The following is a 43291-nucleotide window of genomic DNA, read 5'->3' on the forward strand; positions in this document are numbered from 1 at the left end:
CGTCGTCCTTCTTGCCTTCGTCCTTCTTGTCGTGGACGGCCTTCTTGAACCCGACCGCCTTCGCCTCGTCGACCGCCTTCTTCACCCCGGCGGTTACCCGGTCGTTCAGGCGGTTGACGCTGTAGTCGACCCGCTTCACCGCGCCCTTGACCACGCGGACGGGTCTCTTCGGTGCCGAGTCAGCGACAGGACTATCCGTCACCGCGGAATCTTCAGCCTCCGCAAGCTTTTTCGGGGTGTCCTCCGGCTCAGGCAGCGTCAGGGTGTCCACCACGTCGGGCTGCTTCTCGGTCAACGTCGGAGTGTCGAGCGTGACCGCCCGGAACGGTGCGGAGAGCCCGAGCGTTGTGTCCAACGCGGGGGTACGCAGGTCAGCAGTGTCGAACGTGGGTACCGGTGGCGGTGCGGTTGCCAGCGCGGTAGCGATCCCCAGCTGCGCGGACTCGATGCCAGTGACGATCGACCTGGCGCCGTCGCCGAGGGAGATCAGGAAATTCCTCGTCCCATCGACAGTAGCGTCGACGATATTGCTCAGGTCGAAGGTCAGGACGGCAGCGGCGAGGTCTTGCGTGCCCTGAATGAACGCAGTCGCGACACCGCTGCCCGCAGCAAGAAATCCGTTGGCCACGTCGATGACCGCCTGGGGCCACGCCGCCGACAGCGCCGCCTCGACCACCAGGTACTTCTGGTTGCGCCAGATCGCCGAATCCAGCAGCGGTTGGCCCACTGCGATCACCGAGTCACGGACCGCCTGGGCGAAAGTGTCGAAGGCGCCGACGAAATCGAGGGCGAAGATCTGCTGGACGATTTCCACGGTGACGCCGGGGATGGCCAGCACGGACTGAGCCAGCCCGATGCCGGCCTGACCGAGCCCGCGCAGGTAGACCGCCCAGTTTTCAGCCCAGTTGCGGATCTGCTGCCGGACGATCGGCAGCGTCAGGATGTAGGGAATCTCGATGGCGTTGAGCGCCACCTCCGACGAAGACGAGATTGCCGCGGGCGCGACGGGAATGTCCTTCGCCGGCCACGACGGCGAGATCGGTGCCATCGCCACCGCACTTGCGCCGACGAGCGCCACTCCTGTCATGAGCCACGGGCGTACCGAAACATCCATGCGCAACCCCGATCCTGAGAACCTGAGAATTGACTGAGACAGCCCCGAACACTAGTCCGCTGGGCGGGCCGTGACACGTTGACGCGCCAAATAGGGAAATCGACAGACCTGCCGCCTTGTTCAAGCCGATTGCTTCCGGCGGGGCCGCCGAGAGCGTATCCATTAGGCAGGCTCACACAACGGCCTGATCTCCGATGGAGAGGAACCGACATGCGTGCCATCCGGATGGAGCAGTTCGGCGACCCCGCGCAGATGCTGCGCCTTGTCGACATCGAGGAGCCGCCGCCACCGGGTCCGCATGAGGTTCTGTTGAGCGTTGAGGTCTCGCCGTTGAACAAACACGATCTACTGGTTGTCGCCGGCGCGCTGGCGCGACCACCCCTGCCCCACATACCGGGCGCAGAGGGGGTCGCCCGCGTGCTTGCCACCGGCGCCGAGGTCGATGGACTTCAAGTCGGCGACCTGGTCGTGCTACCCCTGTATGCCGGTGCGTGGCGTGAGCGGCTCGTCGTACCCGCCGATGGCCTGTTCGCACTCCCCGCCGGCGGCAGCATCGAGCAGTACTCGATGCTGGGCAGCAATCCCCCGACAGCAGGGTTGATGCTCAGTGAATGCACCCCCCTGCAGCCCGGTGACTGGGTGGTTCAGAACGCCGCGAACTCCGGTGTGGGACGGTCATTGATCGCGCTGGCCAAACTTCGTGGATTGAAGACGATCAACCTGGTCCGTGACGACACAACGTTCGCCGAGCTCACCGCAGCCGGGGCCGACGTGGTCCACGTCGATGACCCCGATGCGGTCGGCGATGTTCGAGCAGTGATAGGCGACGCCCGGGTGGCGCTGGCAGTCGAAGCCGTCGGCGGTCCGGGAGTGGCGCGGCTGCTCGAATTGCTTTCCGACGGTGGATTGTTGGTCAGCTATTCGTGGGCCAGGGACGAACCCATGTGGGTCGACACCTCGACACTGGTCGGCAAGCACCTCACCGTCCGCGGGTTCTTCGTCGGCGACTTCGACTACCGCGACAAGGTGGTGCCCGTCATTCGTGAGGCGGCACCACTGGTGGCCGACGGCACCCTCGTTGTCCCCGTGGCGGCCGTGTATCCCCTGGACCGCATCCAGGACGCGGTGCAGCATCTCCTCCGTGGCGGCAAGATCCTGCTGAATGTGGCGGGTGACGGTTAGCTGGCGCGTCGATAACGTTGCTACCAGCACTTTTACGGTGCCCCCAGTCGGACTCGAACCGACACTGTGCGGATTTTAAGTCCGCTGCCTCTGCCAATTGGGCTATGGGGGCGATCGGTAGCACCGTACCTGGCCGCCGGGTCGTCACCGGCCACCCCTGAGCGGGACTGCCCCCACATCACAAGCCGAAGCCAAGTCCGCCGCAAGTGCCACCCGGCACGGTAGGCGTATGAACAGCCCCACGCAGCCGACGACTTCCATTCGGGTCACGCCACGCCACGACGGCGACCCCGCTCCTGATCTTCTGGGCATCACCCTGGCCCACCGCGCAATGATCACCGATGTCGGCCGCGTCGCAGAGTTGACCGAGGAAATCGCCGAGGGCCGCATCCTGTGCGCGCCCAACCGCGCGCAGGCAGTGGCGCGATATGTCGATCTGCTGTGCGACTCCATCCATCACCATCACAGGCTCGAGGACCAGGTGTTGTGGCCGGTGATCAACGCCTCCGCCGGGACCGATGTGGACCTGACCGAACTGACCGAAGACCACACGGCGCTGGATCCTCGTCTGGACGGGATACGTGCCTTGGCCAAGTCGTTTGGGCTGTCGGGCGGCCACAACATTGCCGCGATCCCGCTGAAGGCCGCACTCCGAGAGCTGCACACCATGCTGCGCGAGCACATCGCCGACGAGGAGCGTGAGTTGTTCCCGGTGATCCGGCGGCACGTCTCCGTCGCCAACTGGGCCATGGTCGAGAAGGCCGCGCAACGGGGCGGTCGGTTGTCCTTCGACGGGCCGCGCACCCTGGCGGTGATGACCGATGACGAGCGGGCCGCGCTGACCGACGAAGTCAGCCCGGTGCTACTGGCTCTGATCAAGCTGATGGCGGTGCGGCACCGGCGATTCGAGCGCCGGGTGTTCGGCTGAACGGCTCAGAGGATCAGCCGGGGCAACGTCCGCGCGGAGGTGCCGCATTCGCGCGCTTGGGGGTGAGCTTGGTTGAATGTGTCCCAGGGGTGGGACAGCGACGGGGGCCGCATATGCCAAGCAGTATCGCCAATTCGATTGCCGTAGTTGCCGAACGGATCGCGGCAGCACTTGGACCACGGGCGATGCGGGTGATCGCCCACATCAACAAGTACGTCACCAACCCGCTGCAGCGATTGTGGGCAGCCCGGGTGCCGTACATGGCGATCATCGAGCACACCGGCCGGAAGTCCGGCAAGCCGTACCGGACCCCGGTGATGGCCTTCGTCGACAGCAAGTCGGTCTCGGTCGTGCTGAATTACGGCGAGCACTCCGATTGGGTGCGCAATGTGCGGTCCGCCCGTTCGGCCCGGATGACGCACCGCGGCCGCCAGTACCAGCTCACCAATCCCCGCATCATCCCGGCCACCGACCAGAAAGCGCGGTTCGTCGCCACGGTGACGCCGGTTTCGACGCCGGGGTCGTGAAAATCGTGACAACGCGACCCTGGTGTCGAAAGCGACGTCGTGGCCGTCGAATGAGGTGTGTCCGGCAGCAGATGCGCACGCTCGCGCAGATGAGTGGCCAGATAAGGCCAGATGAGGGACACCACCCGGCGTAGGCTGCGCATATCCCGACGCCCGGGAGGCTGCGATGCCCGAACTGGCCATCGAACTGCGCGATGTGGTGCGCGAGTACAAGGTCGGCGGTCAGACAGTGCGCGCTCTCGATGAGATCAGCTTGCGCCTGGCCGGCGGGCAATTCGTGTCGATCATCGGCCCGTCAGGCGCAGGTAAGAGCACGTTGCTGCATCTGCTGGGCGCGCTGGACTCCCCCGATTCCGGCTCGATCACCTTCGACGGCGAGGAGATCGGCCGGCTGGGCGACGAGCAGCAGTCGGCGTTCCGTCACCACCGGGTGGGCTTCGTCTTCCAGTTCTTCAACCTGTTGCCGACCCTGTCGGCCTGGGAGAACGTGGCCGTCCCGAAGCTGCTCGACGGGGTCCGGCTGGGCAAGGTCAAACCGCAGGCCGTGGAACTGCTGGACCGCGTCGGCCTCGGCAATCGGACCGAGCACCGGCCGTCCGAACTGTCCGGCGGCCAGATGCAACGTGTCGCGGTGGCCCGGGCCATGATGATGGACCCGCCGCTGATCCTCGCCGACGAACCCACCGGCAATCTCGATTCGACCACCGGCGCGGCGATCTTGAGCCTGCTGGGCGAGGTCTCCCACGAGGAGGGCCGGGGTCGGTTGGTGGTGATGGTGACCCACAACGCCGACGCGGCGGCGGCCACTGATCGGGTGATCACCCTGCAGGACGGCCGGCTCGGCTCCGACGAGATGTCAGTGGTTCCGGGGTGACGCACCGCGCACGCGAGGAGCATCCCAGACACCCCTCCGCGATAGCTGCCGCAGCGAGTCGGCTCCGGGTGTTCAGCCTGCGCGAACTCACCGTGCACCGGCGGCGCACAATCGCCTCGATCGCCGTAATGGCAGTGTCGGCAATGTATCTCGTCGCGATCCTCGGCATCTTCGGGTCGATCACCGGGTCGGTGAACCGGCTCGCCGACGGAGTCGCCGGCATCGCTGCGCTCGAAGTATCGGGCGTCACCGACGCGGGATTCCCCGACTCCGTCCTGGCCGACGTCGCCAAGGTTCCGGGCGTCGCCACCGCCGCACCGATGATCCGGATGTCCGCGCCCACCGCGACCGAGCCGGTGCTGCTGTTCGGCGCCGACGACCGCAGCCGCGCACTGGAAGGCGCCCTCAAAGATGCGGTCGGGGTGCAGGTTGCCGCGCCGTCCGGCACAGCCGAGGGTGTCCGCGTCGGACCCGCCGTCGGTCACGCGAAAGGCGAGACGTTCCAACTCGGCTCGGGATCGGTGACCGTCGCCGAGGTCCTTGAGGGCAAGCAACTCGCAGACCTCAACGGCGGCCACTACGTGCTGGCTCCACTTCCGTTGGCGCAGAACGTCACTGGCCGACAAGGGCAGCTCGACTCGATCCTGATCACCACCACACCGGGTGCCGACCTCAACACGGTTCGCGACCAGGTCACCGCGGCCGTGAACGGCCGGGCCATCGTCGCCGCGCCGAGCCTGCGGGCCGCCCGGGCCGGAGACGGCGTCAAGTTGATGAACTACATGGCGTTGATGGGCGCGGCGGTCGCGCTGGTGGTCGGCGCGTTCCTGATCTACACGACGATGACCATGGCGATCGCTCAACGCCGCCCGGTCATCTCGATGCTGCGCGCCATCGGAGGCCGGCGCGCGACCATCGTCCGCGACATGCTCGCCGAGGCGACGATCCTCGGGCTGATCGGCGGCACCGTCGGCTCCCTGCTCGGAATAGCACTGGGCCGCATGGCGATCGGCCGGCTTCCACCGACGGTGACGCAGGGCCTCGAAGCCCGCATCGAGTACTGGCTGCCCAGCTACGCGATCCCGGTGGCCATCGCCGCCACCGCATTGACCAGTGTGGCGGCGTCGGCGATGGCGGCCCGGCAGGTGTACAAGGTCTCGCCCATCGAGGCGCTGGCCCCGGTCGGGGTTTCGGCCGCGGACAACGTTCCGCGCTGGCTGCGCGTCACCGTCGGAATCGCGGCCGTGGCGGCGCTGGCCGCGTCAATCCTGATCGTGTTCTACCAACCGGGATCCCTGGCGTTCGTGGCCATCGCCGCGTTGTTCACCGCGCAGATCGCGCTCGGTTTCGCGCTCGCCGGGCCCATCGTCAAGGCCACCGCCGCCGTGGCACGCCTGTTCGGCTCGGCCGGCGCCCTGGCCGCGGCGACGGTCGAACGTGCCCCTCGGCGCGTGTGGGCGACCGTGATGACCGTGCTGATCGCCGTCGTCACGACCGTGGTGATCACCGGGACGAACAACGACATGATCCGGTCGGCGCGTGACGTCTTCGCGCCGGTCGCCGACGTCGATGTCTGGGTGAGTGCCAATTCGCCAGACCAGTACCCCACCGGCCTACTGCCGCAAGGTCTTTCCGAGAAGGTGGCCGGGGTGCCCGGGGTCGCGACGGTCACCGAAGGGGCCCTGGGTTTCGCCGTCGTCGGCGGCACCCGCGTCATGCTCGACGGATTCGCCGCCGGCAGCCACGACGCCCTCTTCCGCGCCCTCGATGACCGGGTCCGCACCGACGCGCTGGCCGGCCGCGGCGTGGTGCTCTCGCAGAACCTGGGGAAGACGCTCGACGTCCGGGTGGGTGACGAACTGGAGTTGCAGACCCCGCACGGCCCGCAGCGCACGACGGTGCTGGCCCTGGTGCCCTACTTCTCGACGGTGATCGGCACCGTCGGGATGAGCCTCGATCAGATGCGCGCGTGGTTCGACCGGCCGGGCGCGACGACACTGCAGGTCACCGCGGCCGAGGGCACCAATCGCGACCGGCTCCTGGCCGACGTCCGAGCTGTGGTGCCCGCGCCGAACTACACCTACGACGGCCGGACCGCGCTGGCCGGCCTCGAGGCGCCGCTGCACCAGAGCATGCTGATCGCCAATGCCGTGTGGATCATCGTGGTGTTCGTCGCCGCCGTCGCGCTGCTGAACACACTGACACTGTCGGTGCTCGAGCGGCGCCGTGAGATCGGGGTCCTGCGGGCGATGGGATCCAGCCGCCGCTACACGTTGGCCATGGTGCTGGCCGAGGCAGCGGCCATCGGCATCGTGGGCGGAGTCCTGGGGTTGCTGATCGGGCTCGTCGATCAATGGCTGTTCAGCCTGGTCAGCGGGGACATCATGAATTTCAACGTCACGTTCCGGCCGAGTCCGATGGCGCTGGTCTTCACTCTCGGCGCACTGGCGATCAGCCTGCTGGGGTCGTTGCCGCCGGCGCGACGGGCCGCGCGGCTCAACATCATCGAGGCCGTCAGCGTCGAATAGTCGCGACTCCCCGCAGATGGGGCGTGCACGGCGGCGGCACCAACGTCCGGCGGGTGCTGCGCAGGCCGCTGGTGTCGAATCCCGCTGCGGCGATGGCGTCGACGGTGCGGCGGTTCGGCTCGCAGCCCGACGACAACCACGACCACGGTCCCGCGATCAGGTCCTGGAACCGCCCCATCAAGCCTTCACCACGCACATGCTCGAGCACCACCAACCGGCCATCGGGCGCCAGCACGCGCCGGATCTCGGCGAGCGTGGCCGCCACATCGTCAACCGAACACAACACCAGACCGACGTGGACCGAGTCGAAACTGTTGTCCGGAAAAGGAATCGATTCACCCGATCCGTCTACGACATCGGCGTCGACACCGTGGCGCCGGGCCAGGGCACACGCCATCCGCCGCATCGCCGCATCCGGCTCCACCGCTGCCACTGAGGTCACCGCGGCAGGCAGGAACAGCAGATCGGTTCCCGGACCGAGCCCCACCAACAGCAAGCGGCCCGTGGCATGGCTCATCGCCTCCCGACGGTACCGGCGATAGAACAGCCGGTCGAACACCGGCATGCCGAACCGATACACGTACGGGAACAACGGATTACGACGCCTCAATCCAGGCCCCCCAGATCCATTCGAAACGGTGGGTATTCGTCCCTCATCAGCGACACGTACACGGCGACCCGGTAACGCCATCGCACGATTCCCATCAGGAGGTCGAACATGCTCTGCGAGACCGTCCCCCGGACTAGCAGCCGCACCGCGGAGATGACGCAAAGTACTTGCAGCGGAGCCTCCATCGCCCAGCACATGATGATCTGCGGCAGCGCCAGCAGCCACCACTTGACCAGCACCGCCCCTCTGGAGAGCTGTTCGGGATAGTCGACCTGGAGATCGCCCGGATAGTCGGGCTGGGGTTTGAGGGTGAACGGCGGGTACCTGTCGGTGGTGTTCATCGGGAACCGGTAATTCATCACCCGCCACGACCAGCGCAGCACTCCGACGTTGAAATCGAACAGGACACGCGGATACCGGCCGGTGAACAGGATCGCGATACCCGCGGCGAGCACCACCAGCGGGTACACCAGGTAGAGGCCGATGAGGATCGGGTAGTGCGGCACGGCCAGCACACACCATTTGACGAGCCACAGCCGGTTCGACGGCGCATCGATCGCACCCCGCACCCGTACGGCCTCAGCGGGCATGTTCATCACTGCCGGCGGTGGTCGCGGCGGCGAGGCCCCGGTTGATCTCCGCAGCCATCCGGCGGTGGCTCACCGCCCGCAGGAACGTCGCCAACACCCAGGTCATGGCCCGGTCCGGCACCATCGCCGCCGGCCGCAGCACGGCCTCACCGTGCGACACCTGCAACGAGGCCACCCGGGACACCGCTGCGACCCGGCGGTGGCGCGTCTTCTCGTACCAGCGCAGCGCGCCGAGCAGATCGCCGTTGGCACCCCGGCGGAAATCCGAAATGGCCTTGCACAACACCATCGTGTCGAGCAACGCCTGGTTGGTTCCCTGCGCCAGCGTCGGCGGCATCGTGTGGGCCGCATCGCCCAACAACGTCAACGCGCCGTGGCCCGGCCCGGGGATGGGATGGCGGAAATGCGGATAGGGCGAGCGGGCCAGATCAGCGTCGGTCAACGTCGCGAGCACGCGATCGACCAAATCGGACCACCCGGTGAAATTGGCGCGGATCACCTCGATCGGGCGTTCCGGCCTGACAAAGTCCGGCGACCACGGCAGATCGAACCACCACTGCACCTCGGTGCCTCCGGCCGGCCACAGGCCGAGGTTCCCGCGCTCCCCGACGATGACGAAGGCGACGCGCCGATCCGCGCCGTCCGGGAGCGTGGCCAGTCCTTGCCAACTGCACCAGCCCGTCGGCTCCGCGTGCCGTGCGCCGACGATCTCGCGAACCTTGGAGTGCAGGCCGTCGGCGCCGATCACCAGATCTCCTTCGGCACAACTGCCGTCGGCGAAATCGACCCGCACCCCACGGCTACCGTTTGCGACCCCGACCACCTGGGAATTGCACCGAATCCGTTGGGCCGGAAAACCTTCCAGCAGGCGTTCGAGGAGCACCCGGCGTGGAACCATTCGAACCGGCGCGCCCATCCGATTCACGATCGCGGTCACGTCCAGGGTGGTCATCGGGCGTCCCGTCGACGTCATCACCCGCACGGTGGACAGCTCCTGACCGGCGCCCTTCATCCCGACGCCGAGCTGGCGTAGCACAGTTTCGCCGTTGGACCAGATGGTGACGGCGCCGCCACCGGCCCGCACCTCAGGGCGCTGCTCGAACACCGCGACGTCATGACCGTCCCGCAACAATCCGCGAGCGATGGAGATGCCACCCACCCCGGCGCCGACAACGAGGATCCGCAGCGGCCCTTGCGGCGCTGACTGGACGTGGTGCCGACCCTGGGGCCGATTGGAGCCCACGGCTCAATTTATGTCCGGTGCAGGGCCGCTGTACAGGTTTGTTCGGTTCCGGCCTAGCGAGATCCGCCCAGCCCAGCCGAGATGACCACCACCGGCCGCGGGAAACGCAGCGTCGCGCAGGCATCATCGAGTGTCATCTCAATGGATCGCCCCAGCTCGGACAGGTCATCGGGGCCCGTGGTGAAGTCGAACCCACCGCCGCCGATCCACACCCGAGTGAGCACGACAGCGTGTGTCCGGCGAATGTCAGCCATCTGCGCGATCAGTTCACCGACCGCATCCGGAAAACCGGTGAAACAGTCCTCACCCGAACCGATTTCGCGATATACACCGACAAGGTCGAGCCGAGGCCCGTTCAGGACCGCGCTCACGGTGTCGGCAGCCGTCGCACCGAGGATCACCCGCTGCCGACGGTGCCGCACGGCACAGGAGACCAGCAGATGAACCTGCTCGACGCTGTTGGCCACCACCCGGCCCACCCCGAGGTTGGCGCTACAGAACACCAGTTCGTCACCGTCGAACCCGTCGGCGTGCACCACCAGGCGCATCGGATGGATACCCGTCCCGATCGCCGCCGCCAGATCTCCGCTGCTGCGCACCTCGACGGCCAGACCGTGATCGCGAGCCCATCTGGCCACGCTGTTGTCCCGCAGCGCCCCGGCCGGCAGGGCCAGCTCAACGGGATCAAGCGAGCGACACCACGTGGCGCACCGGTGCATCGCCTCGTGCTCGGGCGAGCGCGGCGGCATCGCCGTCGATGTGGACCACAACCCTGTCGTCAGTGTCACCAGAACCTCTTCTTCACCGCGCCGCGGCCGAGTGCCGCAGGCGCCTGCTTCGAGCCTTCCGCTGCCACCATGGCTGGGCCAGGATATTTGCGGGGTCTTGACGCGACTGGACGAAACATTCACGCGGCGTTGATATCCCGCGGCAACAATGCGTGAACGGACGGGGCCACGGTCAGCGCCGGCCGCGGGAAGCGGTAGCGCGCACATTGCTCTTCAAGCACCTCACCGAGCGCATCGGCGACCCGGCGCAGCGCCCACGGATGCAGACCGAACAGGCCACCGTCCATGCCCGCCAGGCTGATCCGGCTCAGCAGTACCGAATGGCTGCGCCTGATCACGGCCATGTCGGCAAGCGCCGATCGCAATGCCCCGAGCCCGATCGGATCATGCGCCGGGTCCGGCGTGCAGTGCAGACCCACGAGGTCAAGCTGACGGTGCTTCAGCACCTCGGCGACCACAGCAGGTATTCCAGGGCCCGCACACACGAGCACGTGCTCACGCCGCTGCGCGCCGCGGGCGAGGGCTGCGGCCTGCTGATCGGAGTCCACGACAAGCCGCGCGGCCTGCCCCATCCCGGCGCTCGCTATCGCGGCCGCGTTGCGCGGGTGCATCACGAGTTGCGACGACCGGATACCCGATGCGAGGGCCAGGTTGAGCTCCGCTGCGGTCAGGACATCGACGGTGACACGGTGGCGGCGTATCCACTCCGCGACCGGTTCGAAGCTGAGCAGCCCAGCGGGGTAGCTTACCGACGATCCTTTGAAAGCGCTGCGCCACAACGCACAACGCCTCAGTACCACGGACTCGTCGAGCAACGCCTGGGGCTGCTCGACGTAATAGGTGGTCACGCTGCGCTCAGTCCCCCGATCGCGACGGAGGTGGAAAGAACCACCAACGGCCTCGGGAATCTCAGCGTTCCGCAGGCATCGTCGAGCGACTCGTCGATCTCTGTGGCGATCCGCTGCAATTCAGCCGCCCATGTCACGGGTGGGATGATCCGGCCGCAGCCGAGCCCGAGACGGGTGAGCAGGACACCGTGGTCGTGACGGACCTGGGTCATCTCGGCGATCATCTGCCCGATCGCGGCCGGGTAGCTGATGAAATCGTCGTCACCGGTACCGATGTCACAATGCAGCCCAACCAGATTCAGCCTGTCGTGCCCGACGACTGCCGCCATCGCGGCGTCTGACTCGTTGCTGTCGAATCTGAAGCCGCACGGTACGGCACCGGTCAGCGCGCGCATGGTCACGCTCGCGTCGGACATCCGGATGACTACGTCCTGCTTTTGCACGACAACCGATCTCAGGATCTCAATCTGCTGAACCGTGCCGACCACGATGTGGCCGAACCCGAGGTTGGCCGCCGCACGCAACTCCGGCTCACGGAGTCCATCGGCGAAGACCGTGACATGCGAGAGCGGAATGCTTGCCGCGACCACGCCCGCTATGTCGGCTCCTGAACGCACATCGATACTCACCTGCTGATCCCTCGCCCACTTGGCCATCGCGCTATTGCCCAGAACCGCGGCAGGCAGGGGCACCTCCGCCGTGCGGAATGCTCTGCGGTAGTTCTGGTAGCGCACCAGGTCCTCGCCCCGACGATCGGCCGCGGGAGTTCGGAAGACATCGGCTCCGCTCACGGCCGCGCGGGCGCGGGGTGTCTGTGCGGACCACACGTGCATCAGGAAATCCGAGAGAGTCACCGGGAACTTGTTCTTCCTCAAACGCGGCCCTGGCCCGCTGCCAGTGGCCATCCTCCGACGATCTCGCAATCGGAGCACCGGCCACCAGGCTCTTTGCGATCTCTTGACACCTTGGGGCCCAACCTTGACGCGGCCTTGATCACTGCAGCGCGTCGGCGACCGGACCGACCACGAGCGCCGGCAGGAACTCCAATCCGACGAGCAGCAGGGTGGTGGCCAGGGTCAGCACGACGAAGGTCGGCGTGTGGGTCCGCAACGTGCCGGCGGTGACGACACCGGGACGTTGCGCGGCGAAAGTCCCGGCGATGGCCAGGACCGCGATGATCGGCAGAAAGCGGCCGATCACCATCGCGATCGCCAGCGCGACGTTGAACCAGGTGGTGTTCCCGCTGAACCCGGCGAAGCCACTGCCGTTGTTGGCCGCCGAACTGGTGAAGGCGTACAGCACCTCGGAGAGCCCGTGCGGCCCGGAGTTGAGCATCGCCGCGCGCTGGCCGGGCAGCGCCATGGCGATCGCGGTGCCGACCAGGACCGCGATCGGCAGGGCCAGGAGGTACAGGCTGACGAGCTTCATGTGCCTGGCCTGCAGGCGCTGTTTGAGGTATTCGGGCGTCGTACCGACCATCAGCCCGCCGAGGAACACCGCCAGCAGCACCATCATCACCAGGCCGTACAGGCCGCTGCCGGCACCACCGGGGGCCACCTCGCCGAGCATCATGTTCAGCATCAGCACCGCGCCCCCGAGGCTGGCGAAACTGTCGTACGACGAGTTCGCGGCGCCGTCCCCGGTCGCCGTGGCCGCCTGGCCGAATGTCGCGCTCCCGGGCACACCGAACCGCATCTCGGTGCCCTCCACCGGCGCACCCACCGCATCTACGACGGTGCCGTGCGGCACCGACGTCGCCGCGACCAGTGCCACCGTCGCCAGCACGTACAGCGATGCGACGACGGCGAAGAGCGCCCAACCCTGCCTGCGGTCCCCGACCATCACCCCGAAGGTCCGCAGGAACGCCACCGGGATCAGCAGCATCGCAACGATTTCCACGACGTTGGTCAACGGTGTCGGGTTTTCGAAGGGATGCGCACTGTTGACGTTGAAGGCGCCACCACCGTCACCCGACATCAACTTGATCGACTCCCACGTGGCCACCGGACCACCGAGCAACGTCTGGCTGCCGCCGGCGATGGTCGAAACGTCCTGGGCGCCATGGATGTTGTTGACGACACCGAGGGCCAGCAGGATCAGCGTGACGATCACCGACAGCGGCAGCAGGATCCGGACCACAGTGCGCACCAGATCCACCCAGAAGTTGCCGATCTCCTGGTTCTGATACTGTCCCAGCCCGCGGATCAATACCACCGCAACGCACATGCCGACCGCGAGGCTCGCAAAGGCCTGAACACCGAGGCCCGCCACCAGACCGACGTGACCGAGAGTCGCCTCGCCCGGGTAGTTCTGCCAACTGGTATTGGTCGTAAATGAAATTGCCGTATTGAACGCTAATGCCGGCGTCATCCCTTTATGGCCCCACGGTTCGGGCAAATGCACCTGAAAAAGCAACAGCCCGTACAGCAGCAGAACACTGACCGCTGAAAATGCCAGGACCGCGCTCAGGTAGCCCGTCCAACGTTGCTGACCGTCCGGCTGCACCCCGACCAGACGGTAGATCAGCCGCTCCACCCGCCAATCGGTGCGTGCGGTGTACACCGCCGCGATGTAGTTACCCAGCGGGACATGCAGAAATACGACGAGGACAGCGATCGCAATCAGCTGGCCCCAGGCCGCCGTTCCCCACAACGATGGATTGTCGATGGCTCCAGCTCCTTCACGCGGCGACACTCTCGGCACACGGTAGGAACCTGCGCCGCGGGAATTCGACGGCGATTACGCATTTCCTACGCCGCAACCCGGCGCTGTTGACGCCATCTTTACGCCGTTGACGAGGGCCTGGACGGTCCCCGGGAAAGAACCCGTAAAGGTCCGGCAGCCGAGCGTAAAAAAGACATAAAGATCGTCGCCGGCCGACCGCAACAGACGGACGCTTGATCAGTCGCCGAGATCCGGCGGCCCCAAAAACGTGTTGGAGAACCCATGTCCGTAGTGGTGTTCATCGTGCTGACAGTGGCGATCTTTGCGCTGCTGGGCCTGGTGCAGAAGTTGGTCGAGGGACTGTGAGCTACGAAAACGTCGTCGGCCTGGGCCTGGCGATCCTGATCGCGCTGTTTCTCTTCGCGGCGCTGCTGTTTCCGGAGAGGTTCTAGTGACTACTACAACCGCGGGGATCGTTTTCCTCGTCGTTCTCATCGTCGCGGTCGCGGCTGTCCATGTGCCGCTCGGCGACTACATGTACCGCGTCTACACGACCGAAAAGCACTCACGTGCCGAACGCGTCATCTACCGGCTGATCGGCGCCGATCCGAAGGCCGAACAGACCTGGGGCGCCTACGCCCGCAGCGTGCTGGCCTTCTCGGCCATCAGCGTCCTGTTCCTGTTCATCTTGCAGCTGGTGCAAGGCAAGCTGCCGCTGCACCTGAACGATCCAGGCACCCCGATGACACCGGCGCTGGCCTGGAACACCGCCATCAGCTTCGTCACCAACACGAACTGGCAGGCATATTCGGGTGAATCCACCCAGGGCCACCTGGTGCAGATGGCCGGCCTGGCGGTGCAAAACTTCGTCTCAGCCGCAGTCGGCATGGCCGTGGCGATGGCCTTCGTTCGTGGCCTGGTCCGGCGCAACACCGGTGAGCTCGGCAACTTCTGGGTCGACCTGGTGCGCGGCAACCTGCGTATCCTGCTGCCGATTTCGGTCGTCGGCGCGCTGATCCTGGTCGGCGGAGGCGCCATCCAGAACTTCGCCCTGCACAGTGAGGTCGTCAACACGCTCGTCGGCGGCACCCAGACCATCCCGGGTGGCCCGGTCGCCAGCCAGGAAGTCATCAAGCTGCTCGGTACCAACGGCGGCGGCTTCTACAACGCCAACTCCGCGCACCCGTTCGAGAACCCCACCACCTGGACCAACTGGGTGGAGATCTTCCTGATCCTGATGATCCCGTTCTCGTTGCCGCGGACCTTCGGCCGCATGGTCGGCAGCCCGAAGCAGGGTTACGCCATCGCCGCCGCGATGGCGGTCATCGCCACTGTCAGCGTCAGCCTGATGATGCTGTTCCAGTTGCAGGCCCATGGCACCGTCCCCACCGCCACCGGCGCCGCGATGGAAGGCGTCGAACAGCGGTTCGGCATCGCCAACTCGGCGGTGTTCGCGGATGCGACCACGCTGACGTCGACCGGTGCGGTGGACTCGTTCCACGATTCGTACACCAGCCTCGGCGGCATGATCACGATGTTCAACATGCAGCTCGGTGAGGTGGCTCCCGGCGGTGTGGGCTCCGGCCTCTACGGCATGTTGGTGCTGGCGATCATCACGGTGTTCGTCGCTGGGCTGATGGTCGGCCGCACCCCGGAATACCTGGGCAAGAAGATCACCCCGCGGGAGATCAAGCTAGCCGCAACGTATTTCCTGATCACACCGTTGCTCGTGCTGACCGGCACTGCGGTGGCGATGGCCATGCCCGGTCAACGGGCAGGCATGCTCAACACCGGACCACACGGTCTGTCGGAAGTGCTGTACGCCTTCACTTCAGCCTCCAACAACAACGGTTCCGCCTTCGCCGGTATCAGCGTCAACACCGAGTGGTACAACACCGCCCTCGGCCTCGCGATGGTGTTCGGCCGATTCCTGCCGATCATCTTCGTGCTGGCACTGGCCGGATCACTGGCCAAACAGGGCAAGACGCCCGAATCCATCGGCACGTTGCCCACCCATCGACCCCAGTTCGTCGGCATGGTCGCCGGCGTCACGCTGATCCTGGTCGCCCTCACCTTCTTGCCCATGCTTGCGCTCGGGCCCCTTGCTGAAGGAATTCACTGATGTCAGTACCTACCCTCGATTCACCGTCCGCCGCTCAGTCGAAACCCACTGGTTCCACGCGAATCAAGGGCGGCCTGCTGGACCCGAAGATGCTGTGGAAGTCGACGCCCGATGCGCTGCGCAAGCTCAACCCACGCACGCTGTGGCGCAACCCCGTCATGTTCATCGTCGAGATCGGCGCGGTCTGGAGCACCATCCTGGCCGTCCTCAACCCATCCTGGTTCTCCGGGCTGATCGTCATCTGGCTGTGGCTGACGGTCATCTTCGCCAACCTGGCCGAGGCCGTCGCCGAGGGGCGCGGCAAGGCCCAGGCCGAGTCGCTCCGGAAGACCAAGACGTCCACCATGGCCCGCCGGCTGACGGGCTGGGCCCCGGGTAATCCCGGCCGCGAAGAGGAGGTCGCCGCGCCGCTGCTGCAGCAGGGCGATGTCGTCGTGGTCGAGGCCGGCCAGGTCATCCCCGGAGACGGCGATGTCGTGGAAGGCATTGCCTCGGTGGATGAATCGGCGATCACCGGTGAATCGGCCCCCGTCATCCGGGAGTCCGGTGGCGACCGGAGCGCCGTCACCGGCGGCACCACGGTGTTGAGTGACCGCATCGTCGTGCAGATCACCCAGAAGCCCGGCGAGAGCTTCATCGACCGGATGATCAACCTCGTCGAGGGCGCCAACCGGCAGAAGACCCCCAACGAGATCGCGCTCAACATCCTGCTGGCCTCGTTGACGATCATCTTCGTCTTCGCCGTCGCGACCCTGCAGCCGCTGGCCATCTTCTCCAAGGTCAACAACCCGGGCGTCGCAGACACCCTGGCGCTCAACGGAAACGGCATCTCGGGCATCGTCATGGTGTCGCTGCTGGTGTGCCTGATCCCCACCACCATCGGCGCCCTGCTCTCGGCGATCGGCATCGCCGGCATGGACCGGCTGGTGCAGCGCAACGTGCTGGCCATGTCCGGCCGCGCCGTCGAGGCCGCCGGCGACGTCAACACCCTGCTGCTCGACAAGACCGGCACCATCACCCTCGGCAACCGCCAGGCCGCCGCGTTCGTCCCGCTGACCGGCGTGACGCCCGAGCAGCTCGCCGACGCCGCGCAACTGTCCAGCCTGGCCGACGAGACCCCCGAGGGCCGATCGATCGTCGTGTTCGCCAAGCAGGAGTACGGATTACGCGGCCGCACACCCGGTGAACTCGACCACGCGCACTGGGTGGAGTTCAGCGCCAACACCAGGATGTCCGGTGTCGACCTGTCCGGTGACCATCGCCTGCGCAAGGGCGCCACGGGCGCGGTCGCCGAGTGGATCCGCTCCGAAGGCGGCCGGGTACCAACCGAACTCGGCGATATCGTCGACGGGATCTCCGCCGCCGGCGGCACACCACTGGCGGTCGGTCATGTGGTCGACGGCAAGGCCGAAGTGCTCGGCGTCATCCACCTCAAGGATGTCGTCAAGCAGGGCATGCGGGAACGGTTCGACGAGATGCGCCGCATGGGCATCCGCACCGTGATGATCACCGGAGACAATCCGTTGACTGCCAAGGCCATCGCCGACGAGGCCGGTGTGGACGACTTCCTCGCCGAGGCCACGCCCGAGGACAAGATGGCGCTGATCAAGAAGGAGCAGGCCGGCGGCAAGCTCGTCGCCATGACCGGTGACGGCACCAACGACGCGCCCGCCCTGGCCCAGGCCGACGTCGGCGTCGCGATGAACAGCGGCACCTCGGCGGCCAAAGAGGCCGGAAACATGGTCGATCTCGACTCCGACCCGACCAAGCTCATCGAGATCGTCGAGATCGGCAAGCAGTTGCTGATTACCCGCGGGGCACTGACCACCTTCTCGATCGCCAACGACATCGCGAAGTACTTCGCGATCATCCCGGCGTTGTTCGTGGCGCTGTTCCCCGGCCTGGATCTGCTGAACATCATGCGGCTGCACAGCCCGCAATCGGCGATCCTGTCCGCGGTGATCTTCAACGCGATCATCATCGTGGCGCTGATCCCGTTGGCACTCAAGGGTGTTCGGTACACCCCCAGCAGTGCGTCCAAGCTGTTGAGCCGCAATCTCTACGTGTACGGCCTCGGCGGCATCATCGCACCGTTCATCGGCATCAAGTTGATCGACTTGGTGGTCCAACTCTTCCCGGGAATGTGACATGAAATTCTCCAACCTGCTTCGCCAACATGCAGCCGCCCTGCGGGCCCTGCTAGTGCTCACGGTGATCCTGGGTATCGGCTATCCGGTCTTCATCTGGCTGGTGGCCCAGATCCCGGGACTGCGCGACCGGGCCGACGGATCGCTGATCGAGATGAGCGGAAAGCCGGTGGGCAGCAGCCTGATCGGTCAGTCCTTCACCGATGCCGACGGCAATCCCCTGCCCCGCTACTTCCAGAGCCGTCCGTCGATGGCCGGTGACGGGTATGACCCCATGGCCACCAGCGCGAGCAACCTCGGCCCGGAAAGCGTCGTCGATGCGCCGGACAAGCCGAGCCTGCTCACCCAGGTGTGCTCACGCAGCGCCGCCGTCGGCGAGCTCGACGGCGTCGACGGCGCCCGCCCGTTCTGCACCGGAGGCGGCGTCGGCGCGGTGCTGTCGGTGATCGGGCCGCGAGACGCCCGCGGAAACGTCCTGCACCCGACTCAGGTGGTCAGCGTCAACGAACCGTGCGACACCACGAAGACGCCGTTCCTCAACACCTATGAGGGCGTCCGCGTCGAGTGCGCAAAGGTGGGCGAGGACTACAGCGCCGGTCTGATCGTGCCGATCCGCGGCAGCGCGCCTGCTGACCCCGCGGTGCCGGCCGATGCGGTGACCGCGAGCGGTAGCGGACTGGACCCGCACATCTCGGTTTCCTACGCGGATCTGCAGGTCAACCGAGTGGCCAAGGCCCGCGGTCTCAACCCCGAGCTGGTGCGCTCCATGGTGGCCCAGCACACCGACGGTCGCACCCTGGGCTTCTTCGGCGAACCGCGGGTCAACGTGCTGGAACTCAACATCGCCCTCGACTCCCTGTAGGCACGAGGATGATGGTCTTGTGAATACGCCGTCGTCCGGCCCCGCCAAACGCGGAGAGCTGCGCATATATCTGGGTGCAGCTCCCGGCGTGGGCAAGACCTACGCGATGCTCGGCGAGGCGCACCGCAGGCTCGAACGCGGCACCGACGTGGTTGCCGCGGTGGTCGAAACGCACGGGCGCAAGAAAACCGCCGATCTGCTCGACGGCATCGAGACCATTCCGCCGCGCTACGTCGAGTACCGGGGAGGCCAGTTCCCCGAACTCGACGTAGCTGCGGTGCTGGCCCGCCATCCGCAGGTGGTGTTGGTCGACGAGCTCGCCCACACCAACACCCCGGGCAGCAAGAACCCCAAGCGCTGGCAAGACGTCGAGGAACTGCTCGACGCCGGGATCACCGTGATCACGACCGTCAACGTCCAGCACCTGGAAAGCCTCAACGATGTGGTCACCCAGATCACCGGAATCGAGCAGCAGGAGAAGGTTCCCGACGAGGTGGTCCGGGCAGCCGACCAGATCGAGCTGGTCGACATCACCCCGGAGGCGCTGCGCCGCAGGCTGTCCCACGGCAACGTGTACGCACCCGAACGTGTCGACGCGGCCCTGTCGAACTACTTCCGGCGCGGAAACCTCACCGCGCTGCGAGAACTGGCTCTGCTGTGGCTGGCCGACCAGGTCGACGCCGCACTGGCCAAGTACCGCGCCGACAACAAGATCACCGACACCTGGGAAGCCCGCGAACGCGTGGTGGTCGCCGTCACCGGCGGCAGCGAGTCGGAAACGCTGGTGCGCAGGGCATCCCGCATCGCCTCGAAATCAAGTGCCGAACTCATGGTGGTGCACGTCGTTCGCGGGGACGGACTGTCGGGTGTCTCGGCCCCCCAGATGGGCAAGGTGCGAGAGCTGGCCCTGAGCCTGGGTGCCACCCTGCACACCGTCGTCGGAGACGACGTACCCACGGCGCTACTGGATTTCGCGCGCGAACGCAACGCCACCCAGTTGGTGCTCGGCACGTCGAGGCGGTCCCGGTGGGCCCGGATGTTCGACGAGGGCATCGGTGCCGCCGTGGTGCAGCACTCCGGCAAGATCGACGTGCACATGGTGACCCATGAGCAGGCCCGCCGCGGCTTCGGCTGGTCGACGGCCACCCCACGGCAGCGCCACATCGCGTCCTGGCTTGCCAGCCTTGTGGTTCCGTCGGCCATCTGCGTGGCGATCGTGACCCTGCTGGACCCCTACCTCGGGGTCAGCGGCGAAAGCGCCCTGTTCTTCATCGGCGTGCTGATCGTCGCACTCCTCGGCGGCGTCGCACCTGCCGGACTGTCAGCCCTGCTGTCCGGGCTGCTGCTGAACTACTTCCTGGTCGACCCGCGTCACACGTTCACCATCTCCGAACCCGACAGCGCGGTCACCGTCGTCGTGCTGCTGTTGGTCGCGGTGGCGGTCGCGGCGCTGGTCGACGGCGCCGCGAGCCGGGCCCGCGAAGCCAGGAAGGCCTCGCAGGAAGCCGAGCTGTTGACGCTGTTCGCCGGGTCGGTGCTGCGCGGTGCCGACCTGACCACCCTGCTGGAACGGCTGCAGGAGACGTACTCCCAACGGGCGGTGAGCCTGCTGCGGGAACACAATGGGACCGCAGAGATCGTGGCCTGCGTCGGCACCAAGCCGTGTGCCGACGTGGACACCGCCGACACCGCGATCGAAGTCGGGGACGACGAGTTCTGGCTGCTGATGTCGGGACGCAAACTGGCCGCGCGGGATCGCCGCGTGCTGAGCGCCGTCGCCAAACAGGCTGCCGGACTGGTCAAACAGCGCGAGCTCACCGAGGAGGCCGGCAAGGCCGAGGCCATCGCGCAGGCCGATGAACTGCGCCGCTCGCTGCTCTCCGCGGTCAGCCATGACCTGCGCACCCCGCTGGCCGCGGCCAAGGCGGCGGCCAGCAGCCTGCGCAGCGAGGACATCGACTTCTCGGACGAGGACACCGCTGAACTACTGGCCACCATCGAGGAATCCGTCGACGCACTCACCGCGCTCGTCGGCAACCTGCTGGACTCCTCGCGGCTGTCTGCCGGAGTGGTCCGCCCCGAGCTGCGCCGGGTGTACCTGGAGGAGACGACGCAGCGCGCGCTGCTGGGAATCAGCAAGGGTGCCACCGGATTCACCCGTGAGGGTCTGGACCGGGTGAAGGTCGAGGTCGGTGATGCCGTCGCGATGGCCGACGCCGGGCTGCTGGAGCGGGTGCTGGCCAATCTGATCGACAACGCCCTGCGGTACGCCCCTGACGGGCCGATCCGGGTCAGCGCCGGGCAGGTGGCCGACCGGGTACTGATCGCGGTGATCGACGAGGGGCCCGGAATGCCGCGCGGGGCCGAGGAACAACTGTTCGCGCCGTTCCAGCGCCTCGGCGATCACAACACCAGCATCGGCGTCGGGCTGGGCCTGTCCGTTGCCCGCGGCTTCGTCGAAGCCATGGGCGGGACCATCTCTGCGACCGATACCCCCGGCGGTGGCCTGACCGTCGAAATCGACCTTGCTGCACCGCCGAAGGACGAATCAGCATGACATCCACCAATCCCGCCAAGACCCGCGTCCTGGTGATCGACGACGAACCGCAGATCCTCCGTGCGCTGCGGATCAACCTGTCGGTGCGCGGCTACGAGGTCGACACCGCCACCAACGGCGGGCAGGGCCTGCGCTCCGCCGCCGATCACCGGCCCGATGTGATCGTGCTCGATCTCGGCCTGCCCGACATGTCGGGCATCGAGGTGCTGGCCGGCCTTCGCGGTTGGCTGTCGGCACCGGTGATCGTGCTCTCGGCACGCACCGACTCGTCCGACAAGGTCGAGGCGCTCGATGCCGGCGCCGATGACTACGTCACCAAACCCTTTGGTATGGACGAGTTCCTGGCCCGGCTGCGCGCCGCGGTGCGCCGCGGCGCGGCGGCGTCCGAAACCGATGAGCCCGTCATCGAAACCTCCTCGTTCACCGTCGATCTCGCGTCCAAGAAGGTGACCAAGAACAACCACGAGGTGCACCTGACCCCCACCGAGTGGGGCATGCTGGAGATGCTGGTGCGCAACCGCGGCAAGTTGGTGGGCCGTGAAGAACTGCTACGTGAAGTGTGGGGACCGGCCTACGCGAAGGAAACCCACTATCTGCGGGTCTATCTGGCGCAGCTGCGTCGCAAGCTCGAGAATGATCCGTCGCATCCGGTGCACCTGCTGACCGAGGCGGGGATGGGGTACCGCTTCCAGGAGTAGCTTCTTCCGCCGAGCAGACGTAAAACTGCCCCTTTTCACGTGAAAAGGGGCAGTTTTACGTCTGCTCGCGCTAAGTGGTGACCAGCATCGGTAACCGCTCCCACCCACGCACCGTCGACGTGGGTGACAACGCCGCATCGTCGAGATTCACGTCCCAGTCCGGGAATCGAGTGAGTATCTCGTCGAGCGCGATGCGGGCCTCGATGCGGGCCAGCGCGGCACCCAGGCAGAAATGCGCTCCGTGCCCGAACGCCAGGTGCATACCGATGTCGCGGTGGATGTCGAAACGGTCCGGTTCGGCGTAGCGGCGCTCGTCGCGGTTGGCCGCGGCCATCACGATCAACAATGCGCTGCCGGCGGGAACCGTGTGCCCGTGCCACTCGGCATCGACGGCCAGGGAGCGGGCCGCATGCGGCGCCGGGTTCTCGAACCGCAGGATCTCCTCAATTGCGTTGGGCACCAATGACCGGTCGCGCACCAGTTCCCGGCGCTGATCCGGATGCTCGGCGAGCACCTTGACCGTCCATCCGATCAGCCGGGCACTGGTTTCGTTGCCCGCCCCGGCGATGACGTGCACATAGGTCAGCAGTTCGCGCCGGGTCAGCCGGCGCCGGGTGCCGGTCTGGTCTTCGAACTCGACATTGAGCAGGTCGGTCATGATGTCGTCCGACGGATGCTCGACGCGCCAGTCGATGTAGTCGGCGAAAGCCCCACCCAGCGCCATGTTCTGTTCGCTGATCCGCATACCGCGTCCGGCCTTGGTGCGCATGTTGGCATTGCTCATCTCGCGGATCGCGATCTGGTCGGCGTCGGGAATGCCCATCAGCATGCTGATCACCCGCATCGGCATCTGCGCGGCGAACTCACTGATCACATCGAACCGCCCGGCGCCGATCAGCGGATCGAGGTACTCGGCGCAGTACGCCCGGATCGCCGGTTCCAGTGCGGCCACCTTGCGCGGGGTGAACACCCGCGACATCAGGGTGCGGTGGATGGTGTGGCTGGGCGGATCCTCGGCGACGACGATGCCGGGCGGCATCTCGACACCGGACTTGATGAATTCCAGGACATTGCCCCGCCCGGAGATGAAGGTGTCGCGGTCGATCAGAGCCCGCTCGACATCCCCGTAGCGACTGACCGCGAAGAAATCGTGCGTTGCGTTGTAATACAGCGGCGCCTCGTCCCGCAACCGGCGGTAGGTCGGATAAGGGTCGCGCGCGATCTCGACGTTGTACGGGTCGTAATCGATGTCGACAGTCATGCCGGCTCCTCGTAGTCCCGGCAATCCTGACCCCGGCCACCCGCATCGGCGTGAGTACCGCGCTACCCGAATTGCCGCGCAACGACCGGTGACCGCGCGTGAGCGACCACCGGGCGCGGGCAGGCCACCGACCAGCGACAATCACCGATTTCGACTGGCCGGACACGCTACGGTGCCGGTATGTCAGGTGATCGTGCCCTTTATCGTGGTCTCTTCGAGGCCAGCCTCAACGACCCGGCCACCTTCTGGGCCGACGCCGCCAAGGCGGTGACCTGGACGTCCGAGCCGCAGCGCATACTCGACGACGCCAACCCGCCGTTCTACCGCTGGTTCCCTGACGGTGAGCTCAACACCTGCGCCAATGCCCTGGACCGGCACGTCGCCGAGCGCGGCGATCAGACCGCGCTGATCTACGACTCCCCCGTCACCGGCACCAAAGCCACGTACACCTACCGCGAGTTGCGCGACACCACCGCCCGGTTCGCCGGGGCCTTGCGCGGGCTCGGGGTGAACAAGGGCGATCTGGTGGTGATCTACATGCCGATGGTGCCCGAGGCCGTCATCGCAATGCTGGCCTGCGCCCGGCTCGGCGCGGTGCACTCGGTGGTGTTCGGCGGGTTCGCCGCGCACGAACTGGCCGCCCGGATCGACGATGCCCGCCCGGTGGTCGTCGTGAGCGCGTCCTGCGGCATCGAGCCGACGCGCATCGTCGAGTACAAGCCCATGCTGGACGCGGCACTGGAGATCGCCGAGCACAAGCCCCGGGCCTGCGTCATCCTGCAACGCGAGCAGTGTCCGTGCGAGCTGGTCGACGGGCGTGATCACGACTGGCGGCAGCTGGTGGCCGACGCCGCACCGGCCGATCCGGTGCCGGTGGCCGCGACCGACCCGCTGTACGTGCTCTACACGTCGGGCACCACCGGTAAACCCAAGGGCATCGTCCGCGACAACGGCGGGCACGCGGTGGCCCTGCTGTGGAGCATGCGCCACATCTACGACGTGGCGCCGGGCGATGTGTTCTGGGCCGCCTCCGACGTCGGCTGGGTGGTCGGCCACTCCTACATCGTGTACGCGCCATTGCTTTTGGGCGCGACAACCGTTCTCTACGAAGGCAAACCGATCGGCACCCCCGACGCCGGGGCGTTCTGGCGAGTGGCCGCCGAGTATGGCGTCAAGGCGCTGTTCACCGCCCCGACCGCGATCCGCGCGATCAAAAAGGAAGATCCCGACGCCACACGTCTGGCCGATTACGACCTGTCCGGGCTCAAGTACCTGTTCCAGGCCGGCGAGCGCCTCGACCCCGACACCTATCACTGGGCCGCCGACAAACTCGGCATCCCAGTGGTCGACCACTGGTGGCAGACCGAAACCGGTTGGGCGATAGCGGCAGATCCGATGGGCGTCGAGCCTCTGCCGATCAAGGCCGGCTCGGCCACGGTGCCGATGCCCGGCTACGACGTGCAGATCCTTCGTTCCGACGGCACCCGGTGCGAGGCCGGTGAGGAAGGCGCCATCTGCATCAAGCTGCCCCTGCCACCGGGCACACTACCCACGCTGTGGGGCGACGACCACCGCTACGTCGCGGCCTATCTGTCGGCGTTCACCGGGTACTATCTCACGGGCGACGGCGGCTACGTGGACTCCGACGGCTACCTCTTCGTGATGGGCCGCACCGACGACGTGATCAACGTTGCCGGACACCGGTTGTCGACCGGATCGATCGAGGCCGTGCTGGCCGACCATCCCTCGGTGGCCGAATGCGCGGTGATCGGTGTCGCCGACGAACTCAAGGGACAGGTGCCGCGCGGCTTCGTGGTGCTCAAGACCGGGGCCTCGACCGAGGGGATCACCCAGGAGCTCGTCGACCGGGTGCGGGAAAACATCGGCGCGGTGGCGGTTTTCAAGAAGGTCGACGTGGTCGCGGCGCTGCCGAAGACCCGTTCGGGCAAGATCCTGCGCAAGACCATGCGGGGTATCGCCGACGGCCTGGACGAGCCGGTGCCCTCCACCATCGAGGATCCCGCGGTGCTCGACGCGCTCAAGGACGTCCTGCGCCCCTGAGGCCTTCCGCCGAGCAGACGTAAAGCTGCCCCAATCCACTAATTTTGGGCAGTTTTGCGTCTGCTCGCGCTAGGAAAGTCGGGGCCAGGCGCGGTTGCGCAACAGCCGCAGCCCGTTGAGGGCGACCAGAATGGTCGAGCCCTCATGACCGGCCACGCCCAGTGGTAACGGCAAGTGCCCGAACAGGTCCCAGGTAACCAGGACGGTGATGACGGTGGCCGCGATGACCAGGTTGGCGATGACCAGCCGCCGGGCCCGCTCGGACAACGCGACCACCGAGGCGATCGCCGACAGATCGTCGCCGACGGTGACGACGTCAGCGGTGTCGACCGTGAGATCGGCACCGCTGCGCCCCATCGCCATCGAAGTATGGGCGGACGCCATGGCCGGCGCGTCGTTGACCCCGTCGCCCACCATGAGAACCCGCCGCCCACCGGATTCCAGTTCCCGGACCGCAGCAGCCTTGTCCTCGGGCAGCAGCCCGGCCCGCACGTCCTCGATTCCCAACTGCCCGGCCAGATGCGCGGCCGCCACGTGGTTGTCACCGGTGAGCAGCACCGGCGAGCGTCCGGTGACGGTACGCAGTGCCCGCACGGCAGCGGCCGCGCCCGGGCGAGCCTGATCATGCAGCCCCAGTACCCCGATCGCGAGACCGTCGACGGCCACGACGACGGCGGTCGCCCCGGTGGCCTCGATCTCGGTCACAGCCGGGATCGCCGGGCCCGAATACGCTGCGGGGCTGGATACCTCGACCGGGAGTCCGTCGACGATCACCCGCACTCCGCGGCCCGGCCAGGCGATGAAGCCGCCGGCTTCCGGCACTGTGATGGCGCGGGATGCAGCCTCGGCGACGATGGCCCGCCCGATCGGGTGTTCGCTGAATTGTTCTGCGGCAGCTGCGGTTGCGAGCACCCGATCAGCCGGTGTACCGGCGACCGTCACAACCTGCGATACCCGGGGCGCGCCTGTGGTCAGTGTTCCGGTCTTGTCGAGTACGACGACGTCCGTATCGGCCAGCCGCTCCATGCCGATCGCGGATTTCACCAAGACGCCGCGACGGCTGGCGTTGGCGATCGCGCACAGCAGGGGCGGCATCGTGGCGAGCACGACCGCGCATGGCGAGGCCACGATCATGAACGTCATGGCGCGCAACAGAGTTGAGCGCACGTCGGCGCCCAGCGCCAGCGGTACCGCGAACAGCGCCAGGGTCGCGACCACAACGACTACCGAATAGCGCTGCTCGACCTTCTCGATGAACAGCTGCGTGGTCGCCTTGGTCGCCGAGGCCGCGGCGACGGCTGCGACGATGCGCGCCATCACCGTGCTCGAGGGGTCCTGCGTGACCGTGACCTGCAGCGCGCCAGAGGTGTTGAGCGTTCCGGCGAATACGTCGTCGCCCACGTGTTTGGCGACCGGCAACGGCTCACCGGTGATCGAGGACTGGTCGACGTCCGACGACCCACCGATCACGGTGCCGTCCGCCGAGATCCGTTCGCCGGGCCGGATGAGGATGCGATCGCCGGGTCGCAACGCCTCTGCGGCGACGACGCGCTGGGTGCCGTCCTCCTCGAGAAGGGTCGCATCGGCTGGGGCCAGGTCGAGCAGACCGCGCACCGACCGTTCGGTGCGTGCGGTGGCCACATCCTCCAACGCGCCTGACGTCGCGAAGATGACGATCAACAGTGCGCCGTCGAACACCTGCCCGATGGCCGCCGCACCGATCGCCGCGACGATCATCAGCAGGTCGACATCGAGCGTGCGGTCGCGCAGCGCCTGCACGCCGGACACCGCGGATTGCCAACCGCCGGCGAGGTAGCACGCGAGATACAACGTCCACCACAGCGGTTGTGGCGCATCGGCCAACTGCGCAACCACGCCGCAGAGCATCAACACCAGGGCGGCGACGGCCCAGCGGACGGAGTCCAGGGACCAGATCCACCTGCCGAGACCGCGCGCACCGGTGGGCCGGGCGTCGCCGTCACGCACTGACGGCCGGTCGATCGACACAGCGGTCATGGATCGCGCCTCCCCTTCATCGTCGACACACACATCGTAGATATTTATACATGTAGAGATTGAAATGTATCACCGATGTTTTGCCCGCATGCTTGAATGAATGCCATGGGCCACGGAGTTGAGGGGCGCGCGACGCCGGCAGCGTCCCTCGACGCGGCCTCAGCGGCCAAAGTCGCCGAGACCCTACAGGCCCTCGCCTCCCCCAACCGATTGCTGATCCTGACCCGGCTGCGGGAATCGCCATGCTCGGTCACCGAACTGTCCGCCGCGGTAGGCATGGAGCAGCCCGCAGTCTCCAACCAACTCCGGTTATTGCGGGCACTGGGCCTGGTGACCGGCGACAGGTCCGGCCGCAATATCGTGTACCGGCTGTACGACAGCCATGTCGCGCAACTGCTCGATGAAGCCATCTACCACATCGAACATCTCCGGCTCGGCGCCCGCGAAACCTCTGCCTAGCCCTTAAGTCCGCTGCAGCCAAAGAGTTTCACGGATTGTTCACCCGAGAACGCCGACCCGGAACAGGCCGCGTGGCAAAACTCGCACCATTGCCGGAATCCTTTATTTTCGCGGTGACCCGAACTATTGTGAAGTCGTTATATGTTGATATCCGCCCATCCTCGGGAGTTTGCTGTCGGCCATACCGGCGGCACCCGAACAGTGAGGAGTTGAACAACGATGCGCATCGCAACCAAGGGATCCTGCACCTGTCGCTGCAATGCCTGCGATGGTGGCCACCACTGCGGAAACCCCCCGAACTGCAACGCGCGGCGCTGACGCCGTCGGTGGCCTGTCGCCCGGGCAACCGGCGACAGGTCACCACCCCTAACCGCTACGCCGCCTGACCATCGGGCCATAACCTCATCGATCGCACCGATCGGTCGTGCGATCTTGCGCTGTCTCACTTCTCTTTCTACTTTCTCCCCGCCGCTCCCGCCTCCCCGGTTCTGAGCCTGTGCGGCCTTATGCTGCGGCTGTGCTCGCTGCGCTGACCTGGGGTCTGGTCGCCGCATCCTCGCTGCTCATCGGCGCGGTCGCCGGCGTGGTCCGGGACTGGAATCAACGCCTCGTCGGCCTCGTCCTCGGTTTCGGCGCGGGGGCGCTCATCTCCAGCATCTCCTTCGAACTCGCCGAGGAAGGCTTCCGGGCCAGCGGCGCCTGGGCCGTGGCACTCGGCCTGGCCATCGGGGCCGTGGTGTTCTATCTCGCGGACAAGGCAGTAGATCGACTGGGCCGCAATGGAACTCAGACCGCCGGGCTGCCCCTGCTACTCGGCGCCCTGCTCGACGGCATTCCCGAACAGGCCGCACTCGGCATCGGCATCGCAGCCGGAGCCGGCGTCAGCCTGGCCCTCGTGGTGTCCATCTTCGTGTCGAACCTGCCCGAATCGATCGGATCGGCCAGCGACATGAAATCCGCGGGTGAACCTGCCCGCCGGATTGTCGGCAGCTGGGCCGTGATCGCCGCACTGTGCGCGCTGGCCACAGTCGGCGGCTATCAGCTGCAGAACGTGGCCGGCGCCGAATTCCGGGGCGGCATCAACGGATTCGCCGCCGGAGCGCTGCTGGTCATGCTGGTGGGCTCGATGATCCCGGAGGCCACCGAGAAAGCCAAGGAGAACGCCGGCCTGGCGGCCGTGCTGGGTTTCGCCGTCGCCGCGGGATTGTCGCTGGCCGGGTGAACCGGCCGCGGGATAGGTTCGGCGGGTGACTGTTCAGTGGCACCTCGGGCCCATCAGCGTCGGGGTGCACAACCTGTTCGTCGCCCTCGGGGTGTCCGCCGCACTGATGGTGTTCGTCGCCGAGGCCCGCCGGCGCGGTGCGGTCAACGAGCAGTCGGTCGTCGCCGCGGCCGGGGCGCTGATCGGTGGCGCGATCGGGATGAGGTTGACCGGGTTGGTACGTCACCTGGACTTCAGCGCCAATCCGAGCCTGGCCCAGGCCTGGCAGTTCGGCTCGCGCAGCATTCTCGGTGGGCTGCTCGGCGCCTACCTCGGGGTGCTCATCGCCAAGCGGCTGGGCGGTTACCGCGGAAAGACCGGCGACCTGTTCGCCCCCGCAGTCGCACTCGGCATGGCGATCGGCCGGATCGGCTGCCACCTCACCGAAGCCCCCGGCCGGCCGACAACCCTGCCGTGGGGCATCCACGCGCCGGCCGACACCCCCGAATGCCCGGGCTGCCTCGCCGGAGCCGCGATGCACCCGTCGTTTCTCTACGAGATCGCCTTCCAGCTCACCGCATTCGCCGTGTTGCTATGGCTGCGCCCCCGCATCGGCAAACCCGGGGAGCTGTTCGTGCTCTACGTCGCCGGTTACGCGGTGTTCCGATTCCTCGTCGAGTTCGTCCGGGCCAACGAGACCGTGTGGCTGGATCTGACCCGCCCGCAATGGTTCCTGCTGCCGTCGTTACTGATCGTCGGGTTTCGGCTGTGGTACGGCTACCGCCGCGGGTACTATCGCAACCCAACCCATTCTCAGGAGGTGCCCGCATGACGACACCGCCCGGCCCGCCTGACGACACGCCCCCACCCGACGAGAACCCACCAGAGTTCGGCCCACAAAGCTTTGAGCCACAGGGGATCCCACCCGCCTACCACGGCGACCCATCCGCACCGCCGCCCCCGCCACCGGGCTACCCCGCCTATCCGTACCCGCCGGACTATCAGTACCCGCCGGGCAATCCGTACGGCCCACCGCCGCAACCCGAGCGACGCATCTCGGTCCTCATGGTGGTCCTCGGCCCGGTCATCTACGCCGCGCTCAACCTGGTCATCGGGTTCGCCGGTTTCATGGGCGCCGGGGCCGCCGACAGCAGCGGCGGCAACACCAACCTGGTCCTGGGCGGCACCGCGGTGCTGTTGGCCCTGATCGCCTTCGGCGGCGGCACGTTGATGTTGTTGTCGAAGAACCCGACGACCAAGGGCCTCGGCATCGGACTGATGGTCGGCTGGGCCCTGGTCTCGCTGTTCACCGCCGGGTTCTGCACCGGCATCAACCCCGAGTTGTACGCCCTGTGAGCACCGGAATGGGGTTGCGTGGCGACCGGCTGCACCGCTACGTCACCGCGTTCTGCCCGCACTGCCACGACGAGGCGCCCGAGCGCCCGCTGACCGACGTCACGCGCCTGGCCGGCATCCTGGTCGAACGCGACGGACACGTCTGGCTCGAACGCGGCTGCCGCACACATGGATTGGTCCGCACCCTGTATGACGAGGATCCCGAGATCCTGTCCTATCTGGAGGAGTGGACCGCCCCGACCAAGGCACACATCCCCGATGTGGCCGGGAACTTCGATCCGATTCCGTCGGCCTACCTGCGTGGCCTGCCCGAGATGCAGACGCAGCACACCTGCATCCTGCTGGCGGACATCGCCGAGACCTGCAACCTGCGCTGCCCGACCTGTTTCACCGACAGCTCACCCGATTTGCGCCATGTGGTGCCCACCGCCGACGTGCTGGCCAACGTCGACCAGCGGTTGGCCCGCGAGAACGGCCGTATCGACGTCCTGATGCTCAGCGGGGGCGAACCTACCCTGCACCCCGACCTGCCCGAGCTACTCGCGCAGCTGGTCGCCCGGCCGATCACCCGAATCCTGATCAACAGCAACGGGGTCCGCATCGCCAACGACGACCGGCTGCTCGATCTGCTCACCACGCACCGGGAACGCGTCGAGGTCTACCTGCAGTACGACGGGTTGTCTGAGCAGGCGCACCGCCACCACCGCGGCGGCGATCTCAGGAGAACCAAAAGCCAAGCCCTACAACGGCTCTCCGAGCGGGAAATCTTCACCACCCTGGTGATGACATGCGCGCTGGGAGTCAACGACGACGAGATCGGCGACATGGTCCGGCTGGCCCTGGACACCCCGTACGTCGGCGGGCTCACCATTCAGCCGCAGTTCGGCTCCGGCCGCTCCGGTGAGATCGACCCGATGAACCGGCTCACCCACACCGGGGTGCTCAAGCGGCTGGGCCCGCAGACCGGCGGCGCCGTCACGTGGCGCGACCTGACCGCACTGCCGTGCTCGCACCCGCACTGCTGTTCGGTCGGCTACCTGGTTCGCGACGACGGCGACCAGTGGCGCTCACTGGTGTCACTGATCGGCACCGAGAGTCTCAAGGACAAGCTGGGCCTGGTCTCCAATCGGATCGCCGACACCGAGATCCCCCGCCAGCTGCGCCTGGCGGTGCAGGAATCACTGCTCGGGTTGCTCTCGGAGCAGTCCTCCCTGTCGCATCCACAGATCGGCGACGTGTGGCGCGCGATCTGTGAAAGCTGCGACCTGGGTATGGGAACACTGCTGACGCTGGCTTCCTCGGCCCTGCCGGGGCGTCGCCGCAAGATCCGCACGCTGCTGGGCGAGCGCGTGGTGCGACTGACCGTCAAGCCGTTCATGGACATGTCGACGATGATCGAGGAGCGCCTGATTCAGTGCTGTGTACATGTCGGCACCCGGTCCGGGCAGCTCGACTCGGCCCAGCACCAGTGTGCGCCATTCTGTGCCGTACAGGCCTGGCCCGCCCTGGGGCGTCAACGGCTGTCCCTGTCGGCCGGACAGGCATTACCGCTCATCGAGATTCGATAGGGATGGCGAAAAACCAGGTCGTGGCGCACATCGAGCTCGACGAGCAGGTCAAACGGGTTTTCTGCCAGGCGCCGATGGCAGAAACTGCGAACTGGTGTTCCTAACCGTCCTCTTAAGCTGCTAACTTGCCATGAAGTGGGTGTCCCACTGCCGGGGGGCCTGCCAACTCTTTTGGACCAGTCAGGAGTGAATGCCTTGAAGACGAATATCAGTACGGCCTTTGCCGGAGCGGCCATTGCCGCTGCGGCGATCGTCGCCGGCGCCCCGATGGCGCTTGCCGACGCCGACACCAGTGCCGTCACCACCGCTTCGCTCGGCGGCCAGGGCAAGCTGGACGGCGGCACCCAGGTCTGGACCGTGACCGACCTCAAGCCCAGCACCGACACCATCAACTACGCGCCGCACGGCACCCTGTGGGAGGTCACGGCGACCAACGAGGCTCTCGAGGGCTCGGTCACGCCGATCGTCTCCAACTTCAACATCCGGGCAGCAGACGGGCAGAACTACCGCGCCCTCTTCCAGGTGCCCAGCACCCAGGGCGTCAACCCCGCCACCCTCGCCCAGGGGCAGAAGACCAGCGGCAAGATCTACTTCGACGTGACCGGTGACCAGCCGACCTCCGTCGTCTACAACGCAGGCGGCAACGACGTCCTGGTGTGGAACAAGACCGCTGCGCCCGCCGCAGCCCCGGCCGCCGGCGCGCCGAAGCGTCCGGCTCCCGCCGCGGCCCCGGCTGCGACTCCCGCCGCTCCTGCCGCCACCCCGGCCGCACCGGCCGCTCTGACCCCGGCCGCCCCCGCCGCCGCTCCGGCCGCTCCGGCCGGCACCGGCGCAGGTAGCCGCGCGACGGACCTGCCCGCCGCCACCCCGGCCCCGGGCGCTCCGGCCGCAACCCCGGCCGGCACCGAAACGGTTCCGGCCGCTCCGGCCCCGGGCGCTCCGGCTGCCGAGGGGACCCCGGTCGCTCACGGCACGCCGGTCGCCGAGGGTGTCCCGGCACCGGCCGCCGCAGGTGCGGGCAACGCCGCCACCGCGGTTCCGCCGGCCGAGGGTGTGCCTGCTGAGGGTGTCCCCGCCGCCGCTCCGGGCGCTCCGGCTGCCCCGGCCGCTCCGGCACCGGGCGCTCCGGCTGCTCCTGCCGCTCCGGCCACCGAGCCGGCGCTGGTTCCTGCCGGCACACAGCCGGCGGTCACCACGCCCGCCCCGGCCCCTGCGGTCGCCCCGGCGAGCAACCACGGGACCGTGTCCTGATCTAGGTAGTTCACGGCAACGGCCGGACGCGGGCAACCGCGTTCGGCCGTTGTTTTTATGTGGAGCTCTCGATCGCCTGGCGCCGTTTTCTACACCTGGGCTGTGGATCGCGTGGGTTAGCAACCCCACGGTAGAAAACGGTGAGCCGCTGCCACAGGTACGTGCGCCGTTTCTACACCTCGGCTGCTACCACGCTGGGATCACGACCCCACGGTAGAAATCGGCGCGCGCAGAAGCGATTCCGAGCACCGGTCAGGCGATCGACAGCGCGATGCCGTCGAGAATGTCGTGCTCGCTGACCACCAGTTCGCCGATGCCGGCGCGCTGTGTGAGTACGGCCGCCAACTCCTCGACGATGATGGCGCCGCCGCCGATCACATCGGCACGGCCGGCATGCATAGGCCCGAGCGCCAGGCGTTCGGCCTTGGTCATCCCGATCAGCTGCTCACACACCGCGAGCAGATCATCAAATCCGATGCGGGACAAATGAATTGCCTCAGGATCGTATTCGGTCATGCGCTGCGCCAGCGCCGAGAGGGTCGTCATCGTCCCGGCCACGCCGACCCAGGTGTGCGCCCCTTCGACCGGCACCACCCGCAGCGCCTCGGCCAGGCCGTCACGGGCCGCCGCCCGCGCCTGCGCCACCTCGGCGGCGGTGGGCGGGTCGGAGTGCAGGCACCGTTCGGTCAGCCGCACACACCCGATGTCGGCGGAGAAGCTGGCCTGCACGGCCGTGTCGCCGAGCACCAGTTCGGTCGAGCCGCCACCCAGGTCGACGACCACGAAAGGGCCTGCGGCAGGGTCGAGTTCACCGACCGCACCGCGGAACGACAGCTCGGCCTCCTCGGTCCCGGTGATCACCTCGGCCTGAATGTCCGGAGAACCGGGCACCACCTTGCCCAGCAGCCGGGCGGTCATCGCAAAGAACTCGTCGCGGTTTCCGGCATCGCGCGCCGCCGAAGTCGCCACCATCCGCACCGCGGTGACCGAATGCTCGCTCATCAGGGCCGCATAGTCAGCCAGTGCGGATTCGGTGCGCGCCAACGCTTCCGGTGCGAACTGACCCGTGGCGTCGACGCCCTGCCCCAGCCGTACCACCCGCATCTCGCGGTGCACGTCACGCAGCTTGCCGTCCATCACGTCGGCGATCAGCAGACGAATCGAGTTGGTGCCGCAATCGATCGCGCCGACTCGCCTCAAACCCACACCTCACGATCCAGAATCCCGGCCATCGCCGGCTCGAGGGCCAGCACCGCCAGCGCCTCATCACCAAAGGGATTGACCCCGCGGCCCTTCGCCAGCGAGTGGGCCATCACCACGTGCAGACATTTGACCCGGTCGGGCATGCCACCCCCGGTGAACGTCGTACCCAGCGGCTCGATCGCGTCCCGCTCGGCCAGATACGACTCATGTGCCCGCAGGTAGGTCGCAGCCAGTTCCTCGTCCTGCTGCAGCCGCTCGGACATCTCTCGCATCAGCCCCGAGGATTCCAACCGACTGGCGGCCGCCGTGAGCGCCGGATGCGTCAGGTAGTACAGCGTCGGGAACGGCGTGCCATCGGGAAGTCTGGGTGCGGTCTTCACCACCCCGGGCTCACCGTTGGGGCAGCGGTACGCGACCTCGAGGACACCGCGCGGTTCCCGGCCCAATTGCCGTGTCACGGCCTCGATGTCGTCAGGATCAACCATTGGGACCTCTGGGCTCGGCAGGTGGCGGAACAGGCGGTGCGGGCGGACCGACCGGCGCAGGCGGAGGCCCGCCGATCGTGGGGGAAACCCCGTGCGGCTCATCGGCAATCGTGTGCCACAACGAGGTGTACCAGGGCTGGCCTGCGGGCACCGTCGACCCGGGCAGCACAGACGTTCCCGGCTCGCCCGACGCAATGGCCCCGGGCGGCAACTGCACCTGGTACGGGGTTTCGCCGGGCATCACGAAGCCGAGGCGCTTCCTGGCCTCGGCCTTGATGTACGCCTCATCGGCCAGCTTGACCTTTTGCAGTTCCAGATCTGCGATCTGAGCCCGCAACTGCTTCTCGAGAGTCTTGTTTTGCTGCATCTCGGTGCGCTGGGCGAAGTAGGTGCGCACCGGCCCGGCGATGGTCAGGGTCAGCACACACACCACCGCGGCCAGGATGGCCGCCCGGCGGGCGGTCGACCCGAACCGCTGCTCGGACTGCAGCTCGGCCTGTTCCTGAGCTTGCACCGCAATGGCTTTGGAGACCTTTTCATCGGCCACCGGCTCACCCTGCGCCGGACGGGACTCGCCCGCCCGGCGGCGGGGCTGTGAAGCGCGCGGCCGATTCGACTCCCCGGCCTTGCCCGGCTTACCGGGTCGGGAGGCCGGGGACCGTCGCTTCGGATCAGGCCGCTTCGCTTCGGGCATCGACGTGTAGGTGCGCAGGCGCCTGCGTTACTTGGCCTCGAACCGCGGGAATGCGAGATCGCCCGCGTAGCGCGCGGCGTCGCCGAGCGCCTCTTCGATGCGCAGCAACTGGTTGTACTTGGCCACCCGCTCGCTGCGGGCCGGGGCACCGGTCTTGATCTGACCGCTGCCGACCGCTACCGCGAGATCGGCGATGGTGGTGTCCTCGGTCTCACCGGACCGGTGGCTCATCATGGTGCGGTAGCCGCTGTTGTGCGCCAGCGCAACGGCATCCAGGGTCTCGGTGAGCGTGCCGATCTGGTTGACCTTCACCAGCAGCGCGTTGGCGGCGCCACGCTCGATGCCGTCCTCCAGCCGCTCCGGGTTGGTGACGAACAGATCGTCGCCCACCAGCTGGATCCGGTCTCCGATCGCCGAGGTCAGCGCGACCCAGCCGTCCCAGTCGTCCTCGGACAGCGGATCCTCGATCGACACCAGCGGGTAGGCGTCGATCAGGCCGGCGTAGAACTCGGCCATCTGCTCGGCCGTACGGGTCTCCTTCTCGAAGGCGTAACCCGAACCCTCCGTGTAGAACTCGGTGGCGGCGACGTCCAGCGCCAGGGCCACGTCACTGCCGAGCTTGAACCCGGTGGCCTCGATGGCCGTCGCGATCAGGTCCAGGGCGGCCTTGGTGCCCGCGACGTCGGGGGCGAAGCCGCCCTCATCGCCGAGACCGGTCGACAGCCCCTGCTTCTTGAGCACGGACTTGAGCGAGTGGTAGACCTCGGTACCCCAGCGCAGCGACTCCTTGAAGGAGGGTGCGCCGATCGGGGCGACCATGAACTCCTGGACGTCCACCCCGGTGTCGGCGTGGGCGCCACCGTTGAGGATGTTCATCATCGGCACCGGAAGGATGTGTGCGTTCGGGCCACCGAGGTAGCGGAACAGCGGCAGCGCGGCGCTGTCGGCAGCGGCCTTGGCCACCGCCAGCGAGACGCCGAGGATCGCGTTGGCGCCCAGTCGGGACTTGTCCGGAGTGCCGTCGAGATCCAGCAGCGCCTGGTCGACGAGACGCTGATCGTCGGCGGCCAGGCCGATGATCGCCGGGGCGATCTCGTCGAGGACGGCCTCCACGGCCTTCTCGACGCCCTTGCCGCCGTAGCGGGAACCGCCGTCGCGCAGCTCCACCGCTTCGTGCTCGCCGGTCGATGCGCCCGACGGTACCGCTGCCCGGGCGAACGTGCCGTCAGTCAGGGCCACCTCGACCTCGACCGTCGGGTTGCCACGGGAGTCGAGGATCTCGCGGGCTCCAACCTGCTCGATGATGGGCACTGGCTTCTCCTTATTGAGTCCTGCGTGTAGGGATGAGACTAGATCGTGGTCCGCCCGACGGCGTGTTTGGGCTTGTCACACGTGTCACAAGCCGTGGCCGCTCGCGTACGCCGTCGCCCAGTCCCGGACCATCCGGGCGTACTGCTCGGAGTTGTTGTAGGCCTTCAGCGCCTTCATCCAGCCTCTCGGGGTGGACAGGTCCTTGCCGTACCAGCACAGCAGGCCGGCCGCCGAGAGCGCCGCGTCGTCGAAGTTGTCCGGGCTGACCACCCCGTCATTGTTGGCGTCGACCCCGAAATGCCCCCACGTCTCCGGGATGAACTGCATCGGCCCCATGGCACGGTCCATCAGCGGATCCCCGTCGAGCTTGCCCTGGTCGGTGTCAGGAATGCGCAGGTTGCCGGCGGTCCCGTCCAATTGCACGCCACGGATCGGCGGGGTCACGTCCCCGTTGCGCGCGATCATCGCGCCGCGGTAGGTGCCGTGGTGGCTCTCGACCATGCCGATGCCGGCCAGCGTGGTCCAGGCCAGCTGGCAGTTCGGGTTCTCCACCTGGGCCACGCGCGCGGCGTAGGAGTAGGCCTCAAGGGCGTTGACGGGCATGCCCAGCGCGGGTGCCCGCTGTGCGGCCCACTCGTGCAGCTGATCGGCGGGCCGGCCCTTGGCGTAGGTGTCGACCGCGGGCACCGGGTCCCCAGCCGGTGGCGGCACGCCCTCGGGAATTGGGGTCCCCAGATGCCACGAACAGCTGGATGCCAACAGCAGCGCTGTCGCAGCAATTACGGCGACAGCCCGCAGCCAACGCACTGGCGACACCGGACTCCCTCAACCCCGCTCTATCTGATTCGCCATCGTCGCATGCGCGGCTATGAACGCGACGAGCGACGGGTCCATGCCGGGAGAACGGCAGGTGAAGTCGGCCGGACCCACAGACCCCCCTGCTAAGGTGAGCCACGCCTTGCTATGGCAAGGCAAGGCTACGTTGCTTACGGTGTTTTCACCCCGGTCGAACGAGGACGCTTTGATGACTGCCATCTCGGACGGTCCGACCAGCACGCTGGCCGCCTCCAACGTCACGTCGCAGGTGTTCGGCAGTGGCCTGATCGGTTTGCGGGAAGGCCTCGAAGCCGCCATCGTCGTGTCGATCCTGGTCGCGTTTCTGGTCAAATCCGAACGCCGGGACGCCCTCAAATGGGTGTGGCTGGGTGTCGGCGCCGCAATCGCCGTGACCGTCACCGTCTTCCTGGCGATCCAGTTCGGCGAGAACACCATCAGCGGTCTGGGCGCCGAAGCCATCGCAGGTATCGCCTCGCTGATCGCCGTCGTCATCGTCACCACCATGGTGCTGTGGATGAAACGGGCGTCTGCGTCGATGTCCGGCGAACTGCGCGGCGAGATGTCCCAGGCACTGCAGACCGGTGGTCTGGCGGTGGCGCTGCTGGCCTTCCTGGCGGTGGGCCGCGAAGGTGTGGAAACCGCGCTGTTCATGGTCGGCTACGCCGAGGCCGAGACACTGTGGCCGCTGACCGGCCTCATCATCGGCGTGCTGATCGCCGCAGCGATCGCCTACGGCATGTACGCCGGCGCAGTCCGGATCAACCTCGCCAAGTTCTTCAAATACACCGGGATCTTCCTCATCGTGGTGGCGGCCGGAATCCTCGCCTACGGCATCAAGGCGCTGCAGACCGTCGGCTGGATCCCCGGGCTGGGCGCCAAGGCCTTCGACATGAGCGGTGCGTTCGACTGGTCGGCCTGGTACGGCGAGATCATCCAGGGCGTCTTCAACATCGACCCCACGCCGACCGTTCTGCAGTTCGGCGCATGGCTGGCCTACATCGTCGTGGTGCTGGCGCTGTTCCTGAAGCCGTTGCGCTCCGCCGGGGCGGCATCCAGTGCCTCGACTTCCTCCGAGCCGACCGTCGAGCCGGAGACCTCCACCGCATCCGAAAGGTCGACCAAGTGAAGATGACCCCCGCCGTCAAGACCGGAATCGCGGCCACCGCCGCGGTGCTGGCCGGCCTCTCGCTGAGCGCCTGCCAGGCCAAAGAGGCCGACGGCGGCAGTGCGAACGGTGACGGCGCCAAGGGCGCCCAGATCACCGTCGATGCCTCCGACACCGAGTGCAAGCTCTCCGGGACCACCGCGACGACGGGCGCCAGCACGTTCGTCGTCACCAACAACGGCGACAAGGTCACCGAGTTCTACGTCTACGGCGAGGGCGAGCGGGTCATGGGCGAGGTGGAGAACATCTCCCCCGGGCTCAAGCGTCAGCTGATCGTTCAGCTCACCCAGCCGGGCACGTACCAGACGTCATGCCGCCCCGGCATGGTCGGTGAAGGCATCCGCGGCAATTTCGAGGTGACCGGCGAAGCCGTGCAGATCGACACCGAGGGCAAGTTCAAGGAAGCCGCCGACAACTACAAGCGGTACGTGAACAGCCAGGTCGACGCCCTGGTGCCGGCGGTCGAGGAGTTCGCCGCCGCCGTCAAGGCCAAGGACGTCGCCAAAGCCAAGGCGCTCTACCCGACCTCGCGCGTCTACTGGGAGCGCATCGAGCCGGTCGCCGAGTCCTTCCCCAACGACCTCGACCCGCGAGTCGACCTGCGCGAGGCCGACCTCGAGCCCGGGCAGAAGTGGACCGGCTTCCACGCACTGGAAAAGCAACTGTGGGTGACCGGGCTGCAGCCGGACGCCAACGCACTCGGCGACCAGCTGGTCGCCGACGTGAAGGAACTCCAGGCCGGCGTCAAGGCTCCGGACTGGACCATCGACTCCACCCAGATCGCCGGGGGCGCCCAGGGCCTGCTCGACGAGATCTCCAAGAGCAAGATCAGCGGTGAAGAAGACATTTTCAGCCACACCGACCTGTGGGACTTCAACGCCAACGTCGAAGGTTCACAGACCGCGGTGGCCTCGGTGCGGCCGATCCTCGACGAGCGCAACGCCGACCTCGGCAAGCGCGTCGATCAGCGGTTCGCCGATGTCGAGAAGCTGCTGGACAAGTATCGCCAGGGCGACGGATTCATCACTTACGACAAGGTGACCGAACCGCAACGCCAGGAACTGTCACGCGCCATCGATGCGCTGAGCAACGAGGTGAGCCAGGTGCAGGGTGTCATCGCAAAGCAGTGATTCGCCCGAAGCCACCCCGGATGCCGAGCAGTCCACCGGATTCTCCCGGCGGAAGTTGTTCGGCGCTGCCGGGGTCACCGCCGCGGTAGTCGGTGCGGCCAGCGCGGGTGCGCTGGCCGGCCGCGCTTCCGCGGCCAGCGCCCCGCACGGTGCCCTGCAGGGGCCGGTCCCGTTTCGCGGTGACCGGCAGGCGGGCATCATCACCGAGGCGCAGGACCGGATGCACTTCTGCTCGTTCGACGTCACCACCGACAACCGTGAGGACGTCATCGCCCTGCTCAAGCAGTGGACCAAGATGGCCGAGCGGATGACGCGCGGTGAGGAGACCGAAGCCGGCGGCGCCGTGGACGGCAATCCGTATGCGCCGCCGTCGGATACCGGAGAGGCACTGGGTCTTCCTGCCTCACAACTGACGCTGACGATCGGGTTCGGGCCGTCGTTCTTCCGCAAGGACGGCAAGGACCGCTTCGGCATCGCCGACAAGCAGCCGGCCGAGCTCAAGGATCTGCCGAAGTTCCCCAACGAGACCATGGACGCGGCCCGCTGCGGGGGTGACATCTGCGTACAGGCCTGCGCCAACGATCCGCAGGTCGCGGTGCATGCGATCCGTAACCTGGCCCGGGTCGGGTTCGGCACGGTCGCGGTGCGGTACTCGCAGCTGGGATTCGGCCGCACGTCCTCGACCACCCGGGACCAGACCACCCCGCGAAACCTGTTCGGGTTCAAGGACGGAACGAACAACCTCAAGTCCGATCAGACGGACCTGCTGGACAAGAACGTCTGGGTGGCCGAGGGTGACGGACCGGCCTGGTTCACCGGCGGCAGCTACCTGATCACCCGGCGGATCCGGATGCTCATCGAGAGCTGGGACCGCACCACGCTTCTGGAGCAGGAGCGGGTGATCGGACGACAAAAGGGCAGTGGTGCGCCCAACGGACTGCAGCAGGAATTCGACGAGCTCAATTTCGAGATCACCGACGGCAAGGGCAATCCGAAGATCGACGTGGACGCACATGTGCGACTGGCCTCGGCCGAGCACCTGGGCGGTATCGAGATCCTGCGCCGCGGTTACAACTTCACCGACGGCTCCGACGGATTCGGTCACCTCGATGCGGGCCTGTTCTTCATCGCGTTCGTGCGCAGCCCTGAGAAGCAGTTCATCCCGATGCAGCGGGAACTGGCCCGCAAGGATGCGCTCAACGAATACATCACCCACACCGGGACGGCCGTCTTCGCGTGCCCGCCGGGGCTACGTGACGACGACACCAACGGCTACTGGGGTTCGACTCTGTTCGAGTGAGGCACTGACCAGATGACGCGTAATACTCGAATACTGCTCACCGCATTGGCAATCGCGGTGCTGGCCATCGGCGTTTTCGTGTACCAGTCCGTTCGTCATCGCGCCGGGCCGCCACCGGTTGCATCCGTCGAAACCGGCCAGGTGGTGCGCGAGAACAGTCATCGGCTGAACTCCGTTCCCGACAGTGACGTGACCTTCGTGGAGTTCCTCGACTTCGAGTGCGAAGGTTGTCGCGCGGTGTATCCCTCCATCGAGCAACTGCGGTCCGAGTACGGCGACCGGGTGAACTTCGTCATCCGGTACTTCCCGCTCGGCGCGCACTACAACGCCGAACGAGCGGCACGCGCCGTCGAGGCTGCCGCCCAACAGGACAAGCTCGAGGCGATGTACAAGAAGATGTACGACGCCCAGGACCAGTGGGGCGAAAAGCAGGATCCGGCGGACGACGTATTCCGTGGCTTCGCAGGAGAACTCGGCCTTGACATGGCGGCATTCGACAAGGCTTACAGCGACCCCGCCACCGCCGCCCGAGTCCAACTCGATGTGGCCGACGGCCGCGCCCTGGGCGTGCAGGGAACGCCGACGTTCTTTCTCAACGGCGAGCGCATCCAGCCACACAGCTATGAAGACCTGGCCACGGCCTTCGATAAGGCGCTGGCCGAGTAGAGCGGCCGCGCGGCGCAGTCATCCACCGAGCAGGATCTGACTGAGCCGGGTGGTGGTGGCGACTCCGTCGTCGTAGCCGCCCTGCCCGTTGAGCCCGTTCATGATTGCCAGGGTGTAGCGCTGGTTGGGCCCGGCGAAGCCGACCGAGTTGACGACCCAGCCACCCTGTTCCTGCGACCACCCGTTCTTGTTGCCGGGGCTCATCGAAGGCCCGGCGCCCCACACGCCCCACTGCTGTTCCCCGCCGACCCGCTGCATCTCGGCGACCACGGCGGAGGCGTCGGCCGGATTCAGTTGGGTCAGCGTGTAGTTCATCAACCGGTCGAGATCGTTGGTGGTGGATTTCTGAAAACCCCAGTACGGGAACATGTCACCGAAACCCGGTTGCGGCCGCGTGTCCGTCATGCCGTAGCGGGGGAAGCCGGCGTTGAACGCCTGGTGGTCGGCTCCGCCATAGCGGGTCCACAGTGAATCGGCCGCGTCGTTGTCGGAGTTCCGCAGCATCTTCACCATGAGTTGCCGATCGTTGCCCGACAGCCGCACTGCTCCGGCGCGTTCCCGGGTCAGCAGGTCGACCACCATCGCCAGCTTGATGGTGGAGGCGGTCCAGATCATCGTGTTCGCGTTGGCATTGGCGTACCGCATGCCGCCGGCGCGGTCGCGCAGCACGTAGCCGACAGTGCCGGGCCGAGACGCCAGATAGGCATCCGCTGCCGCGATGCGCGAGCGCAGGTCACAGCCTGTGGCTGCACATTCCGCGACGGCCTGCGGTGCAACCATTCCCAGACTGAGAACCAGGACGACGGCAGCGATCCGCAGTACCCGCATCGCCTCACCGTAGAGCGCCCCGGCCCGATCCAGGGTCCGCACAGCGGGGCCATCCCGAGCCGAAACCGTGCCGTTGTCAGTTCGTGACGGGGTAGGGCTGAGACCTGGCCCGCGCTCGTAACGTGGTGGCGGAAAAACCGGCGGCAGATTCATACGGTCAATGCAATTTCCGTGACTAGGGAGGTTGCAGGTGCCGCCGGCTTATCCACGTGTGATG

At 67.0% G+C, this 43291-nt stretch carries 39 protein-coding genes and 1 tRNA gene (1 of these 40 running past the window's edge); 23 read left to right on the forward strand and 17 right to left on the reverse strand.

Features of this window, described 5'->3' with window-relative positions; all coding sequences use genetic code 11:
- Window positions 1-1087: the 5' portion of a hypothetical protein gene (locus ACZYZ7_RS27985; RefSeq protein WP_450070125.1), read on the reverse strand. It extends 32 nt beyond the left edge of the window; 1087 of the gene's 1119 nt are visible here — the first part of the coding sequence; it begins with the start codon at window positions 1085-1087; its stop codon lies off the left edge, out of view.
- A gap of 237 nt (window positions 1088-1324) precedes the next feature.
- Between ACZYZ7_RS27985 and ACZYZ7_RS27990 the strand changes: the two genes are divergently transcribed.
- Window positions 1325-2296, forward strand: a complete 972-nt coding sequence (locus ACZYZ7_RS27990; RefSeq protein ID WP_450070126.1) for a zinc-dependent alcohol dehydrogenase family protein — start codon at window positions 1325-1327, stop codon at window positions 2294-2296.
- 38 nt (window positions 2297-2334) lie between these two features.
- Here ACZYZ7_RS27990 and ACZYZ7_RS27995 read toward each other — a convergent pair.
- Window positions 2335-2408: transfer RNA gene (locus ACZYZ7_RS27995), tRNA-Leu, on the reverse strand.
- 117 nt (window positions 2409-2525) lie between these two features.
- Between ACZYZ7_RS27995 and ACZYZ7_RS28000 the strand changes: the two genes are divergently transcribed.
- From ACZYZ7_RS28000 to ACZYZ7_RS28015, 4 genes are all read left to right on the forward strand, one after another.
- Window positions 2526-3224, forward strand: coding sequence for a hemerythrin domain-containing protein (locus ACZYZ7_RS28000; RefSeq protein WP_450070127.1), 699 nt, complete (start codon window positions 2526-2528; stop codon window positions 3222-3224).
- Window positions 3225-3337: 113 nt separating this feature from the next.
- Window positions 3338-3751 (forward strand): nitroreductase family deazaflavin-dependent oxidoreductase, encoded by a 414-nt coding sequence (locus ACZYZ7_RS28005; RefSeq protein ID WP_450070128.1) that lies wholly within the window; start codon window positions 3338-3340, stop codon window positions 3749-3751.
- Window positions 3752-3917: 166 nt separating this feature from the next.
- The gene (locus tag ACZYZ7_RS28010; protein ID WP_450070129.1) at window positions 3918-4625 is read left to right on the forward strand and encodes an ABC transporter ATP-binding protein; all 708 of its coding nucleotides are present in this window, start codon (window positions 3918-3920) and stop codon (window positions 4623-4625) included.
- Between the two features lie 128 nt (window positions 4626-4753).
- Window positions 4754-7153 (forward strand): ABC transporter permease, encoded by a 2400-nt coding sequence (locus ACZYZ7_RS28015; RefSeq protein WP_450070169.1) that lies wholly within the window; start codon window positions 4754-4756, stop codon window positions 7151-7153.
- On the opposite strand, the gene ACZYZ7_RS28020 is transcribed toward ACZYZ7_RS28015, so the two are convergent.
- From ACZYZ7_RS28020 to kdpA (ACZYZ7_RS28050), 7 genes are all read right to left on the reverse strand, one after another.
- A complete protein-coding gene (locus ACZYZ7_RS28020; protein WP_450070130.1) occupies window positions 7140-7763 on the reverse strand; it encodes a class I SAM-dependent methyltransferase in 624 nt (207 codons plus the stop codon). The genes ACZYZ7_RS28015 and ACZYZ7_RS28020 overlap by 14 nt on opposite strands.
- Window positions 7760-8332, reverse strand: a complete 573-nt coding sequence (locus ACZYZ7_RS28025; RefSeq protein WP_463742257.1) for a DUF4389 domain-containing protein — start codon at window positions 8330-8332, stop codon at window positions 7760-7762. The genes ACZYZ7_RS28020 and ACZYZ7_RS28025 overlap by 4 nt, the downstream gene beginning before the upstream one ends.
- A gap of 10 nt (window positions 8333-8342) precedes the next feature.
- The gene (locus tag ACZYZ7_RS28030; RefSeq protein WP_450070171.1) at window positions 8343-9533 is read right to left on the reverse strand and encodes an FAD-dependent oxidoreductase; all 1191 of its coding nucleotides are present in this window, start codon (window positions 9531-9533) and stop codon (window positions 8343-8345) included.
- Window positions 9534-9649: 116 nt separating this feature from the next.
- Window positions 9650-10384 (reverse strand): type III PLP-dependent enzyme domain-containing protein, encoded by a 735-nt coding sequence (locus ACZYZ7_RS28035; RefSeq protein WP_450070131.1) that lies wholly within the window; start codon window positions 10382-10384, stop codon window positions 9650-9652.
- 119 nt (window positions 10385-10503) lie between these two features.
- The gene (locus ACZYZ7_RS28040; protein ID WP_450070132.1) at window positions 10504-11232 is read right to left on the reverse strand and encodes a type III PLP-dependent enzyme domain-containing protein; all 729 of its coding nucleotides are present in this window, start codon (window positions 11230-11232) and stop codon (window positions 10504-10506) included.
- Entirely contained in the window at window positions 11229-12086 is an 858-nt protein-coding gene (locus ACZYZ7_RS28045; protein ID WP_450070133.1) for a type III PLP-dependent enzyme domain-containing protein, read from the reverse strand. Before ACZYZ7_RS28045 ends, ACZYZ7_RS28040 begins: the two co-directional genes overlap by 4 nt.
- Before the next feature lie 139 nt (window positions 12087-12225).
- Entirely contained in the window at window positions 12226-13899 is a 1674-nt protein-coding gene (gene kdpA / locus ACZYZ7_RS28050; RefSeq protein WP_450070172.1) for a potassium-transporting ATPase subunit KdpA, read from the reverse strand.
- A gap of 359 nt (window positions 13900-14258) precedes the next feature.
- On the opposite strand from kdpA (ACZYZ7_RS28050), the gene ACZYZ7_RS28055 reads away from it, so the two are divergent.
- The 6 genes from ACZYZ7_RS28055 to ACZYZ7_RS28080 are packed head-to-tail and all read left to right on the forward strand — an operon-like array spanning window position 14259 to window position 22282.
- A complete protein-coding gene (locus tag ACZYZ7_RS28055) occupies window positions 14259-14348 on the forward strand; it encodes a potassium-transporting ATPase subunit F (protein WP_019347277.1) in 90 nt (29 codons plus the stop codon).
- Window positions 14348-16018: a potassium-transporting ATPase subunit KdpA gene (gene kdpA, locus ACZYZ7_RS28060; RefSeq protein WP_450070134.1), complete on the forward strand. Its 1671-nt coding sequence runs from the start codon at window positions 14348-14350 to the stop codon at window positions 16016-16018. Before ACZYZ7_RS28055 ends, kdpA (ACZYZ7_RS28060) begins: the two co-directional genes overlap by 1 nt.
- On the forward strand, window positions 16018-18165 hold the full coding sequence (gene kdpB / locus ACZYZ7_RS28065) for a potassium-transporting ATPase subunit KdpB (RefSeq protein ID WP_450070135.1): 2148 nt from the start codon (window positions 16018-16020) through the stop codon (window positions 18163-18165). Before kdpA (ACZYZ7_RS28060) ends, kdpB begins: the two co-directional genes overlap by 1 nt.
- A 1-nt stretch (window position 18166) precedes the next feature.
- The gene (locus ACZYZ7_RS28070) at window positions 18167-19027 is read left to right on the forward strand and encodes a potassium-transporting ATPase subunit C (RefSeq protein WP_450070136.1); all 861 of its coding nucleotides are present in this window, start codon (window positions 18167-18169) and stop codon (window positions 19025-19027) included.
- Between the two features lie 19 nt (window positions 19028-19046).
- Window positions 19047-21584, forward strand: a complete 2538-nt coding sequence (locus tag ACZYZ7_RS28075; protein ID WP_450070137.1) for an ATP-binding protein — start codon at window positions 19047-19049, stop codon at window positions 21582-21584.
- A complete protein-coding gene (locus ACZYZ7_RS28080; RefSeq protein WP_135457772.1) occupies window positions 21581-22282 on the forward strand; it encodes a response regulator in 702 nt (233 codons plus the stop codon). Before ACZYZ7_RS28075 ends, ACZYZ7_RS28080 begins: the two co-directional genes overlap by 4 nt.
- A gap of 70 nt (window positions 22283-22352) precedes the next feature.
- Here ACZYZ7_RS28080 and ACZYZ7_RS28085 read toward each other — a convergent pair whose 3' ends face one another.
- Window positions 22353-23543 (reverse strand): cytochrome P450, encoded by a 1191-nt coding sequence (locus ACZYZ7_RS28085; RefSeq protein ID WP_450070138.1) that lies wholly within the window; start codon window positions 23541-23543, stop codon window positions 22353-22355.
- Between the two features lie 180 nt (window positions 23544-23723).
- On the opposite strand from ACZYZ7_RS28085, the gene ACZYZ7_RS28090 reads away from it, so the two are divergent.
- The gene (locus ACZYZ7_RS28090) at window positions 23724-25604 is read left to right on the forward strand and encodes a propionyl-CoA synthetase (RefSeq protein WP_450070139.1); all 1881 of its coding nucleotides are present in this window, start codon (window positions 23724-23726) and stop codon (window positions 25602-25604) included.
- Window positions 25605-25673: 69 nt separating this feature from the next.
- Here ACZYZ7_RS28090 and ACZYZ7_RS28095 read toward each other — a convergent pair whose 3' ends face one another.
- A complete protein-coding gene (locus tag ACZYZ7_RS28095; protein WP_450070140.1) occupies window positions 25674-27620 on the reverse strand; it encodes a heavy metal translocating P-type ATPase in 1947 nt (648 codons plus the stop codon).
- 105 nt (window positions 27621-27725) lie between these two features.
- On the opposite strand from ACZYZ7_RS28095, the gene ACZYZ7_RS28100 reads away from it, so the two are divergent.
- The 7 genes from ACZYZ7_RS28100 to ACZYZ7_RS28130 all read left to right on the forward strand — a co-directional run bounded on the left by ACZYZ7_RS28100 (window position 27726) and on the right by ACZYZ7_RS28130 (window position 33455).
- Window positions 27726-28079 (forward strand): ArsR/SmtB family transcription factor, encoded by a 354-nt coding sequence (locus tag ACZYZ7_RS28100; RefSeq protein ID WP_135457780.1) that lies wholly within the window; start codon window positions 27726-27728, stop codon window positions 28077-28079.
- A gap of 209 nt (window positions 28080-28288) precedes the next feature.
- On the forward strand, window positions 28289-28465 hold the full coding sequence (locus ACZYZ7_RS28105) for a hypothetical protein (protein ID WP_167857647.1): 177 nt from the start codon (window positions 28289-28291) through the stop codon (window positions 28463-28465).
- A gap of 131 nt (window positions 28466-28596) precedes the next feature.
- Entirely contained in the window at window positions 28597-29301 is a 705-nt protein-coding gene (locus ACZYZ7_RS28110; RefSeq protein ID WP_450070141.1) for a ZIP family metal transporter, read from the forward strand.
- Window positions 29302-29326: 25 nt separating this feature from the next.
- Window positions 29327-30112 carry a prolipoprotein diacylglyceryl transferase gene (locus tag ACZYZ7_RS28115; protein WP_450070142.1) on the forward strand — a complete coding sequence of 262 codons (786 nt, stop codon included), beginning with the start codon at window positions 29327-29329 and terminating at the stop codon, window positions 30110-30112.
- The gene (locus ACZYZ7_RS28120) at window positions 30109-30636 is read left to right on the forward strand and encodes a hypothetical protein (RefSeq protein ID WP_450070143.1); all 528 of its coding nucleotides are present in this window, start codon (window positions 30109-30111) and stop codon (window positions 30634-30636) included. Before ACZYZ7_RS28115 ends, ACZYZ7_RS28120 begins: the two co-directional genes overlap by 4 nt.
- Window positions 30637-30644: 8 nt before the next feature.
- Window positions 30645-32204: a radical SAM protein gene (locus ACZYZ7_RS28125; RefSeq protein ID WP_450070173.1), complete on the forward strand. Its 1560-nt coding sequence runs from the start codon at window positions 30645-30647 to the stop codon at window positions 32202-32204.
- A 195-nt stretch (window positions 32205-32399) separates the two neighbouring features.
- A complete protein-coding gene (locus tag ACZYZ7_RS28130) occupies window positions 32400-33455 on the forward strand; it encodes an MPT63 family protein (protein WP_450070144.1) in 1056 nt (351 codons plus the stop codon).
- Window positions 33456-33707: 252 nt separating this feature from the next.
- On the opposite strand, the gene ACZYZ7_RS28135 is transcribed toward ACZYZ7_RS28130, so the two are convergent.
- The 5 genes from ACZYZ7_RS28135 to ACZYZ7_RS28155 all read right to left on the reverse strand — a co-directional run bounded on the left by ACZYZ7_RS28135 (window position 33708) and on the right by ACZYZ7_RS28155 (window position 37964).
- On the reverse strand, window positions 33708-34655 hold the full coding sequence (locus ACZYZ7_RS28135; protein WP_450070145.1) for a Ppx/GppA phosphatase family protein: 948 nt from the start codon (window positions 34653-34655) through the stop codon (window positions 33708-33710).
- A complete protein-coding gene (locus ACZYZ7_RS28140; protein WP_450070146.1) occupies window positions 34652-35143 on the reverse strand; it encodes a DUF501 domain-containing protein in 492 nt (163 codons plus the stop codon). Before ACZYZ7_RS28140 ends, ACZYZ7_RS28135 begins: the two co-directional genes overlap by 4 nt.
- Window positions 35136-35837, reverse strand: a complete 702-nt coding sequence (locus ACZYZ7_RS28145; RefSeq protein ID WP_135457794.1) for an FtsB family cell division protein — start codon at window positions 35835-35837, stop codon at window positions 35136-35138. The genes ACZYZ7_RS28140 and ACZYZ7_RS28145 overlap by 8 nt, the downstream gene beginning before the upstream one ends.
- Window positions 35838-35864: 27 nt before the next feature.
- A complete protein-coding gene (eno, locus tag ACZYZ7_RS28150; RefSeq protein WP_135457796.1) occupies window positions 35865-37148 on the reverse strand; it encodes a phosphopyruvate hydratase in 1284 nt (427 codons plus the stop codon).
- Window positions 37149-37232: 84 nt separating this feature from the next.
- Window positions 37233-37964, reverse strand: a complete 732-nt coding sequence (locus ACZYZ7_RS28155) for a lytic transglycosylase domain-containing protein (protein WP_463742245.1) — start codon at window positions 37962-37964, stop codon at window positions 37233-37235.
- A gap of 208 nt (window positions 37965-38172) precedes the next feature.
- On the opposite strand from ACZYZ7_RS28155, the gene efeU reads away from it, so the two are divergent.
- From efeU to ACZYZ7_RS28175, 4 genes are read left to right on the forward strand one after another with little or no spacing between them, the layout of a single operon-like run.
- Window positions 38173-39111, forward strand: a complete 939-nt coding sequence (efeU, locus tag ACZYZ7_RS28160) for an iron uptake transporter permease EfeU (protein ID WP_135457800.1) — start codon at window positions 38173-38175, stop codon at window positions 39109-39111.
- Complete coding sequence (efeO, locus tag ACZYZ7_RS28165) at window positions 39108-40280, forward strand: iron uptake system protein EfeO (protein WP_135457802.1); 1173 nt, start codon at window positions 39108-39110, stop codon at window positions 40278-40280. Before efeU ends, efeO begins: the two co-directional genes overlap by 4 nt.
- Window positions 40261-41580, forward strand: coding sequence for an iron uptake transporter deferrochelatase/peroxidase subunit (efeB, locus tag ACZYZ7_RS28170; protein ID WP_135457804.1), 1320 nt, complete (start codon window positions 40261-40263; stop codon window positions 41578-41580). Before efeO ends, efeB begins: the two co-directional genes overlap by 20 nt.
- 12 nt (window positions 41581-41592) lie before the next feature.
- Window positions 41593-42246 carry a DsbA family protein gene (locus ACZYZ7_RS28175; RefSeq protein WP_135457806.1) on the forward strand — a complete coding sequence of 218 codons (654 nt, stop codon included), beginning with the start codon at window positions 41593-41595 and terminating at the stop codon, window positions 42244-42246.
- A gap of 18 nt (window positions 42247-42264) precedes the next feature.
- Here the strand turns inward: ACZYZ7_RS28175 and ACZYZ7_RS28180 are convergent, their stop codons facing one another.
- Window positions 42265-43074 carry a serine hydrolase gene (locus ACZYZ7_RS28180; RefSeq protein WP_450070174.1) on the reverse strand — a complete coding sequence of 270 codons (810 nt, stop codon included), beginning with the start codon at window positions 43072-43074 and terminating at the stop codon, window positions 42265-42267.
- Window positions 43075-43291 lie beyond the last annotated feature (217 nt).

This window comes from Mycobacterium sp. IDUB_17, from assembly GCF_055419465.1.

Bases quoted from the DNA above. Each gene is read 5' to 3' on its own strand.
- ACZYZ7_RS28005 (WP_450070128.1), top strand. From the start codon at position 3,338: ATGCCAAGCAGTATCGCCAATTCGATTGCCGTAGTTGCCGAACGGATC.
- efeU (WP_135457800.1), top strand. From the start codon at position 38,173: ATGACTGCCATCTCGGACGGTCCGACCAGCACGCTGGCCGCCTCCAAC.
- ACZYZ7_RS28085 (WP_450070138.1), bottom strand. From the start codon at position 23,543: ATGACTGTCGACATCGATTACGACCCGTACAACGTCGAGATCGCGCGC.
- ACZYZ7_RS28080 (WP_135457772.1), top strand. From the start codon at position 21,581: ATGACATCCACCAATCCCGCCAAGACCCGCGTCCTGGTGATCGACGAC.
- ACZYZ7_RS28175 (WP_135457806.1), top strand. From the start codon at position 41,593: ATGACGCGTAATACTCGAATACTGCTCACCGCATTGGCAATCGCGGTG.
- ACZYZ7_RS28120 (WP_450070143.1), top strand. From the start codon at position 30,109: ATGACGACACCGCCCGGCCCGCCTGACGACACGCCCCCACCCGACGAG.
- ACZYZ7_RS28100 (WP_135457780.1), top strand. From the start codon at position 27,726: ATGGGCCACGGAGTTGAGGGGCGCGCGACGCCGGCAGCGTCCCTCGAC.
- ACZYZ7_RS27990 (WP_450070126.1), top strand. From the start codon at position 1,325: ATGCGTGCCATCCGGATGGAGCAGTTCGGCGACCCCGCGCAGATGCTG.
- ACZYZ7_RS28000 (WP_450070127.1), top strand. From the start codon at position 2,526: ATGAACAGCCCCACGCAGCCGACGACTTCCATTCGGGTCACGCCACGC.
- ACZYZ7_RS28140 (WP_450070146.1), bottom strand. From the start codon at position 35,143: ATGGTTGATCCTGACGACATCGAGGCCGTGACACGGCAATTGGGCCGG.
- kdpB (WP_450070135.1), top strand. From the start codon at position 16,018: ATGTCAGTACCTACCCTCGATTCACCGTCCGCCGCTCAGTCGAAACCC.
- ACZYZ7_RS28010 (WP_450070129.1), top strand. From the start codon at position 3,918: ATGCCCGAACTGGCCATCGAACTGCGCGATGTGGTGCGCGAGTACAAG.
- ACZYZ7_RS28015 (WP_450070169.1), top strand. From the start codon at position 4,754: ATGGCAGTGTCGGCAATGTATCTCGTCGCGATCCTCGGCATCTTCGGG.
- ACZYZ7_RS28125 (WP_450070173.1), top strand. From the start codon at position 30,645: ATGGGGTTGCGTGGCGACCGGCTGCACCGCTACGTCACCGCGTTCTGC.
- ACZYZ7_RS28090 (WP_450070139.1), top strand. From the start codon at position 23,724: ATGTCAGGTGATCGTGCCCTTTATCGTGGTCTCTTCGAGGCCAGCCTC.
- ACZYZ7_RS28070 (WP_450070136.1), top strand. From the start codon at position 18,167: ATGAAATTCTCCAACCTGCTTCGCCAACATGCAGCCGCCCTGCGGGCC.
- ACZYZ7_RS28095 (WP_450070140.1), bottom strand. From the start codon at position 27,620: ATGACCGCTGTGTCGATCGACCGGCCGTCAGTGCGTGACGGCGACGCC.
- ACZYZ7_RS28145 (WP_135457794.1), bottom strand. From the start codon at position 35,837: ATGCCCGAAGCGAAGCGGCCTGATCCGAAGCGACGGTCCCCGGCCTCC.
- ACZYZ7_RS28180 (WP_450070174.1), bottom strand. From the start codon at position 43,074: ATGCGGGTACTGCGGATCGCTGCCGTCGTCCTGGTTCTCAGTCTGGGA.